General features: G+C 35.9%; 35 protein-coding genes and 2 tRNA genes (2 of these 37 only partly in view). 24 read left to right on the top strand and 13 right to left on the bottom strand.

The annotated features are described in order from the left end of the window. Positions 1-87, bottom strand: the 5' portion of a protein-coding gene (locus tag QP953_RS15190; protein WP_052598764.1) for a PorP/SprF family type IX secretion system membrane protein. Its footprint begins 1,041 nt before the window's first position; 87 of the gene's 1,128 nt are visible here — the first part of the coding sequence; its start codon is at positions 85-87; its stop codon lies beyond the left edge, outside the window. Positions 88-566: 479 nt separating this feature from the next. Between QP953_RS15190 and QP953_RS15185 the strand changes: the two genes are divergently transcribed. From QP953_RS15185 to QP953_RS15175, 3 genes are all read left to right on the top strand, one after another. Further along, a complete protein-coding gene (locus tag QP953_RS15185; protein ID WP_052598765.1) occupies positions 567-1,361 on the top strand; it encodes a hypothetical protein in 795 nt (264 codons plus the stop codon). 168 nt (positions 1,362-1,529) lie between these two features. Beyond that, positions 1,530-2,252 (top strand): DUF547 domain-containing protein, encoded by a 723-nt coding sequence (locus tag QP953_RS15180; RefSeq protein WP_309551617.1) that lies wholly within the window; start codon positions 1,530-1,532, stop codon positions 2,250-2,252. 23 nt (positions 2,253-2,275) lie between these two features. Then, positions 2,276-3,295 carry a DUF4846 domain-containing protein gene (locus QP953_RS15175; protein WP_156039843.1) on the top strand — a complete coding sequence of 340 codons (1,020 nt, stop codon included), beginning with the start codon at positions 2,276-2,278 and terminating at the stop codon, positions 3,293-3,295. Positions 3,296-3,619: 324 nt separating this feature from the next. Here QP953_RS15175 and QP953_RS15170 read toward each other — a convergent pair whose 3' ends face one another. Continuing rightward, on the bottom strand, positions 3,620-4,618 hold the full coding sequence (locus tag QP953_RS15170; RefSeq protein WP_309551616.1) for a T9SS type A sorting domain-containing protein: 999 nt from the start codon (positions 4,616-4,618) through the stop codon (positions 3,620-3,622). A gap of 216 nt (positions 4,619-4,834) precedes the next feature. Here QP953_RS15170 and QP953_RS15165 point away from each other — a divergent pair, with 216 nt between their 5' ends. The 12 genes from QP953_RS15165 to cmk all read left to right on the top strand — a co-directional run bounded on the left by QP953_RS15165 (position 4,835) and on the right by cmk (position 30,807). Next, entirely contained in the window at positions 4,835-6,334 is a 1,500-nt protein-coding gene (locus QP953_RS15165) for an acyl-CoA synthetase (RefSeq protein ID WP_309551614.1), read from the top strand. A 219-nt stretch (positions 6,335-6,553) separates the two neighbouring features. Then, the gene (locus QP953_RS15160; RefSeq protein ID WP_309551612.1) at positions 6,554-12,388 is read left to right on the top strand and encodes a T9SS type A sorting domain-containing protein; all 5,835 of its coding nucleotides are present in this window, start codon (positions 6,554-6,556) and stop codon (positions 12,386-12,388) included. A gap of 219 nt (positions 12,389-12,607) precedes the next feature. After that, a complete protein-coding gene (locus QP953_RS15155; RefSeq protein WP_309551611.1) occupies positions 12,608-18,547 on the top strand; it encodes a T9SS type A sorting domain-containing protein in 5,940 nt (1,979 codons plus the stop codon). A gap of 250 nt (positions 18,548-18,797) precedes the next feature. After that, positions 18,798-23,807 carry a gliding motility-associated C-terminal domain-containing protein gene (locus QP953_RS15150; protein ID WP_309551610.1) on the top strand — a complete coding sequence of 1,670 codons (5,010 nt, stop codon included), beginning with the start codon at positions 18,798-18,800 and terminating at the stop codon, positions 23,805-23,807. Positions 23,808-23,864: 57 nt separating this feature from the next. Beyond that, positions 23,865-24,842: a PorP/SprF family type IX secretion system membrane protein gene (locus tag QP953_RS15145; protein ID WP_052598772.1), complete on the top strand. Its 978-nt coding sequence runs from the start codon at positions 23,865-23,867 to the stop codon at positions 24,840-24,842. Between the two features lie 411 nt (positions 24,843-25,253). Beyond that, the gene (locus tag QP953_RS15140; protein ID WP_309551608.1) at positions 25,254-26,771 is read left to right on the top strand and encodes a hypothetical protein; all 1,518 of its coding nucleotides are present in this window, start codon (positions 25,254-25,256) and stop codon (positions 26,769-26,771) included. Positions 26,772-26,777: 6 nt separating this feature from the next. After that, positions 26,778-27,317, top strand: a complete 540-nt coding sequence (locus QP953_RS15135) for a hypothetical protein (RefSeq protein ID WP_309551606.1) — start codon at positions 26,778-26,780, stop codon at positions 27,315-27,317. Between the two features lie 2 nt (positions 27,318-27,319). Next, positions 27,320-28,327: a glycosyltransferase family 2 protein gene (locus QP953_RS15130; protein ID WP_052598775.1), complete on the top strand. Its 1,008-nt coding sequence runs from the start codon at positions 27,320-27,322 to the stop codon at positions 28,325-28,327. 214 nt (positions 28,328-28,541) lie between these two features. Then, positions 28,542-28,931: a hypothetical protein gene (locus QP953_RS15125; RefSeq protein WP_052598776.1), complete on the top strand. Its 390-nt coding sequence runs from the start codon at positions 28,542-28,544 to the stop codon at positions 28,929-28,931. A gap of 245 nt (positions 28,932-29,176) precedes the next feature. Beyond that, a complete protein-coding gene (locus tag QP953_RS15120; RefSeq protein ID WP_156039844.1) occupies positions 29,177-29,578 on the top strand; it encodes a hypothetical protein in 402 nt (133 codons plus the stop codon). Between the two features lie 6 nt (positions 29,579-29,584). Beyond that, positions 29,585-29,977, top strand: coding sequence for a hypothetical protein (locus tag QP953_RS15115; protein WP_052598778.1), 393 nt, complete (start codon positions 29,585-29,587; stop codon positions 29,975-29,977). Between the two features lie 122 nt (positions 29,978-30,099). After that, complete coding sequence (gene cmk, locus QP953_RS15110; RefSeq protein ID WP_052598779.1) at positions 30,100-30,807, top strand: (d)CMP kinase; 708 nt, start codon at positions 30,100-30,102, stop codon at positions 30,805-30,807. Positions 30,808-30,981: 174 nt separating this feature from the next. Here cmk and QP953_RS15105 read toward each other — a convergent pair whose 3' ends face one another. Both QP953_RS15105 and QP953_RS15100 read right to left on the bottom strand, forming a co-directional pair. Continuing rightward, positions 30,982-31,530 (bottom strand): pyridoxamine 5'-phosphate oxidase family protein, encoded by a 549-nt coding sequence (locus QP953_RS15105; RefSeq protein ID WP_309551604.1) that lies wholly within the window; start codon positions 31,528-31,530, stop codon positions 30,982-30,984. A gap of 22 nt (positions 31,531-31,552) precedes the next feature. Beyond that, complete coding sequence (locus tag QP953_RS15100) at positions 31,553-33,592, bottom strand: protein kinase domain-containing protein (RefSeq protein ID WP_309551602.1); 2,040 nt, start codon at positions 33,590-33,592, stop codon at positions 31,553-31,555. 496 nt (positions 33,593-34,088) lie between these two features. Between QP953_RS15100 and lpdA the strand changes: the two genes are divergently transcribed. After that, complete coding sequence (gene lpdA / locus QP953_RS15095; protein ID WP_052598782.1) at positions 34,089-35,486, top strand: dihydrolipoyl dehydrogenase; 1,398 nt, start codon at positions 34,089-34,091, stop codon at positions 35,484-35,486. A 237-nt stretch (positions 35,487-35,723) separates the two neighbouring features. Then, a complete protein-coding gene (locus tag QP953_RS15090; protein WP_309551601.1) occupies positions 35,724-39,197 on the top strand; it encodes a CHAT domain-containing tetratricopeptide repeat protein in 3,474 nt (1,157 codons plus the stop codon). Between the two features lie 38 nt (positions 39,198-39,235). Here QP953_RS15090 and QP953_RS15085 read toward each other — a convergent pair whose 3' ends face one another. The 5 genes from QP953_RS15085 to QP953_RS15065 form a co-directional block, all read right to left on the bottom strand. Next, positions 39,236-40,210 carry a glycosyltransferase family 2 protein gene (locus tag QP953_RS15085; RefSeq protein WP_197043899.1) on the bottom strand — a complete coding sequence of 325 codons (975 nt, stop codon included), beginning with the start codon at positions 40,208-40,210 and terminating at the stop codon, positions 39,236-39,238. Between the two features lie 109 nt (positions 40,211-40,319). Continuing rightward, positions 40,320-41,786 (bottom strand): hypothetical protein, encoded by a 1,467-nt coding sequence (locus QP953_RS15080; protein WP_309551600.1) that lies wholly within the window; start codon positions 41,784-41,786, stop codon positions 40,320-40,322. 103 nt (positions 41,787-41,889) lie between these two features. After that, entirely contained in the window at positions 41,890-42,720 is an 831-nt protein-coding gene (locus QP953_RS15075) for a hypothetical protein (RefSeq protein WP_052598785.1), read from the bottom strand. Between the two features lie 552 nt (positions 42,721-43,272). After that, on the bottom strand, positions 43,273-44,214 hold the full coding sequence (locus QP953_RS15070; RefSeq protein WP_309551598.1) for a hypothetical protein: 942 nt from the start codon (positions 44,212-44,214) through the stop codon (positions 43,273-43,275). 307 nt (positions 44,215-44,521) lie between these two features. Beyond that, entirely contained in the window at positions 44,522-46,654 is a 2,133-nt protein-coding gene (locus QP953_RS15065) for an HD family phosphohydrolase (RefSeq protein WP_052598787.1), read from the bottom strand. Positions 46,655-46,974: 320 nt separating this feature from the next. Between QP953_RS15065 and QP953_RS15060 the strand changes: the two genes are divergently transcribed. Together QP953_RS15060 and QP953_RS15055 are read left to right on the top strand one after the other, a co-directional pair. Beyond that, positions 46,975-47,541: a hypothetical protein gene (locus QP953_RS15060; RefSeq protein ID WP_309551597.1), complete on the top strand. Its 567-nt coding sequence runs from the start codon at positions 46,975-46,977 to the stop codon at positions 47,539-47,541. Then, positions 47,534-48,019: a DUF4442 domain-containing protein gene (locus QP953_RS15055; RefSeq protein WP_052598789.1), complete on the top strand. Its 486-nt coding sequence runs from the start codon at positions 47,534-47,536 to the stop codon at positions 48,017-48,019. Before QP953_RS15060 ends, QP953_RS15055 begins: the two co-directional genes overlap by 8 nt. Before the next feature lie 28 nt (positions 48,020-48,047). Here the strand turns inward: QP953_RS15055 and QP953_RS15050 are convergent, their stop codons facing one another. Beyond that, on the bottom strand, positions 48,048-48,929 hold the full coding sequence (locus QP953_RS15050; protein WP_309551596.1) for an SDR family oxidoreductase: 882 nt from the start codon (positions 48,927-48,929) through the stop codon (positions 48,048-48,050). A gap of 453 nt (positions 48,930-49,382) precedes the next feature. Here QP953_RS15050 and QP953_RS15045 point away from each other — a divergent pair. Both QP953_RS15045 and QP953_RS15040 read left to right on the top strand, forming a co-directional pair. Next, positions 49,383-49,459: transfer RNA gene (locus QP953_RS15045), tRNA-His, on the top strand. A gap of 336 nt (positions 49,460-49,795) precedes the next feature. After that, positions 49,796-49,872: transfer RNA gene (locus tag QP953_RS15040), tRNA-His, on the top strand. 159 nt (positions 49,873-50,031) lie between these two features. On the opposite strand, the gene QP953_RS15035 is transcribed toward QP953_RS15040, so the two are convergent. Together QP953_RS15035 and QP953_RS15030 are read right to left on the bottom strand one after the other, a co-directional pair. Next, positions 50,032-50,697, bottom strand: coding sequence for an outer membrane lipoprotein carrier protein LolA (locus tag QP953_RS15035; RefSeq protein WP_052598791.1), 666 nt, complete (start codon positions 50,695-50,697; stop codon positions 50,032-50,034). Positions 50,698-51,028: 331 nt separating this feature from the next. Further along, a complete protein-coding gene (locus tag QP953_RS15030; protein WP_052599044.1) occupies positions 51,029-52,072 on the bottom strand; it encodes a pirin family protein in 1,044 nt (347 codons plus the stop codon). Between the two features lie 700 nt (positions 52,073-52,772). Between QP953_RS15030 and QP953_RS15025 the strand changes: the two genes are divergently transcribed. Together QP953_RS15025 and QP953_RS15020 are read left to right on the top strand one after the other, a co-directional pair. After that, positions 52,773-53,474, top strand: coding sequence for a hypothetical protein (locus tag QP953_RS15025; RefSeq protein ID WP_309551595.1), 702 nt, complete (start codon positions 52,773-52,775; stop codon positions 53,472-53,474). A gap of 366 nt (positions 53,475-53,840) precedes the next feature. Then, positions 53,841-54,785 carry a hypothetical protein gene (locus tag QP953_RS15020; RefSeq protein WP_309551593.1) on the top strand — a complete coding sequence of 315 codons (945 nt, stop codon included), beginning with the start codon at positions 53,841-53,843 and terminating at the stop codon, positions 54,783-54,785. 6 nt (positions 54,786-54,791) lie between these two features. On the opposite strand, the gene QP953_RS15015 is transcribed toward QP953_RS15020, so the two are convergent. After that, a complete protein-coding gene (locus QP953_RS15015) occupies positions 54,792-55,550 on the bottom strand; it encodes a TerB family tellurite resistance protein (protein WP_052598794.1) in 759 nt (252 codons plus the stop codon). 361 nt (positions 55,551-55,911) lie between these two features. On the opposite strand from QP953_RS15015, the gene dnaE reads away from it, so the two are divergent. Continuing rightward, on the top strand, positions 55,912-57,671 hold the start of the coding sequence (gene dnaE, locus QP953_RS15010; protein ID WP_052598795.1) for a DNA polymerase III subunit alpha. The gene runs 1,807 nt beyond the window's last position; only the first 1,760 of its 3,567 coding nucleotides appear in the window; the start codon lies at positions 55,912-55,914; its stop codon lies off the right edge, out of view.

Below are 57,671 nucleotides of genomic sequence, written 5' to 3'. Positions count from 1 at the left end.
CATCGTAAAACGAACGTCTTGAGCTTGGCTACTGGATGTACAAAAACCTACTATAAAAAGCAGGCATACACTCGTTAAAATTTTCATCGTCTAAGAGGAGTTTTTAAGTACGAATACCGTAAATTAATTCAATAATAAGATTTATACCGCTATAAATAACTTTGGGTAAATATACAGTTTTTATTTACAGAAAGTAAGTAAACTTACATTTTAGTTTAGAACTTTTAACAAAAAAACCTTTATTTCTCGTATTTCTGCTTTCCAAAACTACATTTTGTCACATCAAAAAGTACTTCCTATAGATTTCCTTTGTTAAAAGAACCTTAACATTTTATTAAGCGCTAATGTATGCTTTTTCAAAATATTTTCCCTATTTCATTGCAATTAATTCCCTTTACCCTGTTATATACTTTATTCTTCTTGGAATAAAGGATTGTAGCTTATACATTTGCACACACGATAATTGTTTTACAAATGTTAAAGTTTTTTTCTAGTATTGTTAATAAAAATAAAAAATCCTAGTCACAAAACAACAAAACTTCTCATATTTTTCAATATTTACCAATATGTTCAACACTAATTCTAGGCAATTTTTATACTTTTTTAGCGTTATCCTTTTCGGAAGTAGCATTTTTAGTTCTTGCACCTCCAATACACAAACAGAAGATCCCCTTACCGATCTTCAATCAATCCAATTAGTGCCTTGCCCTCCCCTAGATTCATCTATTTTGTATGATGATGTCGTATTGCAAAATTATACCTACACTCAAAATCAGATGATGTTCCGTCCTGTAAACCTTCGTTTGGGAGGGATGACTCCCCTAACAATAAGTCGCCCCAAATCATATCCCAAAACTAACAAAGGAAATCATTTACATATTTGTATTGACAATCAACAACATCACATTACCAACAATAATATATTTGACTTTCCTCTCCCCGATGGCAAGTATAGATTAACTGCTTTTATCGCTCGATCGTTTTACGAATCTATTAAAACACCTAAAGCAATCATGGCGAAGGAGATAGGCATAAGAAAAGGGGAACTTTATCTCAGTAAAAACCTTTTGAATGCAAATATTGTTTATAATGCACCAATGGGTACTTACCAAAAAGGAGATAAAATTTTATTGGATTTTGTTTTGGTCGGCACAACTATTGAGGAAGGAGGTAATCAAGTAAAAATAACGATCAACAACCATAAGTCATTCTATGTCAACAATTGGCAAGCATACCTTTTGGAGGGACTTGACATAGGAACTTATGAAGTTAAGTTAGAATTGTTAGATGCTTCTGGGAAACAAATTGCGGCTCCTGTCAGTCAAAATTTCATCATAAAAACATCTGAAAAACAAAATTAAAGATTTAATTTCCAAATATTTACCTTTTTTTTAACTTTAACCAAAAGAGGTAAGATTTTTGAACCATTTGTAACATTCAATTAATATCAATGCAAATTGAATCAATAGCATTAGATAAAAAAGCCCCCGATATAAATTATGGACCTAAACTAAAAAAATTATTGTATCATGAAAAAGCTCCTATTATCTGTCTTATTAACGGCAATCTATACGCACCTTTTTGCAGCTACTCCCATCAAAGATGCTGCTGAATTTTTTATCAAAGCGGATGACTTTTTTAAGGCATATGCCATAGAAGGCAATATCAAATATGCCGATCTAAAACAAGATCGCTCCGACTTAGCACTTCTCGTTGATTTTATTGGCGAGACTCCCGTTAACTCTGTTGACGTTTATAGACGCAAAGCTTACTTAATTAATTGCTACAATCTATTGGTTATAAATGCTGTGTTGGAAACTTATCCGATAGAAAAAGTTGCGGACACGAACAAATTCTTTAAAAAAGATAAACATAAAGTAGGCAAAGAGATGATGACATTGGATCATTTAGAGTATAAAATCATATTTAAGGAATATAAAGACCCTAGGCTTCATTTTGTCTTGGTTTGTGCTGCCAAAGGTTGCCCTCCTATCCCATCATTTGCATATACTCCTGGAGATGTCAACAATCAAATCAATCGCCAATGCCAATTGGCATTAGACGACCCTTCTTTTTTGTACTTAGAAAAAGAAAACAATATGGTAAAATTATCTCCTATTTTTAAATGGTATAAAGATGATTTTTTCCCTTCAATTCCCGAATTTATCAATGCACATCGCAGCACCAAAATCCCTCACGATTATTCATTGGATTTTTATGAATATGACTGGACATTAAATGCGTGGAAATAATCTTTTTTAGTTAGTCTAACCTTATGAAATTACTACTCTTTTTGATTGTAGCAAGTCTGCTCAATTGTACTAGTTGTGGAGAAAAACACGCTCGTTCTAATAAAACAGCAATTACTACGACACCTATAGAAAACGCAATTGGCTCTACTACTCTTTCGAATTCTTCTACCTCGACAACAAACAATACAAATGGTAGCAAAAATATTCCTGCTGAGGTTATTCAAACAACAAATAATAATGCATCCGCTACTCTAGCCAATTATACTCAGTATAGTTGGCTGGATACTTATCATCCCCAATCAGCACTTCAAAAGCAGATTCCCACACCACCCCAATACACCAGAACACCATCCTCTCCCACTAGCTTTGGGACATGGTTAAGAGGATTGCCTTTGCTTCCAAAGACATCCAAAGTCATGCTTTATAATGGCACAGAAAAGCCCTATCAAGAGGGTGCTTTTCGTGTTTTAGATATTGATATCGGACAACGTGACTTGCAACAATGTGCAGATGCTGTAATGCGCTTGGTAGCAGAATATCATTACAGCAAAAAAGATTACGATGCTATCCATTTCAATTATACAAGTGGACACACCATTCGTTTTTCAGATTGGGTTAAAGGCAAAAAACCGATTATCAAAGGCAGTAAGGTTAGTTTTAGTGCTGCAAATAATAGCCACAATACTTCTTATAAAAATTTTAAAAAGTATCTGACTAATATTTATTGCTACGCAGGAACCGCATCCTTAGCAAAAGAATTAAAAGAAAAAACAATAAGTAACGTTTCGCCTGGTGACGTTTTTATTTGGGGAGGATTTCCAGGGCATGCCGTTATTGTGTTAGACGTGGCGCAACATGAAACAACGGGTAAAAAGATTTTTTTACTCGCTCAAAGCTATATGCCTGCTCAAAGTATACACGTTTTGCATAACTTCAACGATTCTGACCTGTCCCCTTGGTATTCCGAAGATTTTGGCGCGCAGCTTGTAACTCCTGAATGGACATTTGATCGTAATACGCTTAAAAGTTTTGACATTGATTGACCTCCCCATTATCAATATAATATAAATCCTTTTTTATCTTTTTGGTAACTAAGCTTGCGAGCTCACGACCGTAGGGAGTAACAAACCGAGCTAAAAAAGTAAACAACTAAGCGATAGCGAACTACCACGAAGTAGCAGCGTAGCTAACTACTACATTATCAATAGTTCGTTGAGAAACTTTATTAGTTTGATAATCAATAAGTTGCAGATTTATTGTGTTTTGTGTTAAAACTTTAATTATCAAACTAATATAAATGTGCTTTTTTATCTTTTTGGTAAAAAAGTAAAAAATCAACGGACTACTAACATCATATAATTTCTTTTTTACTCTAGTACAATTTTCTCACTCTTAACTCCTTTAGGATTATTTAGATAAAGCCAATAAATGCCTTTGGGCAATTCACCTAAAGGTAAAGTAACATTTTCTCTAAAACGTTCCTGCACCATCGCTTGCCCCAAATTGTTGTATAAAACAACTGTTGTTTCCTCTTGCTCCTCTACCACAATATTCAATTTATTTTGAGTTGGATTAGGGTATAATAAGACATTACGAAGCTCATTTTGAGGCTTGATCGTTCGTATTCCAGTTGTTAAATTATTAGTATTAGGCTGAGTAGACTCCGACTGTGTCACCGATTTATTATTGGTATTTTGGATCATTGCAAAAGCAAAGATGCGAGAAAAGTCCCAATTAACATTCGCAAAAGCGGTATAATCATAAACCAAAGAATCTCCAACTGTTGAAGGAATATTGATCGGTAAAAAACCTAAACTAGCTCTATATACATCATAGTGTTCTGCTTCCCCATTTGGTCCCATATAAAATACACTATCTTCGGCTAAACCAACCCACAATTGTTCGGTTCCCAAATTGTGACTGGCTTCCGTTTTAACAATTACACGTACTCGCATAGAATCATCACCATATTTTTGCTGTTCCATTCGAATCCGAATAGGACTAGTCTGAGATTGAAAAGGTGCAAAAATAGACGCTTGACTATAATCACTGTTCAAAGGAATTGAAAAACCATTGATAATCAAAGCAGGGGTTCCAAGTATTCCATAATAAAAACGCCTAGCATCACTGGGCGAAGCATTTTGTTGATACAACAAACATTGTGTGTAAGGAACTCCTGAATGTATTGAAATATGTATTGCCTCATTTTGATTATTCAAATTGGTATAAAAACCAGGATTTCGATTGGCACAATGCGAACAAAGTGTGTTTGTAAAATGTTCTACAAATATCTTTCGAGGGACTTGTGCCTCTACAATATTATTATACAAAAAAGCAAAACACAGACATAGAAATAGATGTTTCATAATTTAGCAACTAGTTTAATTTTTTATGATTTTATGTATCAATATTCAAGGATAGATGGTCTGCTAAAATTTCACAACGGACAGATCTATCAAACTGCTAGAAAAAACTGCCTCTGCTCCAAAAAGGTTGTCAAATCTCAGTTAAGATCCTTTATTTTTATCTGTATTTTGCTAACTTGACAAAACATTGACATTTACTACTCCAAATTACTAACTATGACACTTGGCTTACAGCTAATAGAACGTGCCCAAAATTGGCTAAATCGTACTGCGATTATTTCTAATCATAAAAAATATAGTTATCAAGAATTACTAAACCAATCCACTCATGTTGCCAGCTATTTACTAAATGGTTCAGAGGATTTAAAAGAAGCACGAGTAGCTTTTTTAGTAAGTCCAAGTTTTGAATATACAGCCCTACAATGGGGCATTTGGAGAGCGGGTGGTATTGCTGTTCCGCTCTGTGTACTGCACCCATTACCATCTTTGGAATATGTACTTCGAGACACTGGTGCCAAGATATTAGTTGTTGACCCAACCTACTATGATTTATTAGCACCACTTGCAGCAGAAGAAGATATTCGCTTGCTAACAATCGAAACTGTTTTACAATCTAGGGTTAAAGCCACACTACCTATCATCGAAGATAGTCGCAGAGCTATGATTTTGTACACTAGTGGCACCACCAGCCTACCTAAAGGGGTCGTAACGACACACGCCAACTTAAATTTTCAAATTAGTACTTTAGTAGACGCTTGGAAATGGCAACAAGAGGATCACATTCTAAATGTTTTGCCTCTACATCATGTGCATGGTATTATCAATGTGATGAGTTGTGCACTTTGGGTTGGAGGATGTTGCCAATTTCTACCTAAATTTAATGCGGCTAAAGTTTGGGAATTATTTAGTCAAGGAAAGATCAATATTTTTATGGCTGTTCCAACCATATATTTCAAACTGATTAACTGTTGGGAACAAGCAACGGAAGACACACAACAAAGATGGTCAAAAGCAGTTGAAGCCTTTCGTTTGATGGTTTCTGGATCTGCTGCGTTACCTGTTCCTGTCTTAGAGAAGTGGCAAACAATCAGTGGGCATATCTTGCTTGAGCGCTATGGAATGACAGAGATAGGTATGGGCATTTCAAACCCTTATAATGGAGAAAGAAGAGCAGGTCATATTGGACAAGCATTGCCTGGCGTACAAATTCGTTTGGTCAATGAACAAGGCGTCATTAACACAGAAAATATTTCAGGCGAAATTCAAATCAAAGGACCAAATGTTTTTAAAGAGTATTGGAGAAAACCAGAAGCTACTCAAAAGGCATTTAGTGAAGATGGTTGGTTTTTGAGTGGGGATATTGCTCTGTTAAACAACAATTATTACAAGATTTTAGGAAGAGATTCTGTTGACATTATAAAATCAGGTGGTTATAAAATCTCTGCTTTAGAAATTGAAGATATTCTTAGAAAACATCCTTTAATTAGCGATTCTGCGGTTGTTGGTATTCCCAATCCTGAATGGGGAGAATTGATCGTTGCTTGCCTTGTCCTCAAAGATGGCAATCAAACTACTATTGACATAAAAGCACTGAAAGAATGGCTCAAAGAAACGCTTCCTGCCTATAAAATCCCCCGTCAGTTTATTATCCAATCTGCTTTGCCTAGAAATGTTTTGGGGAAAGTAACTAAAAATGAACTAAAAAAATGGTTTTAATTCCTTGCTTAAAATACAGTAGTCAATCAGCTATTCCCTACGGTCGCTGTTCGTTTATTCATATACACCATTCGTTAACCCATTTTCTCTGTTTGTCAAACAATTTGCACCATTCGTAAAGTTACATCTACCATTCATAAATAGCTCTTTTTTCTATACCGTTATCGTTGTATATTTGTGTTTTAATATAATTTATAATTACCCTTACAAACACAAATTATGTTTAAAACTTCAATTTTAACTTTACTATTATTGGTGTTATCCATTCACTTAGTTTCTGCACAAGCGGCAGCTAATTTTGATGGCACTGATGATAAAGCAACGGTTTATCACCACAGTGATTTTAACCTATCTACCCACGATTTCACCATAGAAGCTATGGTTCGAGATGTTGCCTTAGAAAGCCCCATGCTTACCATCATCTCTAAAAGAAATTTAGCTAGCAATGGCTTTGCCTTAATGATTAATACACAGGATGGCATGCAACTAATTGCTGAAATTGGCAAAAACAGATATGAGGTCAATACTTCTGTTTTTGAAGATCGGCGATGTCATTCCGTTGGGCTACGACGTTCTAGGGATGAAATAACTTTATTTATAGATGATAAAGCCTATCCTCTAGGCAAAAACACGACGAACATCAACACCACTGAAAATCTAATTATTGGTGACGATGGTTCCAATACACACCAACCTTTTGAGGGGTACATTGAAGAAGTTCGTTTTTGGAAAGATGCTCGAACGGATGGAGAAATTTTTGACTGGAACCAAAAATGTATTCCTTCCTCCAGCAGTGATTTACTGGCTTTGTGGAATATTGAGGAAAATACAGGGCAATTTTTTCACGATGTTGCCAGCATTCAACACCATGCTTATTTAGGCAGTGGTTTTAGCAGCGACAATCAAGATCCTCTTTGGGCTTCTAATGAGTGTTTGGAATCTTGTTGCGGAACAAAAGCCGATTTTAATGTTTCATTGACTACTCCCAAAGCATATCAGTATGTCAATTTTACGAATACTAGTATTAATGCAACCAGCTATGTATGGATGGTTAATGGCTCCGTAGAAGCAACAACAACTGACTTTAAATTTGGTTTTCCGATTGGTACACATATCGTTCGGTTATTAGCTAAAGACAGATCTTGCCAAAGCATGCAATCTTGGGTCGTTGAAGTAACTGATTTCTTAGACAACTGTGGTGCTCCTACCAACATCTCTCCTTGCCCTCCTGACCCACTACTACACGAAAAGCCGCAGATGCGTATCTTGGATGGTTTTGGCAATTGCTATAGTCCAGAAGAACTAGCATTACCGACTCCTATGGTAACTAGAAGTAATGTTCCTGGTTACCCTCCTGGACAGGTTTGCGAATGTGGCATTTTTACCTTGTATTATCAAGATGTTATCAACAATACAGATGTTGGATTTGATGATCCTGCTGCCCCACAAGGCACAGGTTTCACAACCTTGGGAGAAGAAAGAAGAGCCTCACTTTGCCGAGTTTTCGAAGACTTAACCCTACTTATTGGCGCCAATCCTACTGCTAGTAACTTGGGCGTAGAAGATCTCAGAATTACGGTTGGCGCTTCTGACGGAACAGGTGCACTTGCTCTACCTAACAATGCTGTAGCAGCAGCAAGCTCTTACTTTTTTGAACTAACCTCTCCTAATATTCATAAATTTGCATTGGGGGAAGTTGGAAGAACAATTATCGGAGGTAGGGACTCGTATCAGGATTGGTTGTTGTATAATCCCGTTGTTGCTAACGATCCTCATGGAATTGTTCAATTTAATTTTGCAAACGCATCGTTTAATTCAGACTTAGCATCCATCACAGGAAACCATATCTATGTAGTTGGTCTACACGAAGTTATCCATGCACTAGGTTTCCGATCTTTGATTGGAGGAACCAATGGTCCTAGTCGATTTGCTAGTAGTAATGCTCCCAATATATATGCCTACTGGGATCAATTTGTAGAAAGTAATCAAACTCCTGTTATCAATAGCACCATTACCAACAACAATCTTTCTTTGAGTTTTACGACCAATACCGTCAATAGTTGTGGTTCGCCTAATGCCACCAACGGACTTGCTTTAGATGGCATTTCTGCTGCGGGGAATCATCCTGTTTATTATAATGGGACATATCAAGAAGGGAGTTCTTTTAGTCATTTTAACTGTACAGCAGGGGTATCTGGGTATGTCATGAATTTTAGTGGTATTGCTAGCATTACTCCTAATCCATTGGAAGTAGAAACTTTGTGCAAATTGGGTTATACTATTTCTGGAACATTTGGGCAAAACTTAACTGCGTCCAATCAAAGCAATACATTGGCTACTTACAATGCCTGTACACCTTCTAATTGTATTCCCATAGGATTTACAGATGTTCAAGATCCCAATAACTTGGGTAATCCATTTACAGTCAATAGGAATGGCACGAACAACCAAATTACCATTGACTTTTCAGACTTATTAGCCAATGATTTTGTCCCTGCTGGAACTACAATCGAAAACCTTCAAATTTTGCAGGGCGGTGGTACACTATCAGCTACTAGTTCTAATGGAAATACTTCCTTTACCTACAGTCCAGATTTAGGGTATGGTCTTTCATGGGCATCTCTTAGTTATGTTCCTAGATGCCCAAGTGGCGAATTGGGTGAAATTGTTTACGTTTATATTTGGGTACCTGCAGCACCTTATCCTGCTTGCGATATCCCTACCAATGCTTGTAATTTAGTTTGTAATTACGACTTTGAAGCTTTTGCTCCTAGCATATTCCAAGGCATTCATTCTCAGTTAGAAAATTATTGGTTTTCTTATGGCAATATCCGAGCTTTAAATCGATCATGTGATTTGCATGGTTATGACATCAACAACCTTCCAGGGACACACCCTTTTTTATGCGGACAGATACCACTTCCTGTTGATTTTCCACAAAAAAACAATTACATTGGTATTGTGCTAAATACGAACACATCCGAGTCATTTAATTTAAAATTACAACCAGGAACAACTCTAACACCATCGACAACCGATAACTATAGAATTGGCTTTTGGGTTTGGACTTGCCAACCACAAGATTTTGACGTAAGAGTAGCTTTCCTCCCTGCAAGTCCATGTGCTTCTCAATATACTGACTTACAAGACGCTTCTGGCTACCAACCACCTTGGTTAAATCCATTGTATACAGGAACCGTTTGTGCTAGTTTTACAAATCCCAATGACAAATTCAACTTACAAATTCCTGTTTCCAATCCAACGACAGCAGGAAATGGCAATTGGTTTTATGTCACACAAGATTTTCATACTACTGTCCCTAACTTACAAGAATTTATTGTTCATTTGGATCAAGCCAATGTAGCCAATAATCTGTATGTTCTTTTTGATAACTTTACAATAGAATCGCTAACAACTCCTAAAATTAATATTTCTTCTACTATTATTGGAGGCACTTGCCCAGGAGCTACCCCTATGATCCGTTACACCATTGAAGGAGATGCTAGCATACCAGTCAATGCTCCTTTAACCAATGTTCAATTAGACATTACCCTACCAACAGGAATACCTGCCAACTTAAGTTGGGCAACAGGTGGCGACTTTGTTAATGGACAACACACAATTCCATCCTTGGCACAAGGTGATATTGTCACCTTAGATTTACCACTTAATATCAGCGCCAATGCTCTAGTTGGTTCTTCTAACCAAGTTCTTATTGAGCCCACCATTGCAGGAGCTTGTGTTTCAGCATTTTCTAATCAGTCTACCAATATTATTGTCACCAATACTGCTAGCCAATTAGCCATCAATACCAGCATATTGAACAGTACTCCAACTAGTGCACAATATGAAATTAGTGTTACCAACAATGGTCCCGACGGTATCTACAATATTGATCTAGAGGTTCCAACGGTAAATGGCTTAACCTTTACATTTAATCCTCCTTTATTCGATCTTTTGCCTGGAGCAACACAAACATTTACATTAAATAGTACGTTCTCTATTACTTCTGGGTGTCCTGTTCTTTGTGCAGAAATTCACGCTGCAAGTTTTGCTTGTAATCTACCTGTCTCAGGCTGTGCACCTCCTGTTTCTATTGGTGGCGGTGGTAGCATTGATTTTCCAATAGAAGCAGAAAATACAGCTCATACAGATCCAACTCTTTTTACAGCAACAGCAATTAGCAACAATAATGATGTTTATAGTGTAGGAATTTTTAGTAATGATATTGATTTTACAGATGGCAGCAATACAAATACTTTAACCAAAAATCATAGCTGTGCTAGCGGCTTCAGTCCATTTCTAGTAAAATACGGAGCTTGTGGTTTTGAATGGGCAGTTGAAATACCTGTTTGTAACTTGGTTGACTTGAAAGTAGGTCCAGACGTTGAACTTGGACAAAACGGTGATGCTTATGTTTCTTTTTCATTTATAGGCTCTTTTACAATTAATGGCACGACTTATACCAGTCAAGGCGGTTCTGACATTGCAATCATAAAATATGATGCGACAGGAAATCCTATATGGGTACAAACTGCGGGTGGAAATGGCGATGATTTAGTGACCGATCTTGAAACCTATAACAACGGCACCAATGAGCAAGTAGCTATTATTGGAACGCTGATCGGAAGCTCTCCCAATGTTGCAACCTTCTCTAATACCCTAAGTGTTAACTATAATAACCTAGGTAATTTTTGCTCTGGCTGTTCTCTCCCTGGAGGTATTACTTATGTAGCATCCTACACAGACAATGGCACTACGAATACAGTCAACTGGGTGAATTCTTTAAGCAATACAGCTACTTTTTCTGGAAAACTAGATATTGATCCAACAGGCAATATCTATGCAATTGGAACAACAAACTCTGGTTTTACATTTAATGGTTTGACTGTAGGCGCAACAACAACAGCCGTCAATGAGGGTGCTCCATCTTTTGCCAACAACGACATTGATTTGTTTGTTTTAAAATACAATAACTTAGGAAACGAACTATGGGCAGAAGTCTATGGTAGTAATAAATTTGATTTTGGATACCTAGAAGGAATGGGGTTGGAATTTGATATCGAATGTGAGGGCTCAACCCATTTGGGCATATTACTTCCTAGTGCAGCTACTATAGCTTCAGGTAGTCAACCATATATGCAGAATTATGGAACTCATTTACTTCGACTAAATGCCAATAATGGTAGTCTAGATTGGGTACAGCCTCTAGCTTTACCATCAACCACCCCCAATACTACTTTAACTGGAAACACAACTTATCGTTCTAACTTAGCTATTGATGGCACTAATTACATTGTAAATGGTAGCTTTTTCTTGAGTGATCCTAATGGAGTATCTCCTAGTGGATTTGCCAGTATTGATTTTCATGGCACGACACTTAGTTATACATCAATGAGTGCTCACCCTGCTTATGATAGGTATCAAGGAACCTTCACCCTAAGCTTTAATAATACTGGAGCAATACAATGGGTCAATGAAAATAGCACCATTGTTCCTCTTAGCCCTGCCATAGACATGCATGCGTCTCTTGCTATTTTAGGCGTGGAAGTAGACAATTCGGGAGATATTTACAGCCCGTTCTTCCTTAGGGGCACAACAACTTTAGGTTCTGACAACTTAACAGGTGGTGTCAATGGCAATCAAGATGTTGTAGATGGATTTATTAGCAAAATAGATGGCAACTTGGGGAATTATCTTCGCCCTAATGTTAATTCACCCAACACAAATAGTTTGAATGATGTCACTACCATAGGTAATCATCAAGCTTTGACAACAACTGAAACTATTACTAACTCAAATTTATCAACTAGATTATACCCTAATCCAACCACAGGAAAGGTAACTTTAGAAATCAAGAGTGACCTAGCAAACAATCAAATAGAGTACATTACTATTTATGATGTAACGGGTAGAAAAGTACAAGAAATTAATACCCAAACTTCTCAAAATAGTTTTGACATCAACTTGAGCAGCCAACAAGCTGGTGTCTATTTTGTCGAAATGATGATTAATCAAGAATTGATTACCAAACGAATTGTTTTAATGAAATAAAATTTCTTTTTCAAAAAATGGAGCCCTTAAGCACTTACCTGTTTAAGGGCTTTTTTGTTTTTTAGATTGTCCCTTCGTTAAGTGATATATACCTTTCATTAGATAACTTGTACCCTTCATTAGGTAATTTGTTCCTTTTACAATTATTAATTTTTTCATGCTTTTAAAGCCGTATATTTGTCCTTTAATATATTTTACCTATTCATTAAAAAGCCAATTATGTTTAAAGCTTTAATTTTGACTTTACTGCTGTTACTATTATCTTCCCACTTAGTTGTTGCTCAAGCAGCAGCTAATTTTGATGGTGTAGATGACAAAGCAACTGTTTATCACCACAGTGATTTTAACCTTTCAACCCACGATTTCACGATAGAAGCGATAGTTAGAGATGTTGCTTTAGAAAAACCGATGTTAACTATTATTTCCAAAAGAAATTTAGCCACTAATGGCTTTGCCTTAATGATTAACACACATGACGGCATGAAAGTAATTGCAGAAATTGGCAAAAACAAATACGAGGTTAACACCTCAGTTTTTGAAGATAAAGGATGTCATTCAGTTGGTCTACGGCGTTTAGAAAATAACATCACTTTGTTTATAGATGACAAAGCGTATCCACTAGGAAAAAACACTAGTGATATCAATACAACTGAAAACCTAATTATTGGTGATGATGGTTCTAGTACACACCAACCTTTTAATGGTTACATTGAAGAAATTCGCTTTTGGAAAAATGCTCGAATAGATGAAGAAATTTTTGACTGGAATCATAAATGTATTCCTTCCTCAAGTAGTGATTTGCTAGCTTTGTGGAATATCGAGGAAAACGCAGGGCAGTTTTTTCATGATGTCGCTAGTATTAAACATCATGCTTATTTAGGGAACGGTTTTAGGAGTGATAATCAAGATCCTCTTTGGAGTTCTAATGAGTGTTTGGAATCTTGTTGTGGAACAAAAGCCGATTTTAATGTCTCTAATTCTAATCCTCTTGCAGCTCAATGGGTAAACTTCACTAATACATCAACCAATGCTATTTCATACGAATGGAGCATAGATAACCAAGTAATTACTTCTAATCAAGATTTACAATATTCCTTTGCTATCGGCGTTTATATTGTTGGTTTAAAAGCTACGAATAAAAGTGGTTGTTCTGCTTATTATAGTACAGTCATCGAAGTAACAGATAATAATTTTTCTTATTGTGGAGAAGAAAAATTTACATCTCCGCAAATTCAAGCACTAGAAGACTGGGAAAATTCGGAATTGATTCCTAGTCCATTTCCAACCATAAAAATGTATGATCGTTTTGGAAATCGATATCTCCCCAATGACGTTACAATTCCTAGCCAACTAAGATCTACAGGAAGCACTAATTCCTCTTGTGGTTGTGGAATTTTTGAACTTTACTTTGAAGATGTATTTTATAACAGAGACTATGGCTTTGACGATCCAACTTTAGGGGCAGATAGACGAGCTGTTGCTTGTCGAGTTTTTGAAGACTTATCTGTTTTAGTAAATCCATCAGGAACATTAACAAACAATTTAGTTAAAATTCAAGTAAAAAAATCCGAAGGTAAAGCTCCTTTAGAAAGGGCTCCTATTGATGAACTAGACTCGGGTATTCTTGCTGTAGCAGGTCCTTATTTAGTTACGACTTATAACGTAGGGACAATCGATGGTTTAGTTTATAAAACCATTACTTCTGGAACTAATGCTCTTGCCAATACACCAGGCTGGAATACCAACTCTTTTCATGGTTCAATGCGTGTTGATTTTGAGTTACCAAACTTTTTTCTTAACAACAATAACTGGACTAGTATAGCTCCTAACAATCAAACTGATTTATATTCTACTTTGTTACACGAATCCTTACATCTTTTAGGTTTCTATTCTTTAATAGATGCTACAAATAATTTAAGTATAATTAATGGTACACAAGTATACAATAGATATGATACTTACTTAGAAGATGCTGCTGGCAATCCTTATATTGACCCATCTACAGGTATATTAAATCCAACAAGTAATTTTATTGGGAGTACAAGCTGTACTGCTGATGTGAAATTTAATGGTAATGTAAATACCAATCAACAAGTATATTTACCTTCTCCTTGGAATTTCTCGATATTAAGTCATTTCAATTGTAATGCAAGTAATTATCTAGCTTGTGCTTCCAATAATGGATATATTATGAATGCTTGTATACCAGCAGGAGAAATGCAACGTGCTCCTAGTCAAGCAGAATATAGTACGCTCTGTGATATTGGGTATCAGTTAAGTGGGGTATATGGAAATTCAAGTGTAGGAACTCCCAATAATAACATTCCCTACCAAACTTATGTTAGTTGCAGCTTCCCTTGTGCTGTTGCAGGCATTAATGATGATTTAACTACTACGATTTCTGTAGCTCCAGGAGGAACAGTTACCATCAATGCAAATGACTTTTTAGCCAATGATAACAACATAGGTGGTTCTTATAATTTGACAACCTTATTAAGTAGTTTTGGAACATTTACCAATGTAACCACTTCTAGTTTCGACTTTACAGCTGATCCTAACTTTTGGGGTACAGCTATTATTCAATATCACCCAACTTGCGCTAATGGAAACAATGGTTCTAATGCTTTAATATTTATTCAAGTTACAGCACCACCATTCCCCACTTGTGATTTACCTGCTAACAGTTGTAATTTGCTTTGTTTTGGTGATTTTGAAAATATTGTTGGGGCACAAAATGGTACTACTGTTGGTATTTGGGATGATTTTTTGAGTACATATAACGATTCTGGAACGCCTTTATTTGGTAGTGTTACTCCTTTTCCAATTACAACGGAACTCATTCGTTTTAATACAAACACCAATGCACCTATCGGGGGAATTAATTTAAACCCAAAAATATACCAATGCATTGGTGCTACGCCTTCTGCCCCTGGACCTTTGCAAGCTCCACTTCCTGTTAACTACCCCAATAAGACCAGTTATATTGGCATGAATACTACAGCTTCGGCTTATCCAATCTATGACCAAATTTACTTACCTTTAGCAACACCACTAGATGTTTCTACCGCAGGAACAGATAACTATCGACTTACTTTTTGGGCATTTACTTCCTGTGTAGATGTGCATCTAAGAATGATATTAAGTGATGCCCCACCGTGTATTAACGGAGTGAATAATTTCTATGACCCTGTTCATGCACCATATTCCCCAACTCCTATTTGTCCCTCTTTTTATTATGTCTTTGCACAGTCTCCCAACTGCTCAGCCTATACTGCTGCTTTAAATAAAGGCATCATTCTAAACAACCCTTCTAATAATCCTCCTGGAGTATACACTTGGAAACAATACAGTTTAGATTTTCATGTAAATACACCCAATGTTCAACATGCCGTATTTCATCCTGTTCTAGGTACAAGTCCCGTCCCACAGGGTGGTTCAACAACTTGTGCTTCGTCCTACATACTCTTGGACGAAATGGTCATTGAAAAAATTGATCCTCAACCTCAACTAACCATCAACTCCTCTATCATAGGCACCCCTTGTCCAGGTAATAAAGTAATCATAGAATACGATATATGTTCTGATGCCCCTGTGTCTAATCTTAACTTAAACGCTCCGTTGCCATTGGGGAGTGGATTATTGTACACCAATACTTTAGATTTCAACAACGGTCAAATTACAGGTTTAGACTTAGGCACTGGAGGAAATCCACTTTGCACTTTAGTTCAATTAGAAGTCGAAATTCCTGTTGGAGCTAGCACACCTAGCACGCAACGTATTGTTTTGGATGCTACAGGAGGGACGGCTTGTATTAGCGCTTCTTCCAATCTAACTATGGACATCAACATTACAGGAAATACAACATTAGCTCTTGCTGTTGTGCCTTCTGTATCAGGAAACGTAAGTATTGGGAATAATTTCACAGCTGACATAGTTGTTTCTAATACAGGCAACAATGCTGCTCAAAATGTCGTTGTCGAATTGCCAATGGGACCTTACTCTTTAGGTCTTAATTATGTTCTAACTACCACTACAATTCCTAGCATTCCAGCAGGAGGACAATATACCATTAGTGCCATTCCTATTAGTGTCTCTGGTCCTTGTGGAGATGCGCAGGTTTGTGCTGAGATAATTTCTGCTGATAATACTTGCAATTTACCGTCCGCTTGTAGTCCTTTGTTAACTGTTATTGGGGCTAGTACGACTAGTTTCCCAATAGAAGCCGAAAATGCAGCACATACAGATGCTACTATTTTTACTGCTACAGCAATTAGTAATAATCATGAAATTTACAGTGTCGGTATTTTTAGTAATGATATTGACTTTACAGAAGGAACAAACACGAATACGCTCGTTAAGAGCCATACTTGCTCTAGCCTGTTTAGCCCATTCTTAGTAAAATACAGTTCCTGTGGCTTCGAATGGGCAGTAGAAATTCCTGCTTGTAATTTATTAGATTTAAGAACAGTTCCAGATGTAGAGGTTGGACACAATGGAGATATTTATGTCGCCTTTTCTTTTTTAGGTTCTTTTACAATTAATGGAACAACTTACACTAGCCAAGGAGATGCAGATATTGCTATTATTAAATATGATGCTACAGGAACCCCCGTATGGGTAAAGACAGAAGGTGGCGTTGGTGAAGATTGGGTAACAGATATTGAGACTTATTATAATGGAACTAACGAGGAAGTATTTATTGTTGGAACACTATTCGGTTCTGCTCCCAATTCTATTTTATTTAATACAACTCCAATTACTACTGTCAACTATAATAATAATGGTCCTTTTTGTAGTGCCTGTTTGGGTTTTGGAGGAGGTTTATCTGGTGGAACTACTTATCTATCAGCCTATACTGATTATGGCAACTTAAGTTCTAACACTTGGGTTAAAACACTAAATAATGTCGCAACTTTTTCGGGAAAATTGAGTATTGATATGCTTGGCAATTCATACATAATAGGTTATACAAATTCAAGTTTCTCTTTCAACAGTTCAATAATTGGTAATATTACAACTAATCTCAATGAAGGACCTCCCTCTTCATCAAATGCAGATATTGATTTATTTGTCTTAAAATATGACAATTTGGGTAACGAAATTTGGGCAGAAATTTATGGTAGTGATAAAATAGACATTGGCTACTTAGAGGCATCAGATTTTGAATTTGATATAGAATGTGAAGGAAGTACACATCTAGGAATTCTTCTTCCAAGTGGTGCTATCAATTCTAATGGTCCACAACCCTACATGCAAAATTTTGGTACGCATTTATTAAGAATCAATACATTTGATGGGAGTTTAAACTGGGTAAGACCTATTGCACTACCATCTACTACAAGTAGCTCCATAGGAAATATACCCCATGCTTGTCAACTAAAAATTAATAATAGTAATTATTTAATTAGTGGTAGTTTCTACCTTGGGAATCCTAATTCTGCTAATCCACAATATTCCCCTAATATTGATTTTCATGGTACAACTATAAATTATACTTCTATGAGTGCCTATCCTGTCTATGATAAATATCAGGGAACATTCCTTTTAAATTTCAACAATACAGGCACTATGCAATGGGTTCTTCCTAATACTTCTCTTACAGTTTCTACTCCTTCTACAAGCACAGAATTTGCGCTTCGTCACTTAGATATAGAAACAGATAATTTTGGAAATATTTATAGTCCATTCTATCTTCAAGGTATGACAACAATCAATTCTAATAACCTCATAGGTGGTATTGGTGGAAATCAAGATGTAGTAGATGGATTCATCAGTAAAATAGATGGTACAACAGGCAGTTATTTACGTTCTAATGTTTCTAGTAATAGCATAAATGGACAAAATGATGTCACTACCATAGGTAATCATCAAACTTTGGCTACAACTGAGATTATTACTAACTCAAACTTGTCAACTAAGCTACACCCCAATCCAACCACAGGAAAGGTAACCTTAGAAATCAAGAGCGACCTAGCAAACAATCAAATAGAGTACATTACTATTTATGATGTAACGGGTAGAAAAGTGCAAGAAATTAATACCCAAACCTCTCAAAATAGTTTTGACATCAACTTGAGCAGCCAACAAACTGGTGTCTATTTTGTCGAAATGATGATTAATCAAGAATTGATTACCAAACGAATTGTTTTAATGAAATAAAATTTCTTTTTCAAAAAATGGAGCCCTTAAGCACTTACCTGTTTAAGGGCTTTTTAGGTTTTTGACCACACAGAACCAAACATTTAGTGCTTTTAAAACTTATTTTAACCTAGCAGTAGAGAAAAGAATTATTATTAAATATTTTCAAAGCGTTAAAAATTTCCTAATTTTAGAGGTTCGATGAACAAAACTTAAAATTGCATACAATCCTTAAAAAAATAACCTTTTTTAATACAAACTTATTTTAAGTATGATAAAAACTACTTACAAAAAACTGCAACTCTTACTCTGTTGTCTGTTCTTTTGCTCGATTGGCTATACGAGTTGGGGGCAGGGAACTGTGAGGATAACTGTAACAGAACTAGAAGTTGTCAATAATAGTTACTGTACTACAACCATATTAGGCATCCCGCTAGAAATTGGGGCAAGTGATTTTGTCTGGGAGGCAAAAGTTGATGATGGTCAAGGGAATACTAACAATAATCCATCTGTTCCAAATTTAGCCCCTCTTCCATCTGGACAACTAGGAGGAGGTTCCAATCATTTTTACAAAAATAATGACAATGGACCATACTTAGGAACTTCTAACAGCCCCAATGGAATAACATTTAACCCTACCAATGGAATTATATTTGACTTAGAGTATCCCTGTGGAGTTCCCAACACATTTAATATAGATTGGGTTGGTTACGATAATGATGACCCAGGCTCATATAGTACTTTTCTTAATGAAGGAAATACAGGCACGCAAAATGTTTCTTTAACTCTTCCTCCTATTGGTAGTAGTTCAACTCAAACATACACTGCTACTGGCTCAAACCGTTGCAATACACCTCAAGAATATCGAATCACATTCACCATTGAGCACCTCCCATTAACAGTAACTCCCGTAGCGGATAACATCTGCAACGCCATACAAATCCCTGTTAACAGTACAACGCAACAATTTGCTTGGTGTGGGAACTTGACAACAGAATCTGGTGAACCGACAACAGGAGTTGGAGATGATGTTATAGCCACCCACGGTTCTGCATGGTTTTCCTTTGTTGCTCCTTCTAGTGGACAGGTAGAGATTGAAACAGATTTAAATACAACTGATTTTGGAAATGAGTTAGCGGTATATCATGCTGCTGATGGCTATGGCTGTATTCATGGCAACAACAACTGGGTTGGTTTTACAGGAACAAATCCTATTAAATCTAAATTTGATTATCTTTCATTTATAGGTGAAGATGATGATGACGTTTTCCTAATTAATCCCAATGAAAAGGTTACAGCTCATTTTTCAAGTGTCGGTAACGCCTTTCCTTCTATTAGAACAGGTCATGCCCTAATAGCAGGCGAAACATACTACATTCAATTAACAACCGATCAAAGTAATCAACGAGGTTATGTTAGTTTACGCATAGACGATTTGGGAGGCTCACCTTACCAAGGACATGACATCCCTTGTCAAGGGATAGACGTAACAGCTGATGCCCAATCTCCGACTGTTCGAACAGAAGCTGGTGGACAACCTTTTTCAACACAATTGTATAGAGGAAACCTTACTAGTTCTGTTGTTGACGATCAAGAAATTGGAGCGCCATACAATGGCACAGATGCTACACAATTTAGAGCATACGACTATGTTCCAACCCTATCTAATGGCTTAGATGGCAGCATGTGGGTTCAATTTACAGTAGGCAATAGTGGTCGAATTTACTTTGAAGCTGATATAGATAATGCCATAGTCAACGAAAATGAAAATACAGCTTTGTATGCTCCCGACCCACGTTTTGGGGCAGGAACTCCTGCTGATTTATTTTGTTCTAATATAACCCAAATTGCAGATGCAGAAGGTGGTATTGGAGGAATTTTAGGCGGCACTAAAACTGCTATCATCATGGAACGATGCCTAGAACCAGGTTATACCTATTATGGGATGGTTGATCCTCAAGGTGCTACCACAGCAGATGAAGCAGAGGTTTGGGTATACGACCCTAGTACTTCCGACCCTGCCAACAACCCTCCACCAAACGACATTTTATGCTTGAGTATGCTAGATACCCTATTTGAGGTTCCTGTTAAGCCAGCCAATCAAACCATTCCATTTTCGGCAGTAGCGGGTGATAATACCAACGCTTGTATTGAAACCTTGGCAGGAGAACCTTTTTCTAATCCCAATCCAGCAGCACGTGCTGATCAAACCGTTTGGCACTATTTCACCGTACCACCATCAGGAGTGGTAGAAATTAAGTTGCGTGCTTATGTCGGTTTGGATAGTCTAAATTATGCTATTTATCCTTTGTTCCAAGATAGTTTGTGTTATGGAGGTTTGCAACCAGCCACCTATACCACTGATGGGACACAAGCAACACCACAAATTACAGCTGAATTTAGTGGTACCACAGGCTTTAATGGAGATATAGTAGGGCTTTGTTGCTTGACTCCAGGGACGGTATATGCCATTCAATTAGATGGCGGACACCCTGGCGATGAAGGACAATACATTATTGAATACATCAATGAAATTGAGGTATATGCAGGGGATGCTCAATATAGTGTCTTGGGCGATACCGTTAACTTTATGGCAAGCGATACAGGTTTTGTCTGCTTTGGTGATACACTTTTCCCTAGTGTCATGGTAGATGGAAATGGTGTTTCAACAACAAACATTGCCAACTGTTTGGATATTGGATACATCGTTCAAGATAGCGTCAATATTCCTGATTCAATCATTAATGGTAACTTTACTTTTATTGACTCTGTTTATGCTCGCCCACACTATTGGGTGAATGATGGTACGCATCCATTTTCTCAAAATGCAGTTCATTATGTTGGTCCTATGGCTGATGAAACAGCAACCTGGGGTTCTTTAACTTGTCCTAGTGCAAGTTCTGAGAATGGTGCTCCATTTGTTTTCCTAAGCGAAATTATTTTAACCACGAATTATAATTCCAATAATTGTATTATTGATTTTAGTGCAACAGGTGGTTTCCCTAGTTATAACGGAAGTTTATTTGATTATTGGATTACCAATACAGCAGGCGATACCGTGCTTATGGGACAAACCGCAGCTGGGCTAACCAACCAATACGCTATTCCAGTTGCCGATACCTTTACCATAGTTATTACCGATGGAATGGGATGCAACCAAACAGCTATTGTTGATGCTACTCCTTGTTTAGATCCTTGTGTCAACAATCCTGTTTTTGTAACTCCTGACCCTATTGACAGCTCCGTTTACACTTGTTACCCTGGTGGCGATTCGGCTTTGGTAACCATATTCTTAAATGGCGGCGCCCCAAGTACAACCGTTGGCGAGGCTTATACGGCTACGGTAAGCGGATCAACTACTCCTAATGGAAATGGTGTCTATACCACAACTGGCACAGGAGCACCTTCAGCTACTCCTTTCAGCTTTAGTGTAATGGATGGTGACACTTGGATGGTCATTGTTTTGGATAGTAATGGTTGTCCAGATACGACATCAGGAACATTTGATTACAACTTAATGAATTGTCCTGATTATTGTGCCTTAAATCCAATTACTAGTACCTTTAGTTATAATTGTAATATGGATGGTACTGCTTTGGTACAAATTACAGTTAACGGTGGTCAACCTACCATTGATGGCTCTAATTATACGGTCAATATTTCAGGCTCTACTGTCTTTGGGCAAAACTTCCAAAATGCCCAATTAAATGGTGTCATTGGAGGAGCAGCAAACTTCTCATTTTTAGTAAATGATAGTGATACTTGGACGTTTGATGTCTTTGACATTAATATGTGTGCAGATACCTTAACAGACATTTATACCTTTGATACGTCTAATTGTCCAATTTGTACCATGATGCCTGTTCAAATTTTACCAGACCCTGTTGACAGCAGCGTTTATACCTGTAGTTCAAACGGTGATGCTGTTGTTACTTTGTTTATTACGGGAGGAGCACCTTCTTTCAATGGCGGTCAATTTACCGTCACCACAACAGGTTCTAGTATTGCAGGACAGAATGGAACAACTCAAGAAAATGTTGGAATTTATCGCTTTAACATAGCTGATGGAGATACTTGGTCGGTTGTCGTTTCGGATGAGAATGGTTGTGCAGACACAGCAACAGGTACCTTTAACTACAATCCTCTTGATTTGGCTGTTAACGTAGAGCCTTATGTTTGTTTTACAGATAAAACTGCGGATGTAACCATTCGTTTAAGTGGTGGTGAACCTGCTGCCAATGGTTCTAATTACTTAGTAACTATTATTGGTGCTTCTACGCCTGGTGCTTCTGGTTACCAAATTCCTGTACTAGGAACAATTGGAGACACGACTGATTATACCTTCAATGTTCAAGATGGAGATAATTGGTTAGTGGTCGTCACTGACAACAGTCAATGTGGAGTAGATAGTATTAGTGGCCACTTCCTTTGGAATGCAACGAACTGTGGTGATATTTGTAACGATCCTAATTATGTTGGGGTAAGTATTAATAATGGTTCTGGTTTATACAACTATTCTTGTGATTCGATTGGCAATGCTACTCTAAATCTTCAAATTACAGGTGGTATGCCTGCTCTAACAGCTGGTAATGATGATTATATTGCCAATGTTACCATCAATGGAGTAACCAACGCTTATTTGGTCAACTCGAATGGCAATTTTGGAACCTTGACGCTTAACTTGACGAATGGCGATGCTTGGTCGGTCATGGTGTTTGATGCCTTACAATGTGATACGGCTATGCTGTCAGCTACATTTACTTCTGTTAATGCTGTTGCCAATGCCATTACTCCTCCAGGTATGTTACTCGGACAATTTGCAACCTTAGACGGAACAGCCAGTACAGGAAATATCAACACGTATAATTGGGCACCAACCGCCAATGTAAACGATCCTTCGGCAGCTACTACTACGATTCAACCATTGAGTACAACAACTTATGTACTGACGGTAGCAGATACGTTGGGCTGTACAAGTTTGGATTCTGTACTTGTCGAAGTAGGGCGTTGTATTCCACACCATGCAGGATTTACCCCTAATGGCGATGGAGTTAATGACTTCTGGGAAATTCCTTGTTTGAATTTATTTACCAACCGTGTTCAAGTATTCAATAGATGGGGACTTCCTGTCTTTGAAACGGTTAATTACGATGGCACTTGGGATGGTAGAAACCTAGGACAAGACGTACCTGACGGGACATACTATTATGTTATCTCTGTAGATGAGCCACAATTAAGTGAGCCTAAAATTTACAAAGGAACAGTCACTATTATTCGATAATTTTAAGTTGCTAATGCCTTCCATGAAGGTATTAGCAACTATTTAACTATATCAATTATGAAAAATTTCATCATAATATGTCTTGGTGTATTGTTGCTTTGTACGACTGATACACTTCATGCACAACAAGACCCTCTGTTTGCTCAATACAATAGCAATCCTTTTTTAATCAACCCTGCTGTTGCGGGATCGAAAGGCAACCATTCTCTAAACTTATTTCACCGTTGGCAATGGGTTCGCTTCCCTGGAGCGCCTCAAACATTTGGGTTGACCTATCAAGGAACCATATGGAGAGACAAAAAGAATGGAGATTGGTTGGTCGGTTTAGGGGGGCTGCTATTTGGGGATGTTACAGGTCCTAGCTCTCGTTGGGGAGGAAAAATTTCAGGGGCAGTGCATCGTAAATTAGGCAAAAAAACATTTTTGTCGCTTGGTTTTTCGGGGCGTTTAGCGCACAATATTATCCGTACCGATATGATTCAACTCATTGATCCCAATGACCAAGCGGTTGCGAATGCTGATCCAGGAAATTGGAGCATTGATTTAGAGGTAGGTTTGTATTTATATACAAAAAATTTAACCGTTGGTTTTGCTGCCCCTAATCTAGGACAACGAGTGCTCAATTTTAGCTTCCGCCCCAACAATAGTGAACCAATTGGAAGATATTATCGCCACTACTACCTATCTGCTGCATACAAAATTAGGCTTCCTGAGAAAAAAATCATTATTGAGCCTTCTATTATGCTTAGATACATTCAAGGTGCCGTTCCTCAATTTGAAGGAGGCGTTACGGTGCATGTTTTAAACGAACAAGTAGCCTTAGGACTATACTACCGCTACCCCGCATTCTTATCCTTCCAGTGCAAAGTCTTATTCGACAAGCGTGTTCCAGTCTTGTTGGGATTCGATGTTGCTCTAAACACATTTCAGCAGCATAGCTTAGGCTCTACTGAATTGATGATTGGCTACGAATTTCCAGGTACAGATGTATTTGAAATGCCAGAGGTTGAAGAAACTCCTGATGGTTCTCTGTAAGAAATAATTTAGATTTAATATTGCCCAATACTATCAATGGTATTGGGCTTTTTTATGCACGTATGTTTTTTTTTATCTTTTTAATTAGTACATTTATGCCAAAATGTGACATACAGCAAGAAGAAAAGTTACGTTTATTGATAATATGATAATACAATATTACTATCACCTGTTGTAGAATTGCATCCTAAAAACAATCAAAGGTTGCATCACCCTCAACGTTTTATCAAGGAATACTCTTCTGCATATTTATTGTAATAGTTTACTAATTTTTCATTCGCTACAGCTCATTTGAACAGTTTAAAAAGGGAATCCAAAATTCATTTTTTACTTTGGGAAAGGACAAAACTGCATTCATTATTGCTGCATTCTTTTAGCGAACTATTATTATTGGGGATAATAAAATAACAGATGAAGCATCTAATCGAAATTTCAAAAATTGTAACAAAGAAAAAGGTCAAAAAAATTGAAATATTTGACGACCACTCTTTAAAACAGAAAAATTCAAAGTTTAATGAGTTCTATGAACTCTTAATGAAAGGGGATTTAAAAAGTGACCAAGAGGCCGCTCATGCCCTTTATAAGAGCACGCCGACTGACGACAAATACCGTCAATTAAAATCTAGATTCAAAAAACGTCTATTAAATACATTGTTTTTTTTAGATGTTAATCAGGCATCTAGTTCAAACTACAACAGAGCTTATTATAGTTGTCATAAAGATTGGACGTTAGTCAAGATATTGCTATCCAACAAAGCACAAGACACTGCTGCTCAGTTGGCTAAAAGTATCGTTGGTACGGCTTTAAAATTTGAATTTTCAGACATCATCGTTAGTGCATCTAGAATTCTTCGTACACATGCAATGCAGCAAGAAGACGAAAAATCATACAACGAATACAATGCGTTGTGCCAAAAGTACCAAGCTATATTGCAAGCTGAAATAGAATCAGATGAGTTATACGAACGAACCATTCTCAATAGCAAAAAGTCAAACTCTAAAGCGCCTAATAAAATTGAATTATTACAATCTTATTGTGATCGATCTTTAGAATTGTCGCAAAGCCACCCTTCACCTGTTATTCTGTACAATCAATTCATGATCTTTGCTACTTTTCATGAAGTTCAAGAAGATTATCACAATGTTTACTCAACTTGTGAGACGGCAGAACAATATGTTTTGGAGCATCCCCATTTATACCGAGAAGACAAATTAGCTAAAATCGCGTTGAAAAAGTTATTGGCTTTAGTTCATCTAAAAGATTTTGAAAAGGGACAAATTCAAGCTGAAGCGTATTTAAAAATTTTTGAAAAAAACGAAATTTGGCTACAGCTTTACGAGTACTATCTCTTGCTAGCCATACACTGTCAAGAATATTCTGTCGCACACGATGTTTTTGAGCGAGCTTATGAAGATAAACGTTTCAAAAAAATATCGAATGAAGACCAAGATAAATGGAATGCATTTGAGGTCTATCTTTGTGTCTTGTTGTGGATACAAACAGATAGCAAAAATGAGAAACCCAAACGTTACAAACAATTTAAAGTGAAACGGTTCTTGGAAGAGCCTATTATTTTCCCTAAAAACCAACGTATTTTCACTGTAATTTTAGTCATTGCTCAAGTGCTATTTCTCCTACAAGAAGAACGCTTGGGAGAAGCTTTTGAACGAGTGGAGCGCCTAAAAGGGTATTCTACGCGTTTATTAAAGCAAGAGGAGCACTATAGAATTACTCAGTTTGTCCGTTTGTTGCAACAATTAGCAAAGGCACATTTTGATTACAAGAAAATTGGAGTCCACCAAAAATACGTAGATCGTCTAAAAGAGTCTTCCATCAAATATAGAAACTCCCCCAATGAATTGGAAATTATCCCTTATACACATTTGTGGGAGATGATTTTAGATATTACCAATTACGAAAATAGTTAAGAATTTATGGAAGTGACAATTGAAAACATACATCAATGGGCTTATGATGAAAATCTACATTTTAAGAATCAAGATGAAGCTTCTTCTTTCTATAATCCAACATATATTCCGACATTAGTTGAACTAGCAGGGAAAAAGGATTGCCCCAAACAGGAACGAATTCAATCTATACTAGAATCTTATATCCAAGAGAGTTTTTTAAAACGAAAGACAGAGGTTCTAAAAGAGATCAACGAAAAGCTACAAGAAATAAAGCCTTTTTTAAATACCCAGTGGTTGGTTTTATGGTTTGTTAATTTTCAATATATTTACAATATTTATCAAACTCCACAGCGTTTAACAACTGCTGCTTGTGATAAGATTGCTCATGACTTACTAATTGGTCATTTTACACAGCGAACGTTCAAAAAACACGGTCCCTTAAAAGATGGCGCTTTGGAATATAGTGCAGAAGCAACTCCTTTTAAGCTTTACCTGTATATCCATCCAGTTGATGGCTTGTGGCGAACTTCTAAATACCTTCGTTTGTTAAAATTCGACCAATAGACATGAACGAATCCCTTGTTAGTATTTTAATGCCCGTTCGCAACACAGCTCCTTTTTTGGAAGAATGTTTGGATTCTATTCGAGAGCAAACGTATAAAAATTGGGAATTAATTGCCATTGAAGACCATTCTATAGACAAGAGTTGGTATATTTTACAAAAGTATGCATCATTAGACCATCGAATAAAAGTTTATCAAAATAAAGGCAAGGGTATCATTGCTGCTCTGAGAATGGCTTACCAATATTCCAAAGGTTTTTTTGTTACTCGAATGGACTCTGATGACAAAATGCCTCCTAAAAAAATAGAAATATTACAGGCTCAACTCCATCAAGCAGGACCTGGGCATTTGGCAACTGGCTTAGTAGAGTATTTTAGTGAACAAGCTTTAGGAAATGGCTATTTACGCTATGCCGAATGGTTAAACAAACTTACTCGGGAAGGAAGTAATTTTCAAGAAATTTATAAAGAATGTGTCATTCCTTCTCCTTGTTGGATGGTATTCAAAACAGATTTAGATGCTGCTGGAGCATTTGCGCCAGATCGATATCCCGAAGATTACGATTTATGTTTTCGATTTTATCAACAAGGCTTAACCTGTTTGGCTTCTAATCATATATTGCACTATTGGCGCGATTCAGAAGGTCGCACATCTAGACATGACCCTAATTATGCTGATAATAATTTTTTGGATATCAAGCTAGACTATTTCTTAGCATTAGACTATGATCGCACCCGCCCATTGATAGTCTGGGGTGCTGGCAAAAAAGGAAAATCCATTGCCCACAAGCTTATCGACCAACGTGTTTCTTTTACTTGGATTTGTAATAACAGTAATAAAATAGGCAAAGATATTTATGGCCAACGGTTGTATCCCGTGCAGGAGCTCTCCAACTTAAAGCAACCCCAAGTGATCATCGCTATTGCTCAACCTGATGCACAATTCTCTATTCGAACAATATTAAAAGAGCAGCACCTAAAAATTAAAGATGATTTCTTTTTCTTTGCATAAAGACAACGATTTATTCAATTAAAGCCTAATAGCATTAAAATTTTCCTTAGAGTTTGTCTATCTTCGTTTTAGAAAACAAATTTTAATACAGCACAAATCATAAAAAGACTGCTAAATTTATAAAATATCGTTCTTAAAATCGTATTTTATCTTTTAGTCATCCTTTTATTTTGTGTAAAGAATATTATTAACTACTCGAAATCCTCACAAATAGATGGATTATCATACAAAAGAATTTACATACAAGCTCCGACCCGATGACATTATAGAAATTTCCATGCGAAAAGATTTTGAAGGCAATTTAGTTTTAGAGGAAGTGGAGGAAAATTTGCGTATTTTAGATGAGGTTATTGGAGGCAAACCCAAAGGAATTATATTGCATTTTCCTGAAAAATATGTCAAAAAAGAAGTTCTAAAACAATATACAGAACCTCCTAAACATGTTGTAGCACGAGCCTTTTTAACTCAATCCTTTGCATCCAAATTGATTGGCAATCTTTACCTAACTCTAATACAACGTTTCATAAAAGAAAATATACCTTCTAAAATTTTTAGCAAAAAGCAAGAAGCTATAGAATGGTTGACAAAAGAACTCAACAATTAGCAGCGCAATTTTTGTAGCAAGTATTTAAAACAATTATTTAACTCCTTACTTTTGTTTTCACCCCCCAAAGCACATTTATACTATTTAACTTTATAAGTGTGGCATGATTGATAAACAATAAAAAGTTTACCTCTTGAGATCGCCAATGTAATTGATTGTATTACTATTACGCGGTTTCAACAAACTATTACTAGACGAATATCCCTTTTTGTAAACTTTTGCTAAGTTGGCAAATAAATATAAATATGATGGAATACAACACCAAAGAGATGCATGTTGCAGTGCATTCAAACGGAATTCTAGAGTTACGTCCTGCTCCAGGTTATAATGGAACCTTGACTATGGAAGAAGTTGATAATAATATAGCTGCGTTGAAAAAAGCATTGAACAATCAACCTGGCGCTACTTTAATTTACTCTTCGGGTATGTACGTCAAAAAAGATGTCCTAAAACGATATACCGACACAGGGCTTCCTATTGTTGCTACAGCTCTGATAGCAGATTCATTTGCCTCTAGGTTGGTAGGAAATTTATTTCTGACACTTAGAAAACGGATGGATGCTAGCCAACGTCCTACCAAGATTTTTGCAGAGCGTTCAGAAGCTATTAAATGGTTGGAAAAACAACTTTCGTTAGCCAAAAAATAAAGCAATATGCGGTACAAAACTAAAGAAATAACTATTATCTCGTACCCTAATGCCATCTTGGAAATATCCATAAATAAAGAAGTTCAGGGAGTTTTGACATTGGAGGAAGTAGAGAATAACTTAAATACGCTCCACAAAGCAGCCAACGGCAACACTGTAGCTACTCTAATTCATGTTTCAAATACTTATATCAAAAAAGAAGTCTTGCGACATTATGCTGATGTAGAATTTATCGTTGCTACAGTTCTCTTGGTCAACTCTTACCCTTCTAAATTGATTGGGAATATTTTCTTAAGCATTGTATCTCGTTTCAACACCAGACAAGTTCCTACCAAACTATTTACAAGCAAAGAAAAAGGTATTCAATGGTTGGAAAAACAGTTGGCGTTGCTAAAGTAAATCTTAAAAAAAACGAACTCTTACACTACAAAACGAACTAATATTGCTATTTTTGTGTACGATATTAAGAATAATCGTTTAAGGAAATGCTTCATTTCTCAAAAAATCACAAAGCTCTTTTCATGGAAACTTCTAAAATTACGATTGCTGTTGACGGCTTCGCAGCCTGCGGCAAAAGTACACTAGCTAAAGCACTTGCCAAAAAATTAGGATATGTTTACGTCGATTCTGGCGCTATGTATCGTGCTGTTACGCTTTATTTTTTAGATCACAATATAGACATTGAAAATCCAGCTTCGGTAGAAGAAGCGTTGCAAAATATTAACATTCACTTTGAAAACATTGAAGGTAAAAATCATACTTTTTTAAATGGCGAAGACGTAGAAGATGCCATTAGAACCATGCGCGTTTCTAACTTTGTAAGCCCCGTTGCCACGATCTCTGCGGTACGCAAAGCTATGGTTAAGCTTCAACAAGCTATGGGTGCCAAAGGTGGGATCGCAATGGATGGTCGTGATATCGGAACGGTTGTTTTTAAGGATGCCGAACTAAAACTCTTTCTAACAGCTTCCATCGAAGAACGGACACGCAGAAGGTTAGCAGAATGGCAAAGTAAGGGAATAACAGATATTTCTCCTGAAGAAGTAGAAAAAAACCTACGCACACGTGATCACATTGACTCTACTAGAGCAGATAGCCCTCTTTGTCAAGCAGAAGATGCCATCGAGATTGACAATAGCTTGCTCACTCCTACCGAACAATTGGAATTTGCACTTCAACTTTCAAAAGACATCATCGAAAAAAAGGCTATGGGATTAGTGACTAACTAATCCTTCTAGTTTATCAACCATTTATTTTATTATTGTAATTGGCTGCATTGTAGTGTAGTTTCAACGAGTCAGTATTAAATAGAATCGGCATTTTAGTAGAGTACTACTAAAATGCTTTTTTGCTTGCAGGAAACAAACTTCAAATCGTAACAACGATCTACCAAATAATGACCGTTATTCTTCTTCAAATATACCTGTATCAAAACCATCCAAACTCGTTGTATTTTTTTCTTTCCAATAACTTTTAATTTTTGCCCTTCCCTTTTTTTCTGCCCAATTTCTTAAAATGCTCCTTTCTTCTTTGAAATCCATCAAAGGTACCGCATACCCACAGGATGTTTGCACCAAATCTAGGTCCAGCACAATAATTTGACGCGTTCCTACATCGGAGGGAAAACAATCAATGTACTGATGAAAAACTTCGTCTCGTTCATGATAAGCCTTTGCTTGACCATACAAGCGCAAGATAAGAGGTTTGCCTTCAAAGGCACAAAACATAATAGTCATTCGGCTATTTTCTAATAAATGCGCAGCCGTTTCATTGCCACTTCCCGTCAAGTTCAGCCACACAATACGCTTCCCATCAATTACTCGAAACGTATCCATCCCTTTTGGGGATACATTGACATGTCCTTCTTTTCTTGCTGTTCCTACAAAAAATAGTTTTTGTTTTTTAATAAATTCTATGAGCTCTTGGTTCAATTCTTTTAGTAATGTTGCCATTTTCAACGATTTACATTAGAAATTATAAAATATCCTGTTTTTTTGCCTCCTTTTTGATCAAATCAATAGATCTAGAGCAGTTTTTAACAAAAGACATTTCTAAATTTAATAAAGTTTTATTGTATCTCTCCTTCTTTGCTAACAAGTCATCTTCCATTTTTGACAATCGAAGACGAATACTTTGCCGTAGCACCTTTATCTGATTATTAGCACTATTTTCAATTTCATACAACTGCTCAATATAATGCTTGACAGAGGTATGAAGTATTTTTTTTTGATGTTCGTAAGTATTCTTTGCTACGTTTTTCTGATTTTTAATAGCATCAATAATGACTTGGCGTTCCCTTATAAAGCGAATTTCTTCTTTTGCCTTTTCTTCTACTTTTCGAGTCGGTTTTATTAGATTGTCTATTCGATTTAATATCTCATAGTGTGTATTCTCTAGTGCTTCCCATCTAGGCTGATAACAAGCATCTATTGTTGCAATTTGTTGCAAATATCCTTCTTCTAAATCCTGTTGCTGCGTGGGTAAATATTTATTCTCTAGAAAGCGTTGTTTACGACTTGCCGTTTTTCCTATAAAAGCCTTCCACAAAGGTTGTATATTTTGATTTTGCCGAATTTCTACGCACTTTTTTCGATACGCTTTAGACAATTGATGATACTGTTCTTGATAAAGTATTTGGCAAGCTTTCCAAGCTTCTTGATGGCTAGTAAACTCTTTTTTGTAAGATTCGTTGAATACTTTGTAACGCTGTTGCTCGCATTGATATACGTCAAAAACCTTTTGAATCTTTTGAAAAAGCAATACTTTCCACTGATCAGGAATAGCTGTCTCAGTAAATAAGTTGGTCAAAAATTCCAAGTCCTTGTCAACTTTCAAGAAATCTTTATTTGACCTTAGTTTCCAAAATCGTTTAATAGATTTCCACCAGTTATACCGTTCTTTCTTGAATTTATCCAACAGCGTAGGCAATGCAGCTTGAATCAACGGATGAAACAAGCATTCAAAAGAATTCGTAAGCCAATCTATGTTTTCAATTTTTAATATAGGGGCATATATTTTTAAAACATCATCTCCTAACGGAGTCATTAACTCTTCATCTTGTCCTTGTTCATTTCCAAAAACCAAGCACCAATCTTCAGCACTAGGACGCATACGCTCATTTTTAACCCCTTGTATAAAACAAAGATTAAATAAATATTGCAAAGCAATTGGAAAATGATCAAATGCTCTGTGCAATGAAGGTATTGCCGAAAAATAGGTCTGTTGATTGGGATTATGTACATACAGACCATGTTTTAGTTTTTCTCCCAAGCCATTAGCGTCTTTAAATTGTCCCTTGGTCGTAGCAGCAAATGGATGGATACCCAATAAAATTTTATAAAAAACAACCGCCATACTAAAGGCATCCCAACTAATAGGCAATGCTTTAGAACTACGCTGCAAAGCATGGAACTCTGGCGGTGCAAATTCTGGGGTTGCCATCGCTGCTGGAAAAAGTATTTGCTCCCCTCTTATAACTTCAATAGAATCCATATCTACCAAAGCAACCAGCCCATTGGATTGGATCAAAATATTATCAGGCTTCAAATCAACCATTACATACTTTCCCGTTTGATGAATATGATACAAGGCAACAGCAATGTTAAAACATACTTTTTGTCTCAAAGCTAAAGCTCCTTCTGTTCCTAATTCAAAACGTTGCCATTTTGTAGGGAGATGCCTTGGCAATTTGGGTGTTACTAAAATCTCTAACAACTCGCCTTCGACTTTTGGCATCAAAAACCCAACAAAACGTTGCTGCATTTCCAATATGGCAACGGGCCAACTAATTAATTGCCCTTGGGTATTATTATCAAAAATAGGTGGGTTTTCTATCAAGTATCGCAACTTATGTTGCCGTTGCTTGGTTCTCTTATTAGAATGATAAATCTTGGCGACTAAGTGAACGTATTCTTGAGGCTGAAGGACTTTGTACAAACACCCTTCTCCTCCTTGTGCAAAAGGAGTAGCATTCAGTATTAAAATAACATGGTTAGTTGCATTCCAAACTTTCACTAAACAGATGTTTTAAGGCTTAAAGTAGCTAAGTGCCCTGCAAAGTATTTATCTAATATTTTTTCTGAACGATTATTTAAGCAAACCTTTTATCTACGTTTTAGCACAAAAAAAAGAGATTCTAAAAAAAATAAGGCTACAAATAATCGACTAATTAATAGAAAATGTACCTTTGTGGCAAGATAGAGACTTATTGACATTATATTAGCGATGTACTAATATTAATATGGTGTAGCTTTCCTTTGTTTTTTATAAAAAAAATCAAAAAAACACCTTTGTATTAAACTCGCTGCCAGCTCTTTAAATATTTTCAATCAGCTACGCAGCATTCATACAATAAATTGATGCAAGTTAGCTACGCTGTTACTATATGGTTCTCACAAAGTAATATACTATAAAAGTAATCAAAAAAAATGGAGACAGTAGTTTTAGTTATCGTCAGGTTTTGTAATAATTAAAACTACGCTACTATTCACACATAAAACTTACTCAAATTATGAACTACGATGTAATTGTAATCGGATCTGGACCAGGTGGTTATGTTGCGGCTATTCGCGCAGCTCAACTAGGACTAAAAACAGCTGTTGTTGAACGTGAGTCGTTGGGAGGTATTTGTTTAAACTGGGGATGTATTCCAACCAAGGCACTTCTTAAAAGTGCGCAAGTATTTGAATACATCAATCATGCATCTGATTATGGTATTGAAACTGCTGATCCTAAAGCAGATTTTGGCGCTATTGTAAAACGTTCTCGTGGCGTAGCGGACAAAATGAGTAAAGGGATCAAGTTTTTGATGGGTAAAAACAAAATTGATGTTTTGATGGGTACTGGTAAATTAGTGGCTGGCAAAAAGGTAGCCGTAACTGATGATAAAGGTAACACAAAACAATATGGTGCCAAGCATATTATTGTTGCTACAGGTGGTCGTGCTCGCCAATTACCTGGTATTGACATTGACAAAAAGAAAGTTATTGGTTACCGTGAGGCAATGGTCTTAGAAGAACTTCCTAAGAAAATGGTTGTTATGGGATCTGGTGCGATTGGTGTAGAATTCGCTTACTTTTACAACACGCTAGGAACAGAAGTTACTATTGTTGAATACATGGACAATATTTTGCCTAGAGAAGATGCCGATGTCTCAAAGGAGATGAAAAAAATCTTCAAGAAAGCTGGTATGCAATTAAAAACTAGCTCTGCTGTAACTAATGTTGATACCAAAGGAAAAGGTTGTAAAGTTACTGTTAAACACAACAAAACAGGAAAAGAAGAAGTCTTAGATTGTGATGTGGTTCTTTCTGCTGTTGGTGTTGTTCCTAACACAGAAAACATTGGCTTGGAAACAGTGGGCGTCAAAACCAACAAACATGGTTTCATTGAAGTAGATGATTTTTACAAAACCAATGTAGATGGGATTTATGCTATTGGTGACGTTTTGGCAACACAAGCTCTAGCTCACGTTGCTAGTGCAGAGGCCATCACTTGTGTTGAAAAAATTGCTGGACACCATCCTGAAAAAATAGACTACAACAACATTCCTGGTTGTACTTATTGTAGTCCTGAAATTGCTTCTGTTGGTATGACCGAAGCACAAGCTAAAGAAGCTGGTTACGAACTACGAGTAGGTAAGTTTCCTTTCTCTGCATCAGGAAAAGCTAGTGCAGCAGGCTCTAACCACGGTTTTGTAAAAGTAATTTTTGACAAAAAGTATGGCGAGTTTTTAGGTTGTCATATGGTTGGTGCTAATGTTACCGAAATGGTGGCAGAAATTGTTGTTGCTCGCAAGCTAGAAACGACAGGAATGGAGATCATCAAATCGGTACATCCTCATCCAACAATGAGTGAAGCAGTTATGGAAGCTGCTGCTGCTGCTTATGATGAAGTCATTCATTTGTAAAGGCTAATAAGCTAACTTAATAATATACTTACGCTGATTCTTCGGAGTCAGCGTTTTTTTTATGCCTAGTTCCCCCTAATCGCTGTGTAAAATCTTGGAGCAATTATAACAAACAATTAAATGTGTATTTTAATCTTCTAAATCCAAGAGAATCAAGTAATTTTTCTATCTTTAAAAGGCAACAAAACTAGAAGGTTTATCCTCTCCCCTTTTTTTTATAAACCAACCGTTCTTATCATGCAGATTTTAAAATCCGTTTCAAAATCTATGGCATTGCTATGCTTTAGTATAAGTATTCTAGTTATTGGGCTTACGTTTCCCCACTATGCCCAACAAGACAGCAACCAACTGCTTTCTCCAGATGCTCCGCCACAATCCGCAGATGATTTTCTAAAAACTGGATTAACGCTTCAAAAAGAAGATAAATTTCAGGAAGCTACTCCTATGTTTCAAAAGGCACTGGCGCTTTATGAAAAAGATAAAAACTGGAATAAAATTGCAAAGACCATTTACTACGCAACCAAGCAGTGTAATTGTGGCGTAGCCAGCAAGTTTAATGGTCCTGTTATAGAAGCTTCTTTAAACCAACTCACTCCTTTGTTACCAGATACTAGTTATTGGATTGGACGCTTATATATTGCCAATGGTCTTTATTATAAAAGAGCAAAAGGAAAAAAAAGGGATCATAAAAAAGCGATAGAGTTGGTTCAAAAAGGAAAAGAAATCCTACAATTTCACAACAAACCTGAAGACATTCTTGCTGCGGATTTTATTATTGCCAGAGAGCTCAAATACACCTTTAAGGATAGAAAGAAGGGCTGGGAAGCCACCTTTAATGCTCTTATAAAAACGGCCATAGATGCTCGTAGGTTGCCTATAGAACATCCTACTCGTAGAGAAATACATTCGTACATACTCGATGAAATTGTTAACAAATCGAATGCTGCTAGGGCTTATGTTGAAGCAGAAAAAGAATTGCTAAAGCAAGAAAAACGTTGGGCAGATTACATTTATAGTAGCATTATGCTTAGCCAAGGGTATTACTCCATTCAAGACTACAAGACGATGCAACAACAACTGCAACAAGCTTTAAACGTTCTAGAACAATATCAACTTCCAGACGACAAAGCCTATTTAGTCAGCCAAACGTATTACCTTTTAGCAACATATTATCGACAGGTAGGTGATTTGGAACAAGCTGCCAAATTTTATAAAAAAACAGAATCTGCTCCCCTCACTCCTCAGGTGGAGTTAGCTTTGTACCAAGGTATGGGAATGCTTTATTTGCAAAAAAATGATTTTGAAAATGCTGCTCTTTATTTTAAGAACTTAGAAATACTCACTCAAACGACAAAAAATGATGTTTTAGAAGGGCGTTTACCTCATGATTTAGGTTGGATTGAAGAGCAAAAAAACTATTTGCGATTAGCCTTGCAGTTCTATCAAAAATCACATAAAAAAACATTAAAAAGTTTTCAAAAAAGAGGAGATGATACTGGCAATAAAATTCAAAGTCTGATACATACTAATCATGCCATTGCTAGAGTCAACTACAAATTAAATCGTCCAGATTCTGCTATGTACTATTTAGAGTTCAATCAGCATTTGCACAACCATCCATTTCCTGCGCATCCCAATGGTGCACCTTATCATAACTATACGACCAATCTTTGGTTGGGAAGAATTTATACTCAAAAAGGAGCATTTGAAAAGGCAAAACTTGCATTTGATAAAGCCTTGGAGCAAGCGCATCAAGTTCCCTCCGATATTCCCTATGACTTATACAAAATTCACCATGCCATCGCGGATCATTATTATGCTCAGGCGCATTGGGCTAAGAGCCTAGAAGCCTGCCAAATAGCCATTCAACATCTAATTTCCGACTACCCTATTGATGCGATTGACGCCTTGCCCAATCCTGAGAAGACACCATTTTTGCGAGAATTGTGGGAGTTGGTTTTATTAAAATCTAAAGTATTCAAACAAATAGGAAAAATAGATTGGGCCTATCAAACTGTTCAACATGCTATTGTTATTATTAATCAGCTGCAAAATAGTTTTAATGGCGAAGATTCTAAGTTATTTATCACACAAGTAACCATTCCTACTTATGAACTAGCCATTGAATTAGCCATTCAATCCAAGGATAATCCAACAGCTTTTCTTTATTCTGAACAAAGCAAAAGCGTCTTACTTTTGAGTGCGCTAAAAAATAATACGGCCAAAAAATTTGGCAACCTTCCCGATAGCCTAATTGAAAAAGAAACAACTTTAGCTCAGAATTTAGTAGCCTATGAAAAGCAGCTTTTTGAGGCTGAAAGCTCTAAAGATACGTCCATTATTAATCATTCTAGACCTAAAATATTACAAATTCGACAAGAAATAGAAGCACTTCAGCGTTTGTTTGAACAAAAATATCCCAAGTATTATGCACTCAAATATGCGCCACAAATTGCAACCGTTCAACAGGTTCAAGATTATATTAACGATAGTACTTTGTTAGTTGAATACTTTGTTGGTGATAGTAGCATTTATCTATTTTCTATTCAAAAAGAAGACTTTCTTATCAAACGCATCCCTAAAGAAGCTAACTTTAATCGTACAACCAATGCTCTTTATCGTTCGCTAAAAAACATTGGCAAAATTAGTAGCGATTATGATGGCTTAGTAGAAAAATTTAGTCGTCATTCGCATTCTATTTACCAACAATATTTGGCTCCCGTCTTGATTCCCAACAAACAACAACTTATTGTTGTCCCAAGTGGCAAGTTTGCTAATTTACCCTTTGAAGTTTTTCTACAGACACTTCCCAATCAGCAAGAAACAACAAGTTTTAAATCCCTAGATTATTTAATCAATGATTATACAATCAATTACCAATACTCTACTTCTTTGATGTTGTATTACCACCCTGAATTGTCCAACAATGGGAAAGTTTTGGCGATGGCGGCTTCTTATGATTTGACGTCTCAAGAACTAGCAACCATAAAAGCTCGGGATACTCGTGCTGGCGATTTAAGAAGTAGCTTAGACCCTATTCCTGGAACTAAAAAAGAAGTCAAAGCGCTTGAAGAACACTTTCACGGAAAATTCTTGGTTGACCAAGATGCTAACGAAACCAATTTTAAACACTTGGCTCAAAGCAACGAATTTTCAATTATTCATATGGCTATGCACGGGATTGTAGACAAACGAAATCCAGAATACTCTTGCATGGCTTTGACAAAAGGCTCTAAGGATAGCTTAGTAGACGATTTACTGTATGCCTATGAGATTAATTTACTCGACTTGCAAGCCAATTTAGTGGTGCTTAGTGCCTGTGAAACAGGATATGGCAAATATGAACGAGGCGAAGGAGTTATGAGTATTGGGCGTGGTTTTATGTATGCAGGAGTACCTAGCATTGTGATGACATTGTGGCCCTTGAGCGATGGTTCTGGTCCTTTTTTGATAGAAAAATTATACCAAGGTTTAGCCGAAGGATTACCAAAAGATCAAGCGTTGCGCCAAGCTAAATTAGCTTGGATTGATCATGCAGGTGATAAAACGGCACATCCGTTCTTTTGGGCTAGTTTTATTACATTGGGTGATAATAGCCCAATTTATGTCAAAAAACACAGCTTATTAAAGGATTATTGGATCCATGGAGTTTTAGCATTGCTTCTTTTGAGTGGATTCGGTTTCTTTCTTAAACGAAAAAAAATGACGTAATTATTGGGAGAGGATAAAGACCAAAGAAAGTTAAGCACCTACCTGCTAGATTTTGTAGAAATCCCTTCATTTTTTTGTCTAATTTTCAGCATAGTATTTTTTTTCTCAATGCGTACAATCGAATCGAGAATTAATCCACAACATAGTAACAATAAAGCAATAATAATCAACCCTAATGCCAATATCGCTGTGGGAACTTTATAGACATAACTAAATTTGATATATTCATAAATAGGAAACATCCCTATTCCTACTCCAATCAAAGATAAAATTAACGCTAGAATAGAAAAAAAAGATAATGGTTTATAGAAGCGATATAAATTAAAAAATGTCATGATGATCTTTATTCCATCCTGAAATGTATTCAACTTAGAATGGCTATCTTCAGGTCTGTCTCTATAATCAATGGGCACTTCTCTAATCCCTACGCCATAGTGTAGGGCAAAAATAGATAAGTCTGTTTCAAGCTCAAAACCTTGTGCCAATGACGAATAGTTTTTAACAAATGAATATGAGAAAATCCTATAACCGCTCAAAATGTCTTTCAAATCTGTATTAAAAAACACATTAATTAGCTTTTTGATTAAGTAATTCCCAAAAACATGAAATTTTCTTTTGTTTTCTTTCTGATAAGATTGATTGGATAGCCGATCTCCTACAACCATATCAACATTGTAAACCAATAATTCATCTATCATTAAATTTACCTTATCAATAGGGTAAGTATCATCTCCGTCTATCAGTATATATATATCAGCCTCAATTTCGCCAAACATCCGAACAACAACATTGCCTTTCCCTTTATTGTACTCTTTGCGCACAATAGCATTAAATCTCATTGCGACTTCAGACGTTTTATCACTAGAGTTGTTATCATAAACATAAACCGTTGCCGCAGGTAGCTCCTTTTGAAACTGCTCTATAACATTTCCTATTGTTTTTTCTTCGTTCAAACAGGGAATAAGAACGGCAATATTCAAATTGTCTTTATTCTCTAATGTATACTTATTCATTATGTTCAATTAGTAGTTCGTTGGTTGTCGTTAGTTTGACAACATAGTTTCAACAAACTATTGTTACATAAAAAGATTAAAATAATAAAATGAAACGTCTAAAACGCACCTAACGTCCTTGATAGATAAAAGCATTGACCCTATCAAAAAATCCTCTAACCAAAACATTATTTCCTAAAAAGAATGAAAATAAAATCATGACAGCAAACAACCCTCTTTTGTAAGAATAGACCATTACATTGTAGAAGCTATCCCAATTATAATCAATAAAGTAGAAAAAGATAGAATATACTATTAGCGTCAATAATGTCATGTAAACCATAATCCAATGATCTAATACTACAGACTTTAGTTTATTTTTTTCTTGCTTAATTGTATATCTAAAAAACAAATACAACGAGCTAATTACTAAAAAAGCAAAGTATAAATAGGGCGTTAATCCAAAGAAAGTTTTGTTAAACAAGACACCATTTTTTATGGCATCTCCTCCCCATAAATATCCCCACCATTGAAGTAACTTGTCGTAGTTAAAGCTAAAGTCCAAGCCTGTTTTGGGCGTATGAGGCAATAGATTATTGACTTGAGTATACAACAACCAGAATAGTATGGGAAATAAAACAATTACTCCGTAGCCAATTAATTGAGCCACATTTTCTTTATTTAACTGTTGAATAGTATGCGCTAGCAAAAGCAATCCTATCAAAAAACTAAACAAGACGTTTTCCAATCGAATCAAAGAGTTAATTGCCAGAAATAACAGAGTCAATATGAAATAAGGCTGTTTGTTTTTTTTGTCCCTAAACCAAATAAAAAATGAAATAAACCCCAAAGAAGTATACACCCCTTGCGGCATATTAGTTTGTGACAATGAAGAATGAGCAACAAACTCAGGGATTAGTAAAATCAAAATTACTATAAATATGCTATTAAGATGTGTCAATTCTAACTGGCGCAATAAGCCATACATCATGACTAAAAATGAGGTAAAAATAACACTTGTTATGATTTTCGATGTAATGGCTCCTGTCATGTAAGCATAGCCAAAAGTACCTGCAACAAAAGGAGGATAAACCAAACGGTGAGCCGTATTAAAAATAGAACGTCCGTCTGAATTAAACAAACTATTGTCAAAAGTGCCTTCGGCAGCGAGTACCTTCGCCATTAAATCATATCCTGCTACGGTATCAAATTCAAAAGGGGGATAAAATAAACATTTCTGAGTGACCATCCACCATAGATAAATCGCTAAACTTGCTAAAAAACACCAAACAACATTTATTGATATTCCTTTTTTATAACTGCTCAAATTGCTTGGTAAGAGTATTTTTTGGATGGGTGTTTTTTGGATTGCCAGACAAGCAACAGATCCAATAACTGCTATACTACTACCAATATAGATGTTGGTTAGTGAGACAGAAATTCCTACAAAATCGAGAAAAATCATGAGCATCACTTGCACTCCCAACCCCACCAAACTTGCACCACCTAAACGCTCTAAATATGAAAAATTAGATGCTATTGTTGTTAGTATAAAAAAGCCAACTAAAAACGTGATTAACAAACTTATAAATAACATAAATTAACTTTTAACAATAAATGGATACAGAAGTTTTGCCGACAAAAATTCTTGTTTTTAGTATGTCCAGCCACCACTAGTAGACGGGTGATTTCCTAGGCAATTACCTAGTATTTGAAGGGATAACAGGTTTTTGCTGTGCATTGGAATCGTTAATTGGAAGTACAACATGGGCTTCTCTACGCCGAGGGATATAATTCAAATGTTCGTATCCTCTCCCATTAACAATAGCCACATGAGTAACTTTTTTACGCAATTCCTCATAATCACAATTTTGATAATAATTCTTATGCCCTTCTAGTGAATCTAGCCCTTCATATTCATCATATACCAACTGTCTAGGATAAACAAAATAATAACACCATGCCTTTCTCTTCAAGTCTGGAAACTCCAACGCATTATCAGGTGCTCCCTCTGGCAACACTAAATCTTCCTTATCTGGCATTAATATAATTGCATCTTCAGGCGTTTTATCTATGATACAATAGCGCAAGTATTGATAACTTGTACCACTTTTACTCGCTTGAATATCTTCTTGGCACAAAGTGTCTAATTCGATTATGTTTTTATAATTTTGAAGTAGATGCGTATTGTATAACCACTTATAGCTATGAAACCACTCATAGTTTTTTGAAGCAAAATAAGTCTGTGAATTTATTGCCATCGTTCGTTCATCAGACGTAACACTAGTATCTTGAGCGTTAATTTTGGCAACAATACGTTGCACTTCATTCAAATCGTAAAAGTCAACAACCAATACATACCAAAAACCCAATGCAAAAAAAGCAGCTACAATAGAGGAGCGAAAAAACACACTTACAAAAGTAGTTTCCTTACCTTTGTCTTGAGATATTTGAATATTTCCACTAATGGCTTCCGATTCTTTCGGAGACTTGTTCTTAGACTTTTTCTGTTTCCTGTTTTTCTTTGACATATCCAATAGGTATTTTCCTACATTTTTTATTTTTGCAACGCCATCACTTATTTAGAATATCCATAGGATTGCCCTTTCTTAGTTGCCTATTTTAGCAACAAGAATTGTATTTTGGGGAACTAAATTTTATAATTTTGCTATCTCCCATCACTTCTTTGAAAAACATACCAAGCTGACTATCAAAAAAAATAAAAGATTGCCTTTCTATTTTTCATAGAAAAACTAAGCTTCCACCCTATCTTAATAAGATGCATCCATTGAATGTCAAATTGGATAATAATGGTTTTTCAAAGACAACAAATAACTAAGCAAAGTGCCTCATTAATCGAAGCGAGGAATTAATCCTATTAGTTTTCATTTTAGGATAACTCTTTCATTTCTAATAGAAAGAAAAGAATCTAAAGCGTATAGATAGAGATGATTTTTTGTCCCAATAAGACAAGAAGTCATAGTTTTTTGTTAAAGAGGCTATCAGAAAAAGTTTTCCGATAACCTCTCACTACTAATTTAACTATAAAAACACCCTATTTATTTTTACAATACAACCTAAGCCTATAGGTTGTTGATTGTTGTTTGTAATTGAGTTTGGGTTACAGGTGACATAGGAACTTGTATTGGGCTAGTAACAGCAGATATTGTTGTATTTAAAGTTCCCAAGTAAATTTGAGAAGCATCCATTCCAACAATTACGATAGTTACAGACTCGCCTATTGGTAATTGGAAAGAAGTGCCAAATGTTCCTGTTGTAGGATTATAATACAAGGAAGCTACTGAGTTTAGGTTGTTAAAAACTACATACGCTGTTACATCTGTCAAATTTACACCTGCTGAAAGTCGAGGTTCAACACTAAATGCATTGGTCATATTTGCTCCTCCTACAAAATAATCGCAGTTGATCCAAGTTAAACTGTCAAAATAAAATTGATAGTTGCTGTTCAAAGAATCTATTCCTACCCAAGATGAATCAACAGGTGTCCAAGTAGAGTCTGATTCTGTAGACGTAAACAAATCCATAGCTGAAGGATTAGAGGTAGCACTGCTAATTGGAACCTCCATGAAGTAATCTTGATTCAAAAAAACTTCCTGCCCTCCAGATGTTGCACTCATAAAAAATTCTCCTCCAGATTCTAGCAACTGACCGTTAGAAGCTACCGTCATACGCTCTGACCAAATCATATCTCCTTTTGAATAAATTTCTTGGAGCTCGAAATCAATTTGCCCTGTAACAAGATTGCCCTGTGCATCGACAAAACTATTGGCAGAAAACGTAATTTTTGTTCCGTCCTCTCCTGTAATCGTTTGCGCTGATGTGGGTGTAATGGTAAACTTCTGCTTTTTAGGTTCTTGATTATCAAAAAGATCACTAACTTTATTATAAGGCAAAAGCACATCATTTCCAACAGGCTGTTCAATTTCTGTTTCTTTACAGCTCACAAAACATAAGGAAGATATAGTTACTAAAACCAACAAAGACTTAATTGCATTGATTGTCATAAATGATTGTATTAATTTGTGTTTAGGTAATTATTATTTACCCTACAAATATCCAGCATCTACCAACAAGAGCAAAAAACAGTTTTGCAACAAACTTTTTTAATTAACACATCCCTTTAATCATAAAACAATAATAATCAAACTATTAAAACGCCAATCAAATAAAATTTCTTACAAAAACTATTTCATCACAAAGGCTATTTTCTAAAAAAAATGTTTAGCCACCAAATTTCAGTTTATGCTTTTTCATTTATTTTATTCCCTCCATTTCATATTACTTAGAACAAAATAAAGCCTATTTTGAGTATTATTTTTTTTCTTCGTCAGGATAAGCAATACGAACGTGGTTCATACTTTTTAATAACTTTTTGAACACCTTTTTGACCTCCTCTAATTCTTGAAAAGACAGGTTTGTATTTTCAAGTTGCCCCATTGTTATTTTTCCTTTAATAATATTCTCTACCAAATTATTAATATCCTCTTCTGTTGGTGATTTCAAGCTTTTTGAAGCAGCTTCCAAAGAATCTGCCATCATCATAATAGCTTGTTCTTTGGTTTGTGGCTTGGGACCAGGATAAGTAAAATTAGTGGGGTCTATCTCTTTGTCAGGTTGTTCTTTTTGCTCCATTCTATAGAAATACTCGACTCTAGTTGTACCATGATGAGTCAAGATGAAATCAATCAGCACTGTTGGCAATCGATTTTTCTTAGCCAGTTTGACCCCTTCTGTCACGTGCTTAATAATCATTTGAGCACTTTCTAAATTTGTCAATTTACTGTGCGGACTACTATCATTTTGATTTTCTATATAATATTGAGGGTTCGACATTTTACCAATGTCGTGATACAAAGCCGCTACTTTTACCAACAAAGAGTTGGCTCCAATTACCTTTGCAGCTGCTTCCGATAAATTTGCTACTTGCAAAGAATGTTGTAACGTCCCAGGTGCTCTAATCGAAAGTTCTTTTAGCAAATAATTGTCCATGTCTGCCAATTCCACCAATGTAATATCCGAAGTTAACCCAAATAGTTTTTCAAAAAGAGGAATCAAAGGGTAAGATAACAGCGTCAAAAACACATTAAACAACACCCAACCCAACATGTGCCAACGTACTCCTTCTTCTATAACTGTTCCATTATCCGAAACAATTGGGAATATGGTTCCTGTATGAATTAGCTCTAAGCTAATGAATCCAGCCGCATAAGCGATTCCTATATACAACAAGGAAACAAAAAAATCAGATAAATGTCTTGTTTTTAATTTATTAACAACAGCTACCATTCCTACCAAGATCTGAATCAAAATAAAATGATAATCCAACGACAACAACATGCTTATTAGTAGTATAATAATAACATGTGTAAATAAAGCTAGTTGGGCATTGAAGAAGTTAATAATAATAATTGGAATGATACAAAATGGAATAACATATAAATCTAATATATAAATATCATGCACAATGTAAGCCAAATAAGCATAGCCAGCAATAATTAATAAAATCAAGGACAAGTGCCTAAAATTATAAAAAACCTCTGGTGTATAAAACTGTACAAACAAGGCAAATATGGCAATTAATGCAATTGTCAAGGCAAGATACCCCAAGTAAATCAACCAACTATTTTTATGCTGATTAATCTCTTGGTTATACTTTGTTTGGTATGAAATTAATTTTGAATAAGTAATAGAATCAATCAATCGATCTCTAGTAACAATAGGGTCACCTGCCTTGACCATACCCCGATAAGGAGAAACACTATTAAAAGCGTCTTCTAAAGATTTTTGTGTCACTATACTATCGAATGTGATATTAGGAACAACTAAAATTTGCTCCAACAAATCTGACAAAAATTTGGATTCTGTCAATTCATCTTCCACACTATACAGCGTATCGACCAAAAACTGAATAGCAGCTTTGTTAGTATATACATCTTGCACCGAAAACTCTCCCAAATCTACATTACCATCCAACAAATCAAATACAAAATTTTCTTTTTGTTCTCTGTGCTTAGGTTCTAACTCAATCAAACGCTTGGTATAGATTTTATCCAATACCTCTAATCCAAAACGAACATACTCCAAAGAATCTAACAATTGACTGGAGTCATTGGGTTCATAAAGCGCCCAAGCTGTATGAAATGCCTTTTCAAAAGCTTGCTTTTGCGTTGTAATAACTTCCTTATCCCATCGATAATAAGGATCTATTTGCTTGGCAATTCGCGCTCGTTCCCATTCTATTTCTTGGGGGGTTTTCTTTATTGGAAAATCAAAAGGAGCTTTTAAGTCATTGTGTTTCCAACGTTTGCCTTGCTCAAAATCATAATCAAAATTCAAGTTCGTAGGAAAAAATAAACTAATAAATAAAGCCAACATTCCTAGCAAAATGAAGCGCACAATATGCGGTATCGTATCAATGGAATTTTGTATTATTTTTAAACTCATAATTTTAGTTATAATAGCCAAGGAGATTTTTTAACAATTCACGACATTGGACTGTATTGCTCCTTATAATTAGTCTGCTTCAATCTAGTCATAATAGCGTACTCTTATGGAGCATTGCTATCTAAAAAAATGCAATTTAATACATTCATTTGAACAAAAGTTGAATTGCTTCTATTTAATCTTTTGTATGTTTGCAAAAGCTATAAAAATACTTCTAAATTTGTTACTTTTTACTTTTAGTTAGCTCTGCTGCTATTGCACGTTTTCCATGAAGTAATGCTATAGAGCAAGTTCTATTTTTTATTATAAAATCATCTAATATGCAATATTTAAGTAAATATCTATTCTGTTTTTGCTTAATTATCTATCTATTTTCTTGTGACGTACCTGCTGCTAAAGAAAGCAAACGTCTTCAAACTAATTTTTTTGACATAAAGGCTTTCTTCGAAAAAGAAGCCGCTTATTTAAAAGCTCAAGATGTTCAAATTCTAAAAACAATTCAACACAATCAAACAAAGGAAACACAAACCATTACTCCCAAAGATTGGAATAAAGAACTTTCTATGTTTGCGGGAAGTGACATCAACAAACCTTCGTGGAAAGACAAATATTTGTTGGACTCTACCAACCGAGGCAATGGCTTAACATTATTACATTACAAAGCTATTGATGACAAATTAAGCATACAAGTCTTAGATGTTGAGCTAAAAGAAAACAAGGTGCACTCTATTTTGATTGTCAAAAAAATATCCAATCAAGTCTACGAGTCGCAACAACATTTAACGTATATACCTCGTAAAGGGTATAGTATTAAAAAAAGCCAAGACGTTACTTTATTTGACAAAGACGATTACAGCATCGAAGCAAAATATATTTATCATGAATAAACTAAGCAAGATTGTACATAAGATTTACAAGTTACCTGCTTTTATGCAAAAAACAGCACTCTCCTATTCTATTGGTAATGTTGTAAAATTTGTAGGAACGGCAGGGCTTCGATTTGAAAAAATGAGTCAGCATGAAGTAATTTTGTCGCTAGAAAACAAAGCGAAGGTACAAAACCATATTGGTCAAGTTCATGCTGTCGCCACTGCTTTGTTAGCAGAAACGGCCACAGGCATGGTGGTAGGCATGAACTTGCCTGACGACAAGATTCCTCTTTTAAAAAATATGTCTATAGATTACACCAAACGCAGTCAAGGTGCTCAAAAAGCTATTGCTACGATTACTCCAGAAATGATCGAACGGCTAAAAGTAGAGGATAAAGGGGATTTATTAATTCCTGTTACAATCACTGATTCAGTAGGTACGGAAGTAGTTCAAGTAGAAATGCTTTGGGCTTGGATTCTCAAAAAAAGAAAATAAATCAATTCGGCTGGAGTATACCTAAAAATTAGGCATACTCTTGCTCCGTCACTCCATAAGATTTGATGTTTGCCAACTCCATGCTCTTATCCCAAATTCTTTGGGCAGCTTTTTTGTCCTTTGCCAATCGGCTAATACGTGCCTTCTTGCCGTGTGCATAATAGGTTCCTGTTACAGAAGCTACTTCTTCCGCTGTTGCTAAATAAACAGAAGTCTTAGCCCCAGTATCTGCTTTGGGCAAAAAACGCCCTCCTAACTGCACTAATTTTGCAAAAGCCTTACTCCCTGAAGCACCAAACCCTGTATAGATTGATCCTGGGTGCAAACAATTTACAGTAATTCCAGTGCCCTCATCAAGGAGCTTTTTTGCCAACACTTTCGTAAAATAAATATTATAAAGTTTAGACAATCCATAAGCTTTGAATTGACGGTAAGATACATTTCTCAGTTGCAAATCTCCCCATGGAATGCTCGATGGAATTTTGTGCGCCAGAGAAGCCACGCTTACAATTCGCTTTCCTGTTCCTGCTTTTACTAAATCTAGCATATAATGTGTAAACAAAAAATACCCCATATGATTTAGCCCAAAAGTCATCTCCAAACCATCTTTGGTCAATTGATGTTTGCCGAATATTCCTCCAGCATTATTAATCAATACATCTATCGCTCTGTATTTTTGGTGCATGACAAGGCTACAGGACTTAATGGACTCATGAGAAGCCAAATCGCATAACTCTAACGTGACATTGTTATTACCACTTTCTTTTATAATCTCTTGTTGTGCGGCGAGTCCTCTTTCTTTGCTACGACAAATCATTACAACTTGATTGCCTTGCTTAGCCAGTGCTAAGGCTGTTGCCTTTCCTATTCCTGAATTAGCTCCTGTGATAACAATTATTGACGCTGTCATGCTCTTATTTTTGGTGATTATACATTCTTATTACTTCGAAAAAATCATATTAAATTGATTATCAACAGAGTAAACTTTTACCACTTAATTCCTTATTAAGAATTGATAATCAAACTGATGCAAAGATGCTTTTTTAGTTTTTTGCAAAAAAGCTAAAAAAGCCACGAAGTACTAAATTCTAAGACTTCATTCGTTAATAATAGTTCATTCAAAAGTGCATGAAACTATCGTATGGTTCCAAAGTTAAAAATATTTTAATAATAATAATACCAGTCAAACTCCTTATTTGAGGTGGTTTTACTGCCTTGAAAAAAAAATATTTTTTTTATCACCTCTATATTTTTGATTCTTAACTAGATACAAATCCATGCTTAAATAAAAAGAAAAAAAATTCAGATTGAACTTTTTTATTCCAATTGAAGTTTATATCTTTACATCGCTTTAGAAAAGATGGTGCCTGTAGCTCAGTTGGTTAGAGCATCGGTTTGTGGTACCGAGGGTCGTGGGTTCGAACCCCATCAGGCACCCCATCATAAATTAAGCTGCAAAGCGTTTATCTTAATTGGTAAACGCTTTTTTTATTGAAGTTATTAAAAATACAACTAAACAAGTGATTTCTTTTAAAGATTGTAAAGAGCAAATCTCAGCTCAAAATTTTGTCTTCGAAAAATAAATTTCAAATCATTATTTTAATTGAAGGTAAAAAAATTGCCAGACAACAAATCTTTTATACACTTGATTATCAATAAACAATATTTTTAGAGTTAAATTCTTCCAAAAAACATTCAAAAAAAACTACAAAAACAAGCAAAATAATTTGGACTTTTAAACTTACTTCGTATCTTCGCATCGCTTTAGAAGATATGGTGCCTGTAGCTCAGCTGGTTAGAGCATCGGTTTGTGGTACCGAGGGTCGTGGGTTCGAACCCCATCAGGCACCCCATCATAAGTTAAATTGCAAAGTGTTTGTCTTAATTGACAAACACTTTTTTTTTGTTATTTGCCCCTCCATTTGTTCCATTTTTCAAAAAAAACTGCTTCAAAATTTATTTGAAGCAGTTTTTTTTTTGCAAATAACAACAATGCTGTACTCTATATCCAATTAATCTCGTAAATCAATCTCTGTCACTCCAGGATACTGCGATTTGTCAAATTTGAAACTATTACTTGTTTCTTTTATATTTTTAATATCTTTTACGATAAACGTCATGCGACTACCATCGTCCGAAAATATTTTTACAGAACTAATTTCTGTTTGTGCTTTGTTAACACGAATACGAATTTTCATAATTTCGGAATCTCTATCCAAAGGTTTGAATTCAATTTTATACCCTCTACTATCTTCTCCTGTGATAGCATAAACGAAATCTTTATCGTTTTCATCTATGTTCAAAATCTTAGCAGGTGTAAAAGGTTGTTCTTCTTCAGGAATAATATCATTTACTTGCAATTCATTTTGCTTCTTAATATACATCAAGACCTTTTCCCCATCATTAATAATAATATTCCCATTGTTATTAATTTTATACTTCTCTCCTTTTTGATAGATGCTTCCTTTTTGAATTTCTTCCTCCTCTCCATACTCCAACTTTAGCTCATAATCAATCTCCAATCCATCGTATTTTCCATATACCTTTTTTAGGTTTTTAAGAATTTTGGTTGCTTCTGGATCAGATTTCTCTTTGAACGCCTGCCCTGGCTGTGCATAAGTATTAATAAAAGTAAAAAGTAAACAACTAATTAAGGTGATATTTTTGAGTAATTTCATAACGTATATTTAATAATAGCCTACTTCATTGTGCCTATGAAAGGACTATCAGTAGTATGTGTTTTTTTATAAAATATAAACTCCTACAAAAAAAATTTATTGTATCTGTAAAAAATTAAATGTTGTAAATATTAAGTAGGAATAATTCTAGTAATTCAAATGCAATGCCAAAAGTCTACCTTGCTTTCAAAAGAAAACAATAAATTGATCAAAACAATACAAATACGATTTACTTCGTGAGATCGCTTGGCTTAGTTTGCGGTGCTGTTACTACATGATTTCAACAGAGTAGTTCCTAGAACAATTGTAGACTAATTATGCTTGATTCTATTTATCCTTTCATAATCTCTTCTCTACCGTCGGCATGCTTGGCAAAACGTCCTAAGTTTCTATCATGTACTTGATCGTACTTTGGCCAAGGCCATCCTCCAAAACGAGTTTGCTGATAATCAGCAAAAGCTTGTTGAATTTCCTGTCGTGTATTCATCACAAATGGTCCATGCTGTACAACTGGTTCATTGATAGGCTTGCCTTGAAGCAACAATATTTTTGCCTCTGTAGCCCCCACTTTTAATTCCAAATCCTGATCAGAATGCACTTCTATAGCATGGTATGGTGCTATCGTTGTTCCTTGAAGCTCTAAATCATTCCCCTCATAAAAATACAAGGTACGGTTAATCCCCTTTCCTGCTTTAGGTATTGTCCAAGTTCCATTCGCTTCAATTCTAATATTCCAAATAGCTACCTCATTAGCAGCATCAGCTGCCCAAGAATTTGGAGGCGGCGCAGGTGCCTTGTACTCGCCCAATGTTCCAGCCATTACTTCTACCTGTGTTTGCTTCCCATTGGTATCCTGATGCTCATAATTTGGAATGGTGTCGCCCCACAACATCTTATAATGTGCATCTACCATTTTATTTTTTTGAGGCAAATTAAGCCAAATTTGGAACAACTCCATATGATTTTCTTTATCCTTGTGTATTAGTGGAAACATTTCAGAATGCTGAATTCCTTTTCCTGCTGTCATCCACTGAATATCTCCATCTCCATAACGCCCAGAGCCGCCCAACGAATCGGCATGATCTACCATCCCCTTTCGGACTACCGTAATGGTCTCGAATCCACGATGAGGATGCCCAGGAAAGCCAGGCACCGTTTCTCCATGATACATTCGCCAACCATCTTTCAAGATAAAATCTTGTCCAATTGCACGCCCTTTTAACAAAGCAGGGTCTGGTCCCATCTGATCGTTTCCCTTTGGGAACTTATCGTCATGATGCACACAAAACAAAAATGGATCGGCTGTTTCCCACTGAAAGCCCAATGGTTTAATTTTTATAATAGGATGTTCTTGAGGCGAATCTTTGTGTTTCATAATATCGTTGTTTATAGGAGTTTCTTTGAGAGATTCATCTGCCAACCCTTTATAGGCTAGTCCTAAAGTTGTTGCTAATCCAACACCTAATTTTCCTAAGAAACTTCGTCTTGATTTTTTCATAATTTTATCTTTTAATCGTATACCATAGTAGATGCGACATCTAAACAAAGCAAGTACTTTCTCTGTTCATTCGGAATCCAAATTATACAATTTTCTTGCTTCAAGCAACAGTCAACAATTCAGCTAAAAAGTTTTTTTCATTGAGAATCAAGTATTCCGCAACAACTTCTTGTTAAAGTTTTATCTTATTATTCCTTTTAACATTTATATCTCATCCATTTTTTCTTTTTGGAGCTATTCTTGTGTCACCTCCTTACAATTGTATATTCTGCTAAAAAACACCCAATACAATACTTTAGTAGTTCGTTGATTAGTTCGCTACGCTCATGAGGGCGCAAGCTTAGTTTTTTACTTTTTTACCAAAAAGATAAAAAAGCACATTTATATTAGTTTAGCTGCGCTGCTACTTCGTGGTATTGCATGAGTGCTGCGCAGTTGATAATTAAAATTTTAACACAAAACGCAACAAAAGCATAACTTACTGACTATCAAACTAATAAAGTTTTTCAACAAACTATTGATACTTAAAAAGACTCCTCAAACTTGTATTCATCACTCTAAATAATAAAAGACAAGTATGCAACAATTCCTAACTTATTCCTTTCTATTTCTTATTCTAAGTTCTTGTTCTCGGCAAACTTCTTTAGTTCCTTTGTCTGACAATACAGAATATATTCACAGTCGATTAACAGCAATTGAAAGCAATCAAAACCTACAGTTAAAGATCAATTTTGAAAGAAAAACTAGAAACCATCTTATCTATCACGTATCTATTGATAACCTTTCTAATGCGCCCCTAGACATTCTTCCAACTGATTTTTACTATACAACATCCAATAGTTCTACCAAATTTAGAGCTGTTGAATATCATCACCTTATTCAAGATATTGATAAAAACATTGCACACGGGCATAATACAAACGAAGTGATTGGCTACCTACAATTAGCTCATGCCCTTGAGGATTTGGTTACAACAATTACTGATAGTGATAAAGACTTAAGTAAAGAGGCTAAATTGCAAAAAGACTTAGATCGTGAGCAGGAATACAACAGTTATGTTGTTCAAGAAAATAGCAATTCTGAAGAGATCATCAAACTTTACCAATTAAAAGAACAATTAAATCAGTTTTATTTAACTCCTGCAACATTAGATGTCGGTCAAAGTTATTCAGGAATTATCTATTTTCCAAGAGCAAAGAACCGAATTAAAGATGGTTGTCATATAACTTATTCTAGTTCTAATGGGAAAATAAGCATCTCTTTTGGGCAAAAAAAATAACTTAATTCACAGCTTACAGGCAGTTTCTTTGGGCACCACTTGTGTGAAAATTCACATATATTGGTGCCTGTTTTTATTCTAGAACCGCTCTGCTTTTAGTAACAATTAGCCAGCAATTGCCAATTCAAAATTTGGATTTATAAATTTATTAGATTACTTTCATTAAATAAATATTCAGTTAATTTAATCATTACTCTGTTAAATATTGTATTATTTTGATTATCAGCAAAATGCACCTCTTTCAATCTTTGCACTAAAAGGCTGATAATCAGACTAAAAACTAAGCTTGCGCTCTCACGACCGCAGGGAGCTACCACGAAGTAGCACCGCAGGTAATCAACAGAGTATTATTTAATAATAAACAAGATGAAACTCCCACTCTATTGGTTTTTATTGTTAAGTCTCTTAGCATTTCCTCTGCAACCATTTTCTCAAAATACAACTTCCAATACTTCCATCGCTAGCGTAGAATATTTACAAGAACGCACTCCCATTCAAAAAAAAATTAAAAAGAAAAAACGAAAAAAGAAGTTTCAACGTAAATTTAAGAAGACAACAAAGTTGCAAACTACTAATAGCAAAAAGGGAATTCCTACCTTTTTTCTAATCATGGCTGGAATCTTATTACTAGCACTGATTGCTTGGTCTATATACTTTTTCCCCTTATTAGCTTCTGGCGCCTTGAGTGCGTCTTGGGGGTGTTTGGCTCCCATAGGAATCTTATTTTTTGGTTTTATAGGAATCCTGTTTAGTGCTATTCTTATTGCGGGTATTGTTCTATTTACTTTCTTTGCCATCCGAATGATCAACAGAAAAAACCGACCTGCACCAACCCCAAATACAAAAGAAAGCACTGCTCAAGAAGAAGATTACATTCAAGCTCAGATTAAAGACAAGGCTTCTAAAGACCTGCCTTACCTTGCTCCCAAAAGCTTAGAAAAATACACCAATATCAAACGCAACATTGTGGAATTAAAATACAAACGAAGTCAACTAGAAGCAAAACAAACCAACAGTGCCTTAAAAGGCAGAATACAACGTGAAATTACTGACTTGAACGAAAAAATTGCACGAAAGGAAGCATTAGTCAATGCCATTGAGGCGCTTCATTCTGATTTAGAAAAGATGCCTGAACACAAAAAGGAGCCTTATACAAACATAAAATTAAAAATTGCAAAACTTCAATTCGATAAAAAGAAATATCAAGAAAGAGAGGATTACAGAGCCATTCAAAAACAAAAGGACATCGACGAAGCAATTCAAGAGCAAGAAGAAGAACTAAAGTTGCTTCTTGGCATTGGCAACAACTAGCAAAAGTTAACGAAATCCACGCTCTTGCTTTATATTCTCATAGGCTTCTTGTACTTTTAAGAACTTAGCAGTAGCGGCTTTTTTAACACCTTCTCCCAAGTGCTCTAACTTATCAGGATGATATTTTTTGAGCATAAAATGATAGGCATCTTTAACGTCTTCATCTCGGGCAGAAGGTGAAATTTCTAATATTTTATAATAGGCATCCATCGCTTGATAAAACATGGCTTTGATAGAGTCAAATTCTCCCGCCTCTACGCCAAGGTGAATGCTAATAACTTTTATGGCCGCGATTTCTGCCTCATCTATTGAATAATCGGCATTGGCTATCCCAAACAAAAAATGAATCAATTGCAAACGAGTTTCATAGCTAGTTGTTCTGCGAATTTGTTGAGTTGTTTTTTTTAAATCAAAGTCATTGTTTATCGCTTCCATTAAAATATGCCAATAATCATCCATCTGAAGGGTACCAAACTGCTCTACTAAAAAAGAACGCACATAACTTAGTTCTAAATCATCAACCTCACCATCAGCTTTTACAACGGCACCAGCCAATAATATAGAGCCAACAATAAAATCATTAGGATCGGTATCTTCAATCGAAGCTGGCGCATTTTTATTCAGCCAAAGCTGTCCCCCATCTCGGTGCAGTTTATCCAAAATAGCCCCCAAAATCAAACCAATTAATCCGCCCCAAAAACCACCTACACTTGCTCCTACTATTGGTCCTACCAGTTTGCCTAACCAAAATTTTAGTTCCTTCATAATTTTGCACGATCCGCTATGAAGCCTTTTTTATGCCTCACAAAATGAAAAATGTTTATTAACGATTATCGCTATTCCGTTTTCAAAAGTAAGAAATTATTTTTTTTGATAATGAAATTGTTCCAATAATACTATTTCCACAGCACTAAATCAACAACATTTGCTGTTTCATTTAAAAACTACTTCAAACTCAATTAAGTGTATTTGAACATCAAAAAACAGAAACAAATTATTTCAAAACAAATTCAGTCAGCGAGCATTTTTCGCTAAAAAAACGTATCTTAGTAGTTTGAATTAAAGTAGTTTTTTTTAAGTTGATAATAACATACCTTCTCAAACCTTTGTTCGCAAAAAAACAGTCATGCCAGAATTCGTACACTTACACTCTCATACTCAATTTTCACTTCTAGATGGAGCTTCCAATATTGATATTTTGATGGAAAAAGCTGCTGCTGATAATATGAAAGCCGTCGCTTTGACCGATCATGGAAATATGTTTGGGGCGTTCAAATTTGTGGCTGCTGCCGAAAAACAAGGCATTAAGCCAATCGTGGGTTGTGAATTTTATTTGGTAGAAGATCGACACAAACAATCTTTTGCCAAAGCAAAAGGAGAACGAGACAAACGTTACCATCAATTGATGTTGGCCAAGAATCAAGTTGGTTATCAAAACCTGTGTAAGCTTTGTTCTTATGGCTTTATGGAAGGGCTTTACAGCAAATTCCCACGTATTGACAAAGAATTAATTGAAAAGTATCACGAAGGTTTGATTGTTACCAGTTGTTGTGTAGGGGCAGAAATTCCCCAAGCTATTATAGAAGGTGACATCGAAAAAGCTGAAGAACTGCTTAAATGGTGGTTGAACATTTTTGGCGAAGATTATTATATCGAAATTCAACGACATCGTGGCTTAGAAGACTTGGACATTTTCAAGAATGGAAAGCGTGTCATGAGTGGCGTTAGTCAGGAAGATGTCAACCAAGTTCTATTAGGTTTTGCCAAAAAATACAACATCAAAGTTATTGCAACGAACGATGCCCATTATGTGGAAGAAGAAGACTGGGAAGCTCATGATATGTTACTGTGTATCAATACGGGTTCTTTGGTAGAGGACACGAATCGTTTTAAATTCTCTAGTTCTGATTTCTACTTTAAGACTCAAGCAGAAATGAATGCTATTTTCACCGACGTTCCTGAGTCGATCGCCAATACGATGGAAATTTATGACAAGGTAGACAAACTTACTTTGGCACGAGACATCTTATTGCCAGCCTACCCTCTGCCTCCTCAATACAATACTCAAGATGAATACCTTAGAGGTTTGACCTATGAAGGAGCCAAAAGAAGGTATGGCATGATAACAGCCGAAATTTCGGAACGATTGGATTTTGAACTAGGAGTTATCAAAAATTCAGGTTATCCTGGATACTTCTTAATTGTACAAGATTTTACAACAGAAGCTCGAAAAATGGGCGTCTCGGTTGGTCCAGGACGTGGTTCGGCAGCTGGTTCGGCAGTGGCTTATTGTTTGGGAATTACCAATATTGACCCGATTAAATACGACTTACTTTTTGAGCGTTTCTTAAATCCTGAACGGATTTCGATGCCCGATATTGATATTGATTTTGATGATGTGGGACGTTCTAAAGTAATGGATTATGTGATTGAAAAATATGGTCGTAACCAAGTAGCTCAAATTATCACCTATGGTTCGATGGCCGCCCGTTCTTCGCTCCAAGATGTGGGACGAGTAATGAACATTCCCTTACAAGAAGTGATTGCCGCCAAAAAAGTATTGCCTGAAAACTTGTCTGTCACACTAAAAAAAGTTTTAGCAGATGGCGATATTGACCCTAAATTAAAAGGCAAACTAAATTCTGAAGAGGTAGAATTAGCCTATCAATTCAGAAAATTGGCAGAAGATCAGGGGCATATCGGAACGATGATTCAAAATGCTAAAAAATTAGAAGGTTCCATTCGAAATACGGGGATTCATGCCTGTGGGGTAGTTATTACGCCTGACGATATTACAAATTTCGTTCCCGTAACTGTAGCCAAAGATTCTGATTTATTGGTTTCTCAGTTTGATAACTCTGTTGCAGAAGATGCTGGACTTCTAAA

It is taken from the genome of Aureispira sp. CCB-E (assembly GCF_031326345.1).
Classification (GTDB): Bacteria; Bacteroidota; Bacteroidia; order Chitinophagales; family Saprospiraceae; genus Aureispira.
This window is presented reverse-complemented; position numbering and strand designations above follow the sequence as displayed.

Excerpts from the sequence above, each read along its gene's own strand:
- QP953_RS15185 (WP_052598765.1), top strand. The coding sequence starts at position 567 with ATGTTCAACACTAATTCTAGGCAATTTTTATACTTTTTTAGCGTTATC.
- QP953_RS15180 (WP_309551617.1), top strand. The coding sequence starts at position 1,530 with ATGAAAAAGCTCCTATTATCTGTCTTATTAACGGCAATCTATACGCAC.
- QP953_RS15175 (WP_156039843.1), top strand. The coding sequence starts at position 2,276 with ATGAAATTACTACTCTTTTTGATTGTAGCAAGTCTGCTCAATTGTACT.
- QP953_RS15170 (WP_309551616.1), bottom strand. The coding sequence starts at position 4,618 with ATGAAACATCTATTTCTATGTCTGTGTTTTGCTTTTTTGTATAATAAT.
- QP953_RS15165 (WP_309551614.1), top strand. The coding sequence starts at position 4,835 with ATGACACTTGGCTTACAGCTAATAGAACGTGCCCAAAATTGGCTAAAT.
- QP953_RS15160 (WP_309551612.1), top strand. The coding sequence starts at position 6,554 with ATGTTTAAAACTTCAATTTTAACTTTACTATTATTGGTGTTATCCATT.
- QP953_RS15155 (WP_309551611.1), top strand. The coding sequence starts at position 12,608 with ATGTTTAAAGCTTTAATTTTGACTTTACTGCTGTTACTATTATCTTCC.
- QP953_RS15150 (WP_309551610.1), top strand. The coding sequence starts at position 18,798 with ATGATAAAAACTACTTACAAAAAACTGCAACTCTTACTCTGTTGTCTG.
- QP953_RS15145 (WP_052598772.1), top strand. The coding sequence starts at position 23,865 with ATGAAAAATTTCATCATAATATGTCTTGGTGTATTGTTGCTTTGTACG.
- QP953_RS15140 (WP_309551608.1), top strand. The coding sequence starts at position 25,254 with ATGAAGCATCTAATCGAAATTTCAAAAATTGTAACAAAGAAAAAGGTC.
- QP953_RS15135 (WP_309551606.1), top strand. The coding sequence starts at position 26,778 with ATGGAAGTGACAATTGAAAACATACATCAATGGGCTTATGATGAAAAT.
- QP953_RS15130 (WP_052598775.1), top strand. The coding sequence starts at position 27,320 with ATGAACGAATCCCTTGTTAGTATTTTAATGCCCGTTCGCAACACAGCT.
- QP953_RS15125 (WP_052598776.1), top strand. The coding sequence starts at position 28,542 with ATGGATTATCATACAAAAGAATTTACATACAAGCTCCGACCCGATGAC.
- QP953_RS15120 (WP_156039844.1), top strand. The coding sequence starts at position 29,177 with ATGATGGAATACAACACCAAAGAGATGCATGTTGCAGTGCATTCAAAC.
- QP953_RS15115 (WP_052598778.1), top strand. The coding sequence starts at position 29,585 with ATGCGGTACAAAACTAAAGAAATAACTATTATCTCGTACCCTAATGCC.
- cmk (WP_052598779.1), top strand. The coding sequence starts at position 30,100 with ATGGAAACTTCTAAAATTACGATTGCTGTTGACGGCTTCGCAGCCTGC.
- QP953_RS15105 (WP_309551604.1), bottom strand. The coding sequence starts at position 31,530 with ATGGCAACATTACTAAAAGAATTGAACCAAGAGCTCATAGAATTTATT.
- lpdA (WP_052598782.1), top strand. The coding sequence starts at position 34,089 with ATGAACTACGATGTAATTGTAATCGGATCTGGACCAGGTGGTTATGTT.
- QP953_RS15090 (WP_309551601.1), top strand. The coding sequence starts at position 35,724 with ATGCAGATTTTAAAATCCGTTTCAAAATCTATGGCATTGCTATGCTTT.
- QP953_RS15085 (WP_197043899.1), bottom strand. The coding sequence starts at position 40,210 with ATGAATAAGTATACATTAGAGAATAAAGACAATTTGAATATTGCCGTT.
- QP953_RS15080 (WP_309551600.1), bottom strand. The coding sequence starts at position 41,786 with ATGTTATTTATAAGTTTGTTAATCACGTTTTTAGTTGGCTTTTTTATA.
- QP953_RS15075 (WP_052598785.1), bottom strand. The coding sequence starts at position 42,720 with ATGTCAAAGAAAAACAGGAAACAGAAAAAGTCTAAGAACAAGTCTCCG.
- QP953_RS15070 (WP_309551598.1), bottom strand. The coding sequence starts at position 44,214 with ATGACAATCAATGCAATTAAGTCTTTGTTGGTTTTAGTAACTATATCT.
- QP953_RS15065 (WP_052598787.1), bottom strand. The coding sequence starts at position 46,654 with ATGAGTTTAAAAATAATACAAAATTCCATTGATACGATACCGCATATT.
- QP953_RS15060 (WP_309551597.1), top strand. The coding sequence starts at position 46,975 with ATGCAATATTTAAGTAAATATCTATTCTGTTTTTGCTTAATTATCTAT.
- QP953_RS15055 (WP_052598789.1), top strand. The coding sequence starts at position 47,534 with ATGAATAAACTAAGCAAGATTGTACATAAGATTTACAAGTTACCTGCT.
- QP953_RS15050 (WP_309551596.1), bottom strand. The coding sequence starts at position 48,929 with ATGACAGCGTCAATAATTGTTATCACAGGAGCTAATTCAGGAATAGGA.
- QP953_RS15035 (WP_052598791.1), bottom strand. The coding sequence starts at position 50,697 with ATGAAATTACTCAAAAATATCACCTTAATTAGTTGTTTACTTTTTACT.
- QP953_RS15030 (WP_052599044.1), bottom strand. The coding sequence starts at position 52,072 with ATGAAACACAAAGATTCGCCTCAAGAACATCCTATTATAAAAATTAAA.
- QP953_RS15025 (WP_309551595.1), top strand. The coding sequence starts at position 52,773 with ATGCAACAATTCCTAACTTATTCCTTTCTATTTCTTATTCTAAGTTCT.
- QP953_RS15020 (WP_309551593.1), top strand. The coding sequence starts at position 53,841 with ATGAAACTCCCACTCTATTGGTTTTTATTGTTAAGTCTCTTAGCATTT.
- QP953_RS15015 (WP_052598794.1), bottom strand. The coding sequence starts at position 55,550 with ATGAAGGAACTAAAATTTTGGTTAGGCAAACTGGTAGGACCAATAGTA.